Annotated in this window: 58 protein-coding genes, 1 tRNA gene and 2 other annotated features (1 of these 61 running past the window's edge); of the genes, 33 read left to right on the top strand and 26 right to left on the bottom strand. The window is 34.8% G+C overall.

Features of this window, described 5'->3' with window-relative positions; genetic code table 11:
* A protein-coding gene (locus tag ACTQ5K_RS15165) for a choice-of-anchor I family protein (protein WP_035416053.1) crosses the window boundary here: on the bottom strand, positions 1-387 show its 5' portion. It extends 1,836 nt beyond the left edge of the window; 387 of the gene's 2,223 nt are visible here — the first part of the coding sequence; the start codon lies at positions 385-387; its stop codon lies off the left edge, out of view.
* Positions 388-590: 203 nt separating this feature from the next.
* On the opposite strand from ACTQ5K_RS15165, the gene ACTQ5K_RS15160 reads away from it, so the two are divergent.
* Positions 591-1,733, top strand: a complete 1,143-nt coding sequence (locus ACTQ5K_RS15160; RefSeq protein WP_031535791.1) for a zinc-dependent alcohol dehydrogenase — start codon at positions 591-593, stop codon at positions 1,731-1,733.
* A 159-nt stretch (positions 1,734-1,892) separates the two neighbouring features.
* A complete protein-coding gene (locus tag ACTQ5K_RS15155; protein WP_031535789.1) occupies positions 1,893-2,315 on the top strand; it encodes a NusG domain II-containing protein in 423 nt (140 codons plus the stop codon).
* Positions 2,316-2,393: 78 nt separating this feature from the next.
* Here the strand turns inward: ACTQ5K_RS15155 and ACTQ5K_RS15150 are convergent, their stop codons facing one another.
* The 3 genes from ACTQ5K_RS15150 to ACTQ5K_RS15140 form a co-directional block, all read right to left on the bottom strand.
* Positions 2,394-2,729, bottom strand: a complete 336-nt coding sequence (locus tag ACTQ5K_RS15150; RefSeq protein WP_031535787.1) for an ArsR/SmtB family transcription factor — start codon at positions 2,727-2,729, stop codon at positions 2,394-2,396.
* 22 nt (positions 2,730-2,751) lie between these two features.
* The gene (locus ACTQ5K_RS15145; RefSeq protein ID WP_441994040.1) at positions 2,752-4,500 is read right to left on the bottom strand and encodes a SulP family inorganic anion transporter; all 1,749 of its coding nucleotides are present in this window, start codon (positions 4,498-4,500) and stop codon (positions 2,752-2,754) included.
* Positions 4,501-4,800: 300 nt separating this feature from the next.
* Positions 4,801-5,583 carry a formate/nitrite transporter family protein gene (locus ACTQ5K_RS15140; RefSeq protein ID WP_031535785.1) on the bottom strand — a complete coding sequence of 261 codons (783 nt, stop codon included), beginning with the start codon at positions 5,581-5,583 and terminating at the stop codon, positions 4,801-4,803.
* Positions 5,584-5,984: 401 nt separating this feature from the next.
* Here ACTQ5K_RS15140 and ACTQ5K_RS15135 point away from each other — a divergent pair, with 401 nt between their 5' ends.
* Positions 5,985-7,472 (top strand): MFS transporter, encoded by a 1,488-nt coding sequence (locus ACTQ5K_RS15135; RefSeq protein ID WP_031535784.1) that lies wholly within the window; start codon positions 5,985-5,987, stop codon positions 7,470-7,472.
* Positions 7,473-7,870: 398 nt separating this feature from the next.
* A tRNA-Gly gene (locus ACTQ5K_RS15130) sits at positions 7,871-7,944 on the top strand.
* Between the two features lie 131 nt (positions 7,945-8,075).
* Here the strand turns inward: ACTQ5K_RS15130 and ACTQ5K_RS15125 are convergent.
* Complete coding sequence (locus tag ACTQ5K_RS15125; protein ID WP_031535783.1) at positions 8,076-8,741, bottom strand: B3/B4 domain-containing protein; 666 nt, start codon at positions 8,739-8,741, stop codon at positions 8,076-8,078.
* 94 nt (positions 8,742-8,835) lie between these two features.
* Between ACTQ5K_RS15125 and queG the strand changes: the two genes are divergently transcribed.
* The 10 genes from queG to ACTQ5K_RS15075 all read left to right on the top strand — a co-directional run bounded on the left by queG (position 8,836) and on the right by ACTQ5K_RS15075 (position 19,004).
* Positions 8,836-9,975, top strand: a complete 1,140-nt coding sequence (queG, locus tag ACTQ5K_RS15120; protein WP_441994039.1) for a tRNA epoxyqueuosine(34) reductase QueG — start codon at positions 8,836-8,838, stop codon at positions 9,973-9,975.
* A gap of 216 nt (positions 9,976-10,191) precedes the next feature.
* Positions 10,192-11,067, top strand: a complete 876-nt coding sequence (locus ACTQ5K_RS15115) for an amidase domain-containing protein (RefSeq protein ID WP_031535778.1) — start codon at positions 10,192-10,194, stop codon at positions 11,065-11,067.
* Positions 11,068-11,147: 80 nt separating this feature from the next.
* Positions 11,148-11,624 (top strand): tRNA (uridine(34)/cytosine(34)/5-carboxymethylaminomethyluridine(34)-2'-O)-methyltransferase TrmL, encoded by a 477-nt coding sequence (gene trmL / locus ACTQ5K_RS15110; protein ID WP_031535776.1) that lies wholly within the window; start codon positions 11,148-11,150, stop codon positions 11,622-11,624.
* Positions 11,625-12,102: 478 nt separating this feature from the next.
* Positions 12,103-12,858 carry an oxygen-insensitive NADPH nitroreductase gene (nfsA, locus tag ACTQ5K_RS15105; protein ID WP_031535770.1) on the top strand — a complete coding sequence of 252 codons (756 nt, stop codon included), beginning with the start codon at positions 12,103-12,105 and terminating at the stop codon, positions 12,856-12,858.
* A gap of 259 nt (positions 12,859-13,117) precedes the next feature.
* Entirely contained in the window at positions 13,118-15,013 is a 1,896-nt protein-coding gene (locus ACTQ5K_RS15100; RefSeq protein ID WP_031535769.1) for a PrkA family serine protein kinase, read from the top strand.
* A gap of 277 nt (positions 15,014-15,290) precedes the next feature.
* On the top strand, positions 15,291-16,466 hold the full coding sequence (gene yhbH / locus ACTQ5K_RS15095) for a sporulation protein YhbH (protein ID WP_031535768.1): 1,176 nt from the start codon (positions 15,291-15,293) through the stop codon (positions 16,464-16,466).
* Between the two features lie 217 nt (positions 16,467-16,683).
* Positions 16,684-17,172, top strand: coding sequence for a CBO0543 family protein (locus ACTQ5K_RS15090; RefSeq protein ID WP_031535767.1), 489 nt, complete (start codon positions 16,684-16,686; stop codon positions 17,170-17,172).
* 221 nt (positions 17,173-17,393) lie between these two features.
* A complete protein-coding gene (locus ACTQ5K_RS15085) occupies positions 17,394-17,570 on the top strand; it encodes a hypothetical protein (protein WP_155986735.1) in 177 nt (58 codons plus the stop codon).
* Between the two features lie 45 nt (positions 17,571-17,615).
* Positions 17,616-18,008 carry a DUF454 family protein gene (locus ACTQ5K_RS15080; protein ID WP_031535765.1) on the top strand — a complete coding sequence of 131 codons (393 nt, stop codon included), beginning with the start codon at positions 17,616-17,618 and terminating at the stop codon, positions 18,006-18,008.
* A 99-nt stretch (positions 18,009-18,107) separates the two neighbouring features.
* Positions 18,108-19,004 (top strand): phosphotransferase, encoded by an 897-nt coding sequence (locus tag ACTQ5K_RS15075; RefSeq protein WP_031535763.1) that lies wholly within the window; start codon positions 18,108-18,110, stop codon positions 19,002-19,004.
* Between the two features lie 98 nt (positions 19,005-19,102).
* On the opposite strand, the gene ACTQ5K_RS15070 is transcribed toward ACTQ5K_RS15075, so the two are convergent.
* Positions 19,103-20,083 (bottom strand): aldo/keto reductase, encoded by a 981-nt coding sequence (locus ACTQ5K_RS15070; protein ID WP_031535761.1) that lies wholly within the window; start codon positions 20,081-20,083, stop codon positions 19,103-19,105.
* Positions 20,084-20,828: 745 nt separating this feature from the next.
* On the opposite strand from ACTQ5K_RS15070, the gene ACTQ5K_RS15065 reads away from it, so the two are divergent.
* Both ACTQ5K_RS15065 and ACTQ5K_RS15060 read left to right on the top strand, forming a co-directional pair.
* Positions 20,829-21,743, top strand: a complete 915-nt coding sequence (locus ACTQ5K_RS15065) for a class I SAM-dependent methyltransferase (RefSeq protein ID WP_031535759.1) — start codon at positions 20,829-20,831, stop codon at positions 21,741-21,743.
* Between the two features lie 188 nt (positions 21,744-21,931).
* Positions 21,932-22,636: an FAD-dependent oxidoreductase gene (locus ACTQ5K_RS15060; protein WP_031535757.1), complete on the top strand. Its 705-nt coding sequence runs from the start codon at positions 21,932-21,934 to the stop codon at positions 22,634-22,636.
* A 237-nt stretch (positions 22,637-22,873) separates the two neighbouring features.
* On the opposite strand, the gene ACTQ5K_RS15055 is transcribed toward ACTQ5K_RS15060, so the two are convergent.
* The 3 genes from ACTQ5K_RS15055 to ACTQ5K_RS15045 form a co-directional block, all read right to left on the bottom strand.
* A complete protein-coding gene (locus ACTQ5K_RS15055) occupies positions 22,874-23,473 on the bottom strand; it encodes a response regulator (protein WP_441131364.1) in 600 nt (199 codons plus the stop codon).
* Positions 23,470-24,603 carry a sensor histidine kinase gene (locus tag ACTQ5K_RS15050; RefSeq protein ID WP_031535753.1) on the bottom strand — a complete coding sequence of 378 codons (1,134 nt, stop codon included), beginning with the start codon at positions 24,601-24,603 and terminating at the stop codon, positions 23,470-23,472. The genes ACTQ5K_RS15055 and ACTQ5K_RS15050 overlap by 4 nt, the downstream gene beginning before the upstream one ends.
* A 159-nt stretch (positions 24,604-24,762) precedes the next feature.
* Complete coding sequence (locus tag ACTQ5K_RS15045) at positions 24,763-25,794, bottom strand: fatty acid desaturase (protein ID WP_441994038.1); 1,032 nt, start codon at positions 25,792-25,794, stop codon at positions 24,763-24,765.
* Positions 25,795-26,024: 230 nt separating this feature from the next.
* Positions 26,025-26,257, top strand: a binding site (T-box leader).
* A gap of 35 nt (positions 26,258-26,292) precedes the next feature.
* Positions 26,293-26,520: a binding site (T-box leader), on the top strand.
* A gap of 44 nt (positions 26,521-26,564) precedes the next feature.
* Between ACTQ5K_RS15045 and thrS the strand changes: the two genes are divergently transcribed.
* On the top strand, positions 26,565-28,484 hold the full coding sequence (gene thrS / locus ACTQ5K_RS15040; RefSeq protein WP_441994037.1) for a threonine--tRNA ligase: 1,920 nt from the start codon (positions 26,565-26,567) through the stop codon (positions 28,482-28,484).
* Between the two features lie 51 nt (positions 28,485-28,535).
* Here the strand turns inward: thrS and ACTQ5K_RS15035 are convergent, their stop codons facing one another.
* Positions 28,536-28,958, bottom strand: coding sequence for a DUF4395 domain-containing protein (locus ACTQ5K_RS15035; protein ID WP_441994036.1), 423 nt, complete (start codon positions 28,956-28,958; stop codon positions 28,536-28,538).
* 93 nt (positions 28,959-29,051) lie between these two features.
* The gene (locus tag ACTQ5K_RS15030; RefSeq protein ID WP_441994035.1) at positions 29,052-29,441 is read right to left on the bottom strand and encodes a helix-turn-helix domain-containing protein; all 390 of its coding nucleotides are present in this window, start codon (positions 29,439-29,441) and stop codon (positions 29,052-29,054) included.
* A 167-nt stretch (positions 29,442-29,608) separates the two neighbouring features.
* Here ACTQ5K_RS15030 and ACTQ5K_RS15025 point away from each other — a divergent pair, with 167 nt between their 5' ends.
* The 3 genes from ACTQ5K_RS15025 (at position 29,609) to proC (ending at position 31,081) form a co-directional block, all read left to right on the top strand.
* Complete coding sequence (locus ACTQ5K_RS15025; protein ID WP_031535746.1) at positions 29,609-29,815, top strand: helix-turn-helix transcriptional regulator; 207 nt, start codon at positions 29,609-29,611, stop codon at positions 29,813-29,815.
* Positions 29,816-29,861: 46 nt separating this feature from the next.
* Positions 29,862-30,179, top strand: coding sequence for a hypothetical protein (locus ACTQ5K_RS15020; protein ID WP_031535744.1), 318 nt, complete (start codon positions 29,862-29,864; stop codon positions 30,177-30,179).
* Positions 30,180-30,271: 92 nt separating this feature from the next.
* Positions 30,272-31,081, top strand: a complete 810-nt coding sequence (gene proC / locus ACTQ5K_RS15015; protein WP_031535740.1) for a pyrroline-5-carboxylate reductase — start codon at positions 30,272-30,274, stop codon at positions 31,079-31,081.
* A gap of 78 nt (positions 31,082-31,159) precedes the next feature.
* Here the strand turns inward: proC and ACTQ5K_RS15010 are convergent, their stop codons facing one another.
* On the bottom strand, positions 31,160-31,729 hold the full coding sequence (locus ACTQ5K_RS15010) for a YitT family protein (RefSeq protein WP_231512507.1): 570 nt from the start codon (positions 31,727-31,729) through the stop codon (positions 31,160-31,162).
* A 209-nt stretch (positions 31,730-31,938) separates the two neighbouring features.
* On the opposite strand from ACTQ5K_RS15010, the gene ACTQ5K_RS15005 reads away from it, so the two are divergent.
* Positions 31,939-33,588, top strand: a complete 1,650-nt coding sequence (locus ACTQ5K_RS15005) for a M20/M25/M40 family metallo-hydrolase (RefSeq protein ID WP_441131374.1) — start codon at positions 31,939-31,941, stop codon at positions 33,586-33,588.
* A gap of 71 nt (positions 33,589-33,659) precedes the next feature.
* On the opposite strand, the gene ACTQ5K_RS15000 is transcribed toward ACTQ5K_RS15005, so the two are convergent.
* Together ACTQ5K_RS15000 and ACTQ5K_RS14995 are read right to left on the bottom strand one after the other, a co-directional pair.
* Entirely contained in the window at positions 33,660-34,658 is a 999-nt protein-coding gene (locus tag ACTQ5K_RS15000; protein WP_031535733.1) for an inorganic phosphate transporter, read from the bottom strand.
* Between the two features lie 14 nt (positions 34,659-34,672).
* A complete protein-coding gene (locus ACTQ5K_RS14995; protein WP_251628420.1) occupies positions 34,673-35,290 on the bottom strand; it encodes a DUF47 domain-containing protein in 618 nt (205 codons plus the stop codon).
* A gap of 276 nt (positions 35,291-35,566) precedes the next feature.
* On the opposite strand from ACTQ5K_RS14995, the gene ACTQ5K_RS14990 reads away from it, so the two are divergent.
* The 4 genes from ACTQ5K_RS14990 (at position 35,567) to ACTQ5K_RS14975 (ending at position 38,459) form a co-directional block, all read left to right on the top strand.
* Positions 35,567-36,073: a GNAT family N-acetyltransferase gene (locus ACTQ5K_RS14990; protein WP_441994034.1), complete on the top strand. Its 507-nt coding sequence runs from the start codon at positions 35,567-35,569 to the stop codon at positions 36,071-36,073.
* A gap of 49 nt (positions 36,074-36,122) precedes the next feature.
* Positions 36,123-36,962, top strand: coding sequence for an SDR family oxidoreductase (locus ACTQ5K_RS14985; RefSeq protein ID WP_441994033.1), 840 nt, complete (start codon positions 36,123-36,125; stop codon positions 36,960-36,962).
* Positions 36,963-37,110: 148 nt separating this feature from the next.
* Positions 37,111-37,941, top strand: a complete 831-nt coding sequence (locus tag ACTQ5K_RS14980) for an aldo/keto reductase (protein ID WP_251628418.1) — start codon at positions 37,111-37,113, stop codon at positions 37,939-37,941.
* Between the two features lie 263 nt (positions 37,942-38,204).
* A complete protein-coding gene (locus ACTQ5K_RS14975; RefSeq protein ID WP_031535725.1) occupies positions 38,205-38,459 on the top strand; it encodes a GlsB/YeaQ/YmgE family stress response membrane protein in 255 nt (84 codons plus the stop codon).
* A 46-nt stretch (positions 38,460-38,505) separates the two neighbouring features.
* Here the strand turns inward: ACTQ5K_RS14975 and ACTQ5K_RS14970 are convergent, their stop codons facing one another.
* Positions 38,506-39,438 (bottom strand): RluA family pseudouridine synthase, encoded by a 933-nt coding sequence (locus tag ACTQ5K_RS14970; RefSeq protein ID WP_235251763.1) that lies wholly within the window; start codon positions 39,436-39,438, stop codon positions 38,506-38,508.
* A 154-nt stretch (positions 39,439-39,592) separates the two neighbouring features.
* Here ACTQ5K_RS14970 and ACTQ5K_RS14965 point away from each other — a divergent pair, with 154 nt between their 5' ends.
* Positions 39,593-40,000 (top strand): DUF5365 family protein, encoded by a 408-nt coding sequence (locus ACTQ5K_RS14965; RefSeq protein ID WP_441994032.1) that lies wholly within the window; start codon positions 39,593-39,595, stop codon positions 39,998-40,000.
* Positions 40,001-40,085: 85 nt separating this feature from the next.
* Here the strand turns inward: ACTQ5K_RS14965 and ACTQ5K_RS14960 are convergent, their stop codons facing one another.
* Together ACTQ5K_RS14960 and ACTQ5K_RS14955 are read right to left on the bottom strand one after the other, a co-directional pair.
* Positions 40,086-40,559 carry a thioredoxin family protein gene (locus ACTQ5K_RS14960; protein ID WP_441994031.1) on the bottom strand — a complete coding sequence of 158 codons (474 nt, stop codon included), beginning with the start codon at positions 40,557-40,559 and terminating at the stop codon, positions 40,086-40,088.
* The gene (locus ACTQ5K_RS14955; protein WP_031535717.1) at positions 40,556-40,999 is read right to left on the bottom strand and encodes a disulfide oxidoreductase; all 444 of its coding nucleotides are present in this window, start codon (positions 40,997-40,999) and stop codon (positions 40,556-40,558) included. The genes ACTQ5K_RS14960 and ACTQ5K_RS14955 overlap by 4 nt, the downstream gene beginning before the upstream one ends.
* A 204-nt stretch (positions 41,000-41,203) precedes the next feature.
* Here ACTQ5K_RS14955 and ACTQ5K_RS14950 point away from each other — a divergent pair, with 204 nt between their 5' ends.
* Positions 41,204-42,745: a bifunctional GNAT family N-acetyltransferase/carbon-nitrogen hydrolase family protein gene (locus tag ACTQ5K_RS14950; RefSeq protein WP_109768306.1), complete on the top strand. Its 1,542-nt coding sequence runs from the start codon at positions 41,204-41,206 to the stop codon at positions 42,743-42,745.
* A gap of 67 nt (positions 42,746-42,812) precedes the next feature.
* On the opposite strand, the gene ACTQ5K_RS14945 is transcribed toward ACTQ5K_RS14950, so the two are convergent.
* Positions 42,813-43,058, bottom strand: coding sequence for a YhdB family protein (locus tag ACTQ5K_RS14945; RefSeq protein ID WP_031535713.1), 246 nt, complete (start codon positions 43,056-43,058; stop codon positions 42,813-42,815).
* Positions 43,059-43,261: 203 nt separating this feature from the next.
* Here ACTQ5K_RS14945 and ACTQ5K_RS14940 point away from each other — a divergent pair, with 203 nt between their 5' ends.
* Entirely contained in the window at positions 43,262-44,263 is a 1,002-nt protein-coding gene (locus tag ACTQ5K_RS14940; protein WP_035416050.1) for a M14 family zinc carboxypeptidase, read from the top strand.
* Positions 44,264-44,290: 27 nt separating this feature from the next.
* Positions 44,291-44,623: a DUF3889 domain-containing protein gene (locus tag ACTQ5K_RS14935; protein ID WP_031535709.1), complete on the top strand. Its 333-nt coding sequence runs from the start codon at positions 44,291-44,293 to the stop codon at positions 44,621-44,623.
* 35 nt (positions 44,624-44,658) lie between these two features.
* Here ACTQ5K_RS14935 and ACTQ5K_RS14930 read toward each other — a convergent pair whose 3' ends face one another.
* The 5 genes from ACTQ5K_RS14930 to corA all read right to left on the bottom strand — a co-directional run bounded on the left by ACTQ5K_RS14930 (position 44,659) and on the right by corA (position 49,555).
* Positions 44,659-45,639 (bottom strand): ABC transporter permease, encoded by a 981-nt coding sequence (locus ACTQ5K_RS14930; RefSeq protein ID WP_031535707.1) that lies wholly within the window; start codon positions 45,637-45,639, stop codon positions 44,659-44,661.
* Positions 45,632-46,546: an ABC transporter ATP-binding protein gene (locus tag ACTQ5K_RS14925; RefSeq protein ID WP_031535705.1), complete on the bottom strand. Its 915-nt coding sequence runs from the start codon at positions 46,544-46,546 to the stop codon at positions 45,632-45,634. Before ACTQ5K_RS14925 ends, ACTQ5K_RS14930 begins: the two co-directional genes overlap by 8 nt.
* A complete protein-coding gene (locus ACTQ5K_RS14920) occupies positions 46,539-47,333 on the bottom strand; it encodes an SGNH/GDSL hydrolase family protein (RefSeq protein ID WP_441994030.1) in 795 nt (264 codons plus the stop codon). Before ACTQ5K_RS14920 ends, ACTQ5K_RS14925 begins: the two co-directional genes overlap by 8 nt.
* Before the next feature lie 216 nt (positions 47,334-47,549).
* Positions 47,550-48,395 carry a YitT family protein gene (locus ACTQ5K_RS14915; RefSeq protein WP_414630348.1) on the bottom strand — a complete coding sequence of 282 codons (846 nt, stop codon included), beginning with the start codon at positions 48,393-48,395 and terminating at the stop codon, positions 47,550-47,552.
* A 212-nt stretch (positions 48,396-48,607) separates the two neighbouring features.
* Positions 48,608-49,555: a magnesium/cobalt transporter CorA gene (corA, locus tag ACTQ5K_RS14910; protein ID WP_441131344.1), complete on the bottom strand. Its 948-nt coding sequence runs from the start codon at positions 49,553-49,555 to the stop codon at positions 48,608-48,610.
* 336 nt (positions 49,556-49,891) lie between these two features.
* Between corA and ACTQ5K_RS14905 the strand changes: the two genes are divergently transcribed.
* On the top strand, positions 49,892-50,590 hold the full coding sequence (locus tag ACTQ5K_RS14905; protein WP_251628402.1) for a response regulator transcription factor: 699 nt from the start codon (positions 49,892-49,894) through the stop codon (positions 50,588-50,590).
* Between the two features lie 100 nt (positions 50,591-50,690).
* Here ACTQ5K_RS14905 and ACTQ5K_RS14900 read toward each other — a convergent pair whose 3' ends face one another.
* The 3 genes from ACTQ5K_RS14900 to ACTQ5K_RS14890 form a co-directional block, all read right to left on the bottom strand.
* A complete protein-coding gene (locus tag ACTQ5K_RS14900) occupies positions 50,691-52,067 on the bottom strand; it encodes a hemolysin family protein (RefSeq protein WP_235251758.1) in 1,377 nt (458 codons plus the stop codon).
* 463 nt (positions 52,068-52,530) lie between these two features.
* Positions 52,531-53,847: a hemolysin family protein gene (locus tag ACTQ5K_RS14895; protein WP_441994029.1), complete on the bottom strand. Its 1,317-nt coding sequence runs from the start codon at positions 53,845-53,847 to the stop codon at positions 52,531-52,533.
* 161 nt (positions 53,848-54,008) lie between these two features.
* Positions 54,009-54,557, bottom strand: a complete 549-nt coding sequence (locus tag ACTQ5K_RS14890) for a GNAT family N-acetyltransferase (RefSeq protein ID WP_048718708.1) — start codon at positions 54,555-54,557, stop codon at positions 54,009-54,011.
* Positions 54,558-54,876: 319 nt separating this feature from the next.
* On the opposite strand from ACTQ5K_RS14890, the gene ACTQ5K_RS14885 reads away from it, so the two are divergent.
* The 3 genes from ACTQ5K_RS14885 (at position 54,877) to ACTQ5K_RS14875 (ending at position 57,577) form a co-directional block, all read left to right on the top strand.
* On the top strand, positions 54,877-56,148 hold the full coding sequence (locus tag ACTQ5K_RS14885; RefSeq protein ID WP_235251756.1) for a methyl-accepting chemotaxis protein: 1,272 nt from the start codon (positions 54,877-54,879) through the stop codon (positions 56,146-56,148).
* 321 nt (positions 56,149-56,469) lie between these two features.
* Positions 56,470-56,688 carry a FeoA family protein gene (locus ACTQ5K_RS14880; RefSeq protein ID WP_031535687.1) on the top strand — a complete coding sequence of 73 codons (219 nt, stop codon included), beginning with the start codon at positions 56,470-56,472 and terminating at the stop codon, positions 56,686-56,688.
* Between the two features lies 1 nt (position 56,689).
* Positions 56,690-57,577, top strand: a complete 888-nt coding sequence (locus ACTQ5K_RS14875; protein WP_441994028.1) for a FeoB small GTPase domain-containing protein — start codon at positions 56,690-56,692, stop codon at positions 57,575-57,577.
* Positions 57,578-57,671 lie beyond the last annotated feature (94 nt).

The raw sequence follows: 57,671 nt of genomic DNA, 5'->3' as shown, positions 1-57,671 counted from the left end.
TTGTTTCTCCGTATTAATGTCAATGCTAGTTAAATCCCCATATTGAAAGCTATCACTGTTAAGTAGTTCTGCTATATTAATAGATTTCTCTTTGGACAAATGTTGAAGTGTATTGGATTCTAAAGATGATAAATCTACAATATCAATTGTTTGTTGCTTTCCATTAATAACATAGAATTTATGAATATCTGGGTTGTACTTTACAATTTCCGCTACACCACCATCTTTATCTGATAATCCAGTACTGTAAGAGGCAATTTTACTAACATTGATTGAATCTGAAAAGGTTGCAGCGCTTACAGAAGATGGGGCGGCGATATAGTTAGATAAACCAAGTAAGCATGTAACTGATAAAGCACTAATCATTTTTGTGAATGTATTCTTCATTTTCTCCTCCTCATAAATTGTAGATATTTGTAGTACATACTTTGTATAGTAAAGGGTAATTTTTGGATGGTGATGTCAGAATTGTAATTTTATTGTTTAGAATAGGTAAAGATAATAAGGATTATCCGGAAATATTTGGATGTTTGCTGTGTGCGTTCAGATTGGTATAGGTAAACAATAAAAAAAACAGGAGGAGTGTGCAAATGAAAGCTGTCACTTTTCAAGGAACAAAGGATGTTCAAGTTAAACAAGTGGAAGATGCAAAGCTCCAAAAGAAAGACGATATTGTTGTGCGAATTACCTCAACAGCTATTTGTGGTTCAGATTTACATATATATAAAGGAGCTTTACCAACTGAAAAAGACTATGTAATCGGACATGAGCCAATGGGGATTGTAGAAGAGGTAGGTCCAGAAGTAACAAGAGTTAAAAAAGGAGATCGGGTAGTGCTCCCATTTAATATTGCTTGTGGACATTGTTATTATTGTGAACATGATATGGAAAGCCAGTGTGATAATGCAAATCCTAATAAGGATATTGCCGATACAGGAGCCTATTTTGGTTTCACAGAGCGATATGGTGATTATCAAGGAGGACAAGCTGAATTATTACGTGTCCCATATGGAAATTTTGTGCCCTTTGTTATCCCAGAGTCCTGTGAATTAGAGGATGAAGCCCTGCTATTTATGTCTGATGTGCTTCCAACTGCTTATTGGAGTGTTGAAAATGCGGGGGTAAAGGATGGCGATACAGTTGTTGTATTGGGCTGTGGTCCTGTGGGGTTAATGACCCAAAAATTTGCTTGGATGAAAGGGGCAAAGCGAGTTATTGCCGTTGATAATATTCCTTACCGCCTAAACCATGCCAAAAAAATGAATCAAGTAGAAATTGTTAATTTCGATAATCATGAGGATACAGGTAACTATATCAAGGAATTGTCTTCTGGAGGTGCAGATGTAGTAATAGATTGTGTAGGGATGGACGGAAAGAAAACGCCAATGGAAGCAATCGGGCAAAAATTAAAACTTCAAGGAGGAACACTCAGCGCTATTGAAATTGGTATGAATGCAGTGCGCAAATTCGGAACGATGCAATTAACAGGAGTTTATGGCTCGAAATATAATATGTTTCCATTAGGAACTATTTTTGAGCGCAACATTACAGTTAAAACTGGACAAGCGCCAGTTATTCATTATATGCCAATGTTATTTGATTGGATTACGAATGGGAAAATCGATCCAACGGAAATCATTACACATCGCATTTCTTTAGATGATGCAAGTAATGCCTACCAGATGTTTAATGATCATGAGGATAAAGTGATTAAGGTTATCCTTAAACCATAATTGTGAAAAAGCCATCGAACGAGTTCGGTGGTTTTCACATGTTTAGTCTGCAGCTAAATATATGGCAATTTATCGACGATTTGTCTCTATCCATATGTTTCTACTATAAAAACCTTTATAATATACATGTATATTAGCTGATAGAGAGGGAAGTTTTCGATGAGAAAATACTCTAAGATGATAAAACCCTTTGATATTATAATGGTCGTTATCCTCCTAGTCATTTCATTTGTCCCAATGGCCGTATTTGCGATGAATCAAAGTAAGGAAGAAGAAGGAAATAAAGTCATCGCCATTATTACACAGGACGGCAAAGTCATTCGTGAAGTAGACTTAACTGGACATACGGAAAATGAGCAATTCATGATTAAAGGAAAAGGCAAACAATATAATCTAATTGAAGTGGAGAACGAGCAAATTAGAATTAAAGAAGATAATAGTCCAGACCAGATTGGAGTAAAGATGGGGTGGAAAGGCATACCTGGCCAAACCATTATTTGCTTGCCACATAAAGTGTTAATAGAAATTGTCGCAGAAAAACCAGAAGCGATGGAAGAGGATGGACTAATCTTATCTCATTGATTTTTAACATATTTTCAATCGTATTGTTTTCACTAAAAGAGCATGGAAATTATTTGAAATAAATAATTTCCATGCTCTTTATCCTTTTTCCATTTCCTTTACCTTATCTAAAATAGTAATCGTATCAATTAAATGATTGTTAAAGATTTTTTTTGCAACAGATAGAAGTTCAATGATTGCTGGGTCTCTTAGAGAATAAATGACTCGGTTTCCTTCTTTGTTCCCAATAACAATATTTTTAGTACGGAGGATACTTAATTGCTGTGACACAGCTGAACCTTCCAGCTCTAAAAGCTCGAGAATTTCATTCACACTTTTATCGCCTTGTGCTAGAATTTCTAATATTTTGATTCGTAAAGGATGGGCTAGTGCTTTAAAAAAATCTGCTTTAAATTGTTGAATATCTAGATTCAAATGCTTTCCTCCCTTTCTTCACTTACTTCCATGCTATCACTGTTTTCTTTTTTATTCCCTGTTCTTGTTGATTGGAAAATGTTTCGCATTCATGAAAAGCAAAATGTTTGCAGCCTTCACATTGCTGCTTATTAACATGGAGTAAGCTATAGTCAATCGCATCACCTGTATGCATAAAGAAATGCTTTCCTCCAATTTTTTCATATAAGCCGGTTTTCCGAAGGATGCTTTCTGGTTGAGGATTAATACCACAAATTAAAACCTTGCCATGCTTGGAGAAGCTTTGAATAATATTGGCAAAATATGCCTCTCCAGTTAAATCCATGAATGGAACCTTCCCCATCCGCAAAATTAATATTTCAGGCTTGCGATGAATGGAGCGCAATAAGGTTTGTTCAAATGCTTGGGCAGCCCCAAAAAATAATGGTCCCTCTACATCGAAAATACTGATTTGCGGACAGCCATGTGATCGTTTTTGATCGATTTTTTCTAATTTATTTGAATCACTAGGTAGTACTTGAGATGTTTTCATTATATCACTCATACGTTTAGTAAAGATAATGATAGCTAAAAACAAGCCGATTTCTACTGCTGTTGTTAAGTCAAAAAAGACGGTTAGCAGAAAAGTAACGCTTAAAACAAGGGAATCTCCGGTTTTTGTTTGGAGAATCATACGAAATGATTTCTGTTCACTCATATTCCAAGCTACTACCATTAATAAGGGAGCCATGCTTGCGAGCGGAATTCTGCCTGCAAAAGGTGCAAGAACTAATAAAATGATAAGGACTACAATCCCATGAATGATTCCAGAAAGAGGGGAAACCGCGCCGCTCTTTATATTTGTGGCTGTACGGGCAATGGCGCCAGTAGCTGGAATGCCTCCAAATAAAGGTGCAATCATATTAGCGATTCCTTGTCCGATTAATTCTTTATTACTATTATGCTTGTTGTTTGTCATACCATCTGCCACAACAGCAGATAACAGGGATTCAATGGCACCAAGAATTGCAATAACAAATGCAGGTTGAATTAATAATGTAACCCTGTCCCAAGTTATAGCAGGAAGGTGGAAGGATGGTAATGTATTTGGAATACCACCATATACCGAATCTATAGTCGCAATTTCACTAGGATAAAAAATAGTTGCAATAATGGTAGAAATAACTAACCCCATTAATGGTCCGGGAAGTTTTGGGAATATTTTTGGCGACAAAAGAATGATCACAAGGCAAATAATAGCTGTAAGAATACTATAAGGAGTAACTGTATCGAAATGCTGGAATATTTCTCCCATATTAAGAAGAAAGGCTTCGTGGTTTTCTATATCCTGCAGTCCTAAAAAATTTGGAATCTGGCCAGTGAAAATGATTACTGCGATTCCAGAAGTAAAGCCAATGGTGACAGATCTCGGAATATATTTAATAAGGGAACCAAACCTAAATACGCCAAATAAAACTAAAATAATGCCAGCTAAAAACCCGGCAATTAATAGATTTTCAAAACCATAACTGAGGACGATGCCAAGCACGATAGGGATAAAAGCACCAGTAGGACCGCCAATTTGAAACTTCGATCCTCCAAATAAAGAAATAAGAATTCCGGCGATTATGGTTGTATAAATTCCATATTCAGGATTTACACCAGATGCAATCGCAAAAGCCATCCCTAGAGGAATGGCAATAATACCAACAATGATGCCAGATGTAATATCTTTTCTAAAAGATGCAAACGAGTAATTTTCAAATCGATTATCATTCCAATTCCATTTCATAGTAGCCCTTCTTCTTTTGAATATTTATATATCTGATTATTTGAATATACTATTAGAATTTACGCCTTGTATGGGAAAAAGTCAAAGTGATTTTTGTGAACTTTTTTGTGTGTTTTATGAGGGGGGATTTTTTTAGGGATGGGTTTGGATCATAAATGCGATGGAGGCATTAAATTCAACTATATCACGTACTACTACTCATTAAAAATGTCCTAAATATAAAAATACATATGTACTAATACCATAATGAAGCTAAAAAACCGATACAACAATGGGATGCATCGGTTTTTTGTATTTTCCTTATTCTTCATCCATAAATGGTTTATTTACATAATAGTACATAACGCCCATGAATCCGACTCCGCCTATTAAATTTCCTAATGTTACAGGAATTAAATTGCGAATAATTGCTGGAATCGTAATGGCTGGGTTTTGATCTAGTACATAAGAAATAGAGAATGTTGCCATATTGGCAATGCTATGTTCGTAGCCTGAAATAAAGAAACAGAATACGAATAAAATCATGACAGTAATTTTTGCAATATCTTCTTTTAAAGCCATAGGGATAAAGAAAGCTAAACAGACAAGCCAGTTACATAAAATGCCTCGAAAGAAAAGCTCACTTATGGGTGCTTCCAATTTAGCTTGTGCTGCATGAAGCAAATAGTCATTTACACTAGGAGACTTGAATAACCCCGTTAACAAGATGAAGATGGCAAAGAAAATGGCTCCAATAATGTTACCTGCATAGCTTGTTCCCCAAATTTTAAAGACATCTGACCATCTTATTTTTTTTCTTAATGCTGCATAAGTATAATAAAAGGTGTTCCCTGTAAATAAATCTCCGCCACCATAGGCGATTAGAATAATAGCTGCCCCGAATACTAAAGCTGCCATTGGATAGGCAAGCGGTGATTCCACTGCATAAAAGAAATTACCAGTTTTAAATGCAACAATGACACCAAAGCCAATAAACATACTTGCGACAACGGCACGCATAAAAAAGCGAAACTTACTTTTTTTATAGATTTTTAATTTTTTTAAGGCTAATTTTTCTACTTCGTGAAGTGATGCGCCTTCCATTGTTAATCCTCCTGAATAAGGTTTTCTTGTTTACCACTGTAGTTATGTTTCTTACCCTATTATTATCATGTTGATTCTTTATTAGGTCAATAATATTTTGTGAAAAAAATCACAATAATATTGTTTATTCGAAATTTGTTCACAATTTAATCAACTTTGCAATTATTTCTTTATTATTTCCAAAAGTACCACTTTAAAATATACAAATAATATACAAGACTTTTCTGAAAATACAGTAAATAAGCATTGTTAAAGACAGAAAAAACAGATAAATATCGTATAATATCAACATGGAATAATTTGTCGAAGAATTCATGTTATATTTTCTTACAAATGTATAGACTTTATATTTATTCAATCATAAAATAGAAGATGGAAACTAAAAAGGGAGTGAAGAGCTCATGACTTCAGCATATCGCATTTCGATGCTTGTAAACGATCAGCCGGGAGTTCTGGCTCGTATATCCAGCTTATTTGGAACGCATCATGTAAATATTGAAGATATAAAAACCAAAAATTATAAAAGAGAAGCAACAACAAGAATACAAATTTCTAGCTCTGCAGAAGAGAAGCAAGTACAAACTCTTTTAATAGGATTACAAGGATTAATGGATGTAGTGGAAGTAGATGCAGATGCCATCCATAAATCAGCTTTTCAACAAAAGCTGATTCAAAGTACGGACACGATTCAGGTACTAAGAGAGCAAAAAACTTTAAGCAAAAAAATATCTTACTGGCTCGTAGCCTGCAGTTTGTTTTTAACCTTATTTGGAACGAACATACCAGCTTCTCTTTATTCACTTTATCGTGCGGAATGGGGACTTACGTCTGGGATGATTACCCTTGTGTTTGCCATTTACGCTTTTACTGTTATCCCTGCAATTGTCATTGCCGGACAATTATCTGATCAGATTGGGAAAAAGAAAGTGTTAATCCCAGGAATTTTCTTCTCGCTGATAGGAACCTTTTGTTTTACCATTGCAAATGGTTTGGGAATGCTTCTTCTCGGTCGATTATTCCAAGGTTTGTCTGTTGGTATTTTAAATGGAGTAGCAGTGGCTGCTTTAACCGAACTTGATGAGAAGAAAAATACGAAAAAGACTGCTTTAATATGTGCCCTTGCCGTCACACTCGGCAATGCATTTGGGCCAATTCTCTCCGGATTACTAGGGGATTTTGCTCCAATCCCATTAAGATTATCTTACTATGTGCATTTATTATTTATTATTCCGTGTTTTATCCTACTGTTTTTCCTAAATGAAAATATTAGACCAGGTTTGAAGCCTGTTCAATTAAAGAAGCCATTTGTACCAAAAGAAATCATGAAGCCTTTCCTGTTAGCTTCCCTTACTTCTTTTGTTGCATGGTCGATTATAAGTATGTTTATGTCTTTAATCCCTTCTAATCTGTCTAGTTTTACAACAGTTACTAGTTTAACGATATCAGGAATTGTAGTAGCACTCGGATTAATTGCTGCAGCATTAAATCAAATTTTACTAAAACAACTATCATTAATGAAATTGATTACAATCGGTTATGCCTTTCTTGCAGTGGGACTTGTGCTTCTAGTAATAACAATCTATACACAATCCCTAACATTATTGCTGATTTCAGCCGTACTTATAGGGGGAGGGAATGGACCCGCATATGCTGGAAGCTTAGCACTAGTAAATGAAGTTGCTCCAAGTAAAACAAAAGGAAATATTGTCTCAACTTTCTTTGTTATTACTTATCTTGGCGTGAGTCTTCCAGTAATCGGTCTTGGGTATTTATCACAGGCGTTTGGAGTTGCTGGGGCAGTTACCACATATGTACTAATTATGGGAACTCTCATATTGCTTATTTCCGGATTTGCTTGGAAAGAAAGAAAAACCATTTTTACAAAATAAAGATTGTCCAAAGATCAGTATTCCTTTTTGAAAGGAAGGCTGATCTTTTTTTGGTGAAGGAAAGTAAAAGAAATGTAAAAAATCAAAAAAAGTAATAATAAATATTAGACAGTTGAATACAATGATGATGTAGTATTTTAAAAAATAAGTCTTTGGGAAGGGAATCTGCTTAGATATTTCCATAGTTATCAAATTGGAAGGCCCCATAGACAGAGACGATCTAGGAGGCTAAAGTGAATATTTATAAAAAGACAGTAGATTCCCTGAACCAATGAAAAAATGAATAGATAATGTGATAGATAAAAAAACAAAAAAAATGTCGAAAAGAGGTTGCTTTTTTTACACTATGGCTATATAATAAAAAACGTGTTAAAAATAAGTAAAAAAAATGAATAAATGCGGGTGTAGTTTAATGGTAAAACCTCAGCCTTCCAAGCTGATGTCGTGGGTTCGATTCCCATCACCCGCTCCATACATAAGCTCACAACGCAGTGTTTCGTTTCACTAAGAACGAAGTATTGCGTTTTTTATATTTTACGAGAGAACAAAAAAAATAAACCTAGTGAGGAGAGTATCTAACTTTAGAAACTCTCCTCATTAGGTTTATTCTACAATGGAAAACGAAGCTTCTCCTCCATGAACTTGCACAAACATGTTAAGTAAGGATTCTACCATTTGTTCTGCCTTTTCTCTTTCAATGGATGGGGAAAGATAGACAATTTGAATGGCATTTTTCGTAGATGATTGGACAGGGGCTCTGTCTGAATCGACAAAAGGGCTGCCAAATGGACCTAGTTCATCCTCTGATACAATTAAATTTTCGATTGAATTCATTCTTCCGTTAAGCCCAGCATATTGTTCACCATCTTTTCCAATCCGGATGTTTATAGTACCTTGAAGATTGGCACAATCATAAATACCGATAGGAACAGCATATTGAAGGGAAAAGAAGTTGTTAATATCAATACTGCTATTAATTGGCTGCAAGTAATTTTGTTTTTTGATTCGTCTAAGAAGACTTTCTGCCGAATGACGATAGCGATTTGGATCTTTGCCTGTTTTTTTGAAGATTTGTCTCCATTCCTTTACAGAAGGAATATCGATAATATTACTATCTTCCAAATCAAAAAAAATAGACTCTTGAAAAAGTCGCATGCGTCCCTTAATCATTTGGGGCGTGTCCATTACTTCCATCCCTTGATAGTAAATAAAGCCAATCTTAAAATTAGGAATTAATTGTTTAATCTGTTCTGATATAGAAATATCCAATATATACACCTCCACTATAGTTGTTGTCTATGTTATCCTATATTTTAGCGTAATCTATATAAAAAACCAATGAAAAGAAGGGAGGGAGACATTTATGGATTATCATGCATTAAAGGAAGATATTATAGAATATAGTAAAACAATTGGGATTGATAAAATTGGCTTTACAAGTGCTAGCACCTTTGAAGAAATGAAAGTACGCTTAATAACACAGCAAAAATTAAACTATCAATCTGGGTTTGAAGAGAAGGATATTGAGAAGCGGGTAAACCCCTCCCTTCTATTAGACAAGCCGAAATCGATTATTTCTATCGCTCTTGCTTATCCGTCTAAAATGAAGGAAAGAGTTGTTAGTAAAAAAGGAGAGCGCAGAGGTATTTTTTGTCGTGCTTCCTGGGGAACGGATTATCATATTGTTTTAAAAGATCGCTTGAAGAAGCTTGAGGATTATATACAAGAAAGAATTCCAGATGCGTTGTGTAAATCAATGGTAGATACTGGTGAGTTAGTAGATCGTGCTGTTGCACAACGAGCAGGGATTGGCTGGTCTGGGAAAAACTGTGCCATAATTACGCCGGAGTTCGGTTCATATGTGTATTTAGGTGAAATGATTACAAATCTTCCATTAGAGCCAGATACACCAATGGAAGATCAATGCGGTACATGTAATAAATGCATTGATGTTTGTCCAACAGGTGCCCTTATTCAAGGCGGGCAGTTAAATGCGCAAAGATGCATTGCTTTTCAAACACAGACAAAGGGATTTCTCGCAGAAGAATTTAGAGAAAAGCTCGGTAACCGAATTTATGGCTGTGATACATGCCAAACTGTTTGTCCGAAAAATAAAGGAATGGATTTTCACAATCATCCAGAAATGGAGCCAGATCCAGAAATCGCAAAACCATTGCTTCAGCCCCTCCTTTTTATTAGTAATAAGGAATTTAAAGAAAAATATGGTCATATTTCTGGTTCCTGGCGTGGAAAGAAACCAATTCAGCGTAATGCCATCATTGCACTAGCTCATTTTAAAGAAGAAGGAGCAATTGGTGATTTAATTACGGTGATGAAAAAAGACCCAAGACCAGTCATTAGAGGAACGGCTGCTTGGGCATTAGGAAAAATTGGTGGCGGTGAGTCAATGACTGCCCTACAAACAGCAAATCAACAAGAAGAAGATCAAGAAGTATTACAAGAAATTGAAGATGCGTTACAACGATTATCGCATTCGTTATAAGATTGTGGTGGATGAACGCCACTTTTATGTGTGGGAAGAGGGAAAGTGGTTTTCATCAGGTGGATGAACGTCTTTCGATCAGTATATAAAAACGGTTGTCTTCTAAATTATACAGATATAATAAAAACGAGACAAAAAGAAGGAATCCATCTCCTTCTTTTTTTTGTACAGTTCTCCTTCCTTTAAACATATTTATTAAGGAAGGGAGTAGATACAATGAAACAACAACTAATGGAGCTTATCGAAAAAAGAATGCAGCAGTGCGTGGCGAAAGAAAGAACAAGTATAGAAGACGAAAAATTTGCGCGGAAAAGAGATTGTTTCCATAGAAGGAATGCTGAAATTGTACATGTGAAGGCAAAGGGGAAAGTGGAAGATATTCAGAAAAAGGCGGATGAGACTGAGGAATTGGTTTATACCGTTCATCTTCAATATTTCATTAAGCAAGGAGAACTATTTTTCGTAGAAGAAGAAGTGGAAAATAGAAAGGGGATTTTCTATAAAGGGGTATTAATTGAAGATAAAGAGATTGCTCCTGTCTATCCGGATTATCGAGAAAATCCTTTGTCTGAAGAATTTGGGAACAATACAGAAGGGTGGAGCCGATATTCATATGATCGGTTAAAAGCGGTTCAATATGCGGAAAAATGGTGGAATAGCTATAATCCGAAATATCATCAATTCGAAGTAGATTGCACCAATTATATTTCTCAATGTGTCCATGAAGGGGGTGCTCCGATGCGAGGTTATCCTAATCGCAATAAGGGCTGGTGGATGCAAAACAATAATTGGAGCTATAGTTGGTCAGTGGCCAATGCCTTTCCAAGGTATTTAGAAACCTCTACAACGGGTTTACGTGCCAAACAAGTAAATAATGCTATCGAGCTAAAACTTGGGGATGTCATTTGCTATGATTTCGAAGGTGATGGGAAATATAATCATACGACGATTGTTACAGGGAAGGATGCGAATGGAGAACCGTTAGTAAATGCTCATACGTATAATAGTCGAATGCGCTACTGGAAATACGAAGATTCAACTGCTTATACTCCAAATATTAAATATAAATTTTTTACGATTATAGATGGCTAAAAAACAGGAAATATCCCTTTCGCATTTCATTTAGAGTAAGTGTATAATGGAACGGAAAGTAATAGTTAGAGGTGACAAACTTGGCAATACATATCGTCTTATACCAACCACAAATACCTTCCAATACTGGCAATATAGCTAGAACCTGTGCAGGAACAGACACTATTTTGCATCTAATCCGTCCGTTTGGATTCTCCACTGATGATAAAGCGTTAAAGCGAGCTGGGCTAGATTATTGGGAATTTGTAGAGATCCATTATTATGACTCTTTAGATGAATTTTATGAAAAAAATGAAGGCGGAGCATTTTACTATATTACGAAGTCTGGGGAAACCCCTTATGCCTCTTTTAATTACAGTGATATAAACAAAGATCATTACTTTATATTTGGAAGTGAGACAACAGGTCTTCCGCCAGAACTTATCCAGAATAATGTAGATAGAACGGTTCGAATTCCAATGACAGATAATATTCGTGCTTTTAACCTTTCGAATACTGCGGCAATTCTCATTTATGAGGCATTAAGGCAACAAAATTTTGGGCATTTAAAAAAATAGTACAGAAACAATATCGGAGTGTAAATCGTAATAGATTTATACTCTTTTTACTATAATTGGAATAAAGGAGAATGAACATAACATGGCATTCACCGTATCAAAAGATCTCATCTATTTATTAAGTTTTTTTCTCCTGCTTTTTGGAACAGAAGGATATTTGAGAAAAAAGCTAAAACTATTAAATAAAATGGAAAAAAGGTTCATCGGCTACAAAAATGGTTAGATTTTACGGTGATACCCAGTGCTATCCTATTATTGTTTGTATTTGATGGTCCAATAGTAAGTAGGTATATATTAATTTGTCATAGCTTTCTTCAATCCTTTATGGAGTGGAGGGGTAATAAAAAGTCAAAAGAAGCTATTATCTATTTAGCAAATGGGCTAATTCTTTTTATCATGACTAATATTGGTATATTATTAGGCTATAGTCATTATCAGTAATGGTTGGAGACAATAAGAAAATTAAGGAGAGAATTCCATGAATCAAACAATCGAAACAATCCTAAATCATCGATCTGTAAGAAAATTTACAGATAAGGAGTTAACGCAAGAACAAATTCGTCTTCTTGTGGAAGCGGCCCAAAGTGCTTCTACTTCTAGCTTTGTACAAGCATATAGTATTATTGGCGTAAAAGATAAGGAAAAAAAGAAAAAATTAGCAGAATTAGCAGGGAATCAGCAATATGTGGAAAACAATGGACATCTGTTTGTTTTCTGTGCAGATTTATATCGGCACACTGTTGCTTCAGAAATGGAAGGGAAAAAGGAATCAGCACAGGATTCTATTGAGAGCACGGAAAAATTTATGGTTAGTCTGATTGATGTAGCTTTAGCATCGCAAAACATGGCAATTGCTGCTGAGTCATTAGGACTGGGTATTTGTTACATAGGCGGAATTCGCAATAATTTAGTTGGTGTGAGTCAATTATTAAAAACTCCAGATCATGTTTTACCAGTGTTTGCTTTAGTCGTAGGTTATCCAGACCAACAAACAGAGAAAAAACCACGAGCTCCTTTTCAGCATATATATCACGAAAATGAATATGAGCAAGATGTAGAAAAATATAAACAAGAGCTACAGGAATATAATAACGAAATCACTGCTTATTATCAGGAAAGAACAAATGGGAAGAGAACAGATACATGGACAGCTCAGATGGCTGCTAATTTTGAGCAAAAATCACGTATGTATATGAAAGAGTTTGTTCACGAAAAGAAACTTGATTTGAAATAATGAAAGACAGATTAAGTAATATATTTAAAAAAACAGTATCTAAGTGAAATAGATGCTGTTTTTTTATGCAAATAAAAAAGAAAATATTTCCTATTAAATAATAATTGTTATTCTATAGCGGTACTCCGTGTTAAAGATACAGTTTTCCCTTTATGGTTTAGGGTCTTTTAAAAAACTATTCTTTCTTTTAAGCATGTTCGCATTCGCTGGTGCATAGATTATATTAATCGTCTCTGATAATGTGACAGGGGAGGTCCATATGAATATATTAAAGAAAATCGAGATGTATAGACAAGAAGAAGAGTTGTTGAAGTGGGAAGGGACTTTTGGAGAGTACTTAGAAATCTTGAAGGAAAAGCCATGGGTAGGTCAGTCCGCGCATTCTAGAGTATATAACATGATTAAAGATGCTGGCATTGATGAAGTAAATGGGAAAAAGCAATACAAATTTTTCTCTGATCAGCTCTTTGGATTAGAAGAGCCATTAGAAAAGCTAGTAGAGGAATATTTCCATCCAGCTGCCAAACGTTTAGATGTAAGAAAACGTATTTTATTATTAATGGGTCCAGTCAGCGGTGGTAAATCCACTTTGGTAACGATGCTGAAAAGAGGATTAGAAGCATATACCTACACAGACCGTGGAGCTGTATATGCGATCAAAGGTTGCCCAATGCATGAGGATCCGCTTCATATGATTCCACATAGTCTAAGAAACGATTTCTTTGATGAATATGGGATTCGTATTGAAGGCAATTTATCTCCACTTAATATGATGAGACTGCAAGAAGAATATAATGGAAGAATTGAAGATGTGATGGTGGAAAGAGTATTTTTCTCAGAAGATAAACGAACTGGGATTGGAACCTTTAGTCCATCTGATCCGAAATCACAGGATATTGCAGATTTAACAGGAAGCATTGATTTCTCTACCATTGCGGAATATGGATCAGAGTCTGATCCACGTGCCTATCGTTTTGATGGAGAGCTAAATAAAGCGAACCGAGGCATGATGGAGTTTCAAGAAATGCTAAAATGTGATGAGAAGTTCTTATGGCATTTATTATCATTAACACAAGAAGGAAACTTTAAGGCAGGTCGATTTGCTCTTATCTCTGCAGATGAGTTAATTGTCGCTCATACGAATGAAACAGAGTATCGCTCCTTTATTTCCAATAAAAAGAACGAAGCATTGCATTCCCGTATTATTGTTATGCCTGTTCCATATAATTTAAAAGCGTCAGAAGAGGAAAGAATCTATGAAAAAATGATACGAGAAAGCGATGTAGCGAATGTGCATATTGCGCCACACACGTTGAAAATTGCCGCTATTTTTACCATTCTAACTAGATTGAAAGAACCGAAAAAAGGGGATATTGATTTAGTAAAGAAAATGCGCTTATACGATGGTGAGAATGTGGAAGGCTTCGGTTCAGCTGACCTAAAAGAATTACAAAACGAATATGGCGATGAAGGAATGAGTGGTATTGATCCGCGTTATGTAATCAACCGGATATCCTCTACGATTATTCGCAAGGATGTAACAAGTATCAACGCACTTGATGTGCTTTTATCTATAAAAGAAGGATTGGATCAGCATTCTTCTATTACGAATGAATTAAAAGAAAAATACTTAAATTGCATTTCCTTAGCGCGTAAAGAATACGATGAAATTGCCAAAAAAGAAGTACAAAAGGCATTTGTTTATTCTTATGAAGAGTCTGCTAAAACGTTAATGGATAATTATTTAGACAATGTAGAAGCGTACTGCAATAAAAACAAGCTGCGTGATCCATTAACTGGTGATGCGATTAATCCAGATGAAAAACTAATGCGTTCTATTGAAGAACAAATTGGTATTTCAGAAAATGCGAAGAAGTCATTCCGTGAAGAAATTTTAATTCGTATTTCTGCATATGCAAGAAAAGGAAAACGATTTGATTATAACTCTCACGATCGCTTACGTGAAGCAATCCAGAAGAAGTTATTTGCAGATTTAAAAGATGTTGTTAAAATCACTACTTCAACGAAAACTCCAGATGAGCAGCAATTGAAGAAAGTCAATGAGGTGGTTGCACGTTTAATTGATGAACATGGCTATAATTCCACATCTGCCAACGAGTTATTACGTTATGTAGGCAGCTTATTGAATCGTTAAATAAATTGGTCAAAGGGAGGAACAGGCTAAATGGCGTCTGTTCCTCTTTTGCCTAATAGGAAAGTTTGGGGAGAATAATGTGCCATGAAATAGGAACACATGAAACGACGCTATTTCTAAAAAAAGTAAAATTATCGAAATTATTAGTAAATTATTTCGTCCATCTGCATATGATAGAGTAACCACTTTATTAAGATATAGTGATACCCAAATTAGTGTATGCGAAAATCACTTGATTCGTGCAAAAAAAGTATAAAAAATTTTTAGGAGGGGTAAGATGACGGAAAAACCAAATAAACATCAGTTTGTAATATCCCAAGAAAATTGGTCCCTCCATCGCAAAGGCCATGATGATCAGCAACGTCATCAGGAAAAAGTGCAGGAGGCCATTAAAAATAACCTACCTGATTTAATTACAGAAGAAAACATCGTCATGTCAAATGGTAGAGAAGTTGTGAAAATTCCGATTCGTTCGTTGGACGAATACAAAATTCGATATAATTATGACAAAAACAAACATGTAGGGCAAGGAAATGGAGATAGTCAGGTTGGCGATGTGGTCGCACGCGATGGATCTGGAAATCAAAAGGGCCCAGGAAAAGGGCAAGGAGCAGGAGATCAGGCAGGAGAAGATTACTTTGAGGCAGAAGTATCTTTAATGGAATTAGAGGAAGCCTTATTCAAGCAATTAGAATTGCCGAATTTAAAACGAAAAGAGCAAGATCAAATTGTCGTGGAGAATATTGAATTTAATGATATTAGAAAAGTAGGATTAATGGGTAATATTGATAAGAAAAAAACAATGATATCTGCATTTAAGCGTAACGCGATGTCTGGAGCACCAGCCTTTCACCCCATTTATCCAGAGGATTTAAAATTTAAAACCTGGAATGATGTGCAAAAGCCAGAATCAAAGGCAGTCGTTCTTGCGATGATGGATACAAGCGGTTCGATGGGCTTATGGGAAAAGTATATGGCTAGAAGCTTTTTCTTCTGGATGACAAGATTTCTTCGTACCAAATATGAAACAGTAGAAATTGAATTCATTGCCCATCATACAGAAGCAAAAGTCGTTTCGGAAGAGGATTTCTTTTCAAAAGGAGAAAGTGGAGGCACCATTTGTTCCTCTGTATATAGAAAGGCATTAGAGTTGATTGATGATAAATACGATCCAGGTCGATTCAATATTTATCCATTTCATTTCTCAGATGGAGACAATTTAACGTCAGATAATGCTAGATGTGTAAAATTAGTAGAAGAGCTGATGGAAGTTTCCAATATGTTTGGATATGGGGAAGTCAATCAATACAACCGGCACAGTACGCTTATGTCCGCTTACAAAAACATTCAAGATGAAAAGTTCCGTTACTACTTATTAAGACAAAAAGCAGATGTATTTAATGCGATGACAAGTTTCTTCCGAAAAGAGGAAGAAGGACAGATGTATGCATAAAGAAAATGTAGCACAACTCATTATATGGGTTGTGTTTTTTGTGGGAAGGGACAAGTAGTATTCTCTGTCCCTGTTAAATAAGGGTAAATAAACAAAATCTAAATTTACCACCTTTTAAAACTTAGTGTGCCATATTCTTATGTAACTAATACAGATAATCAATAGCAAGGAATAAACTGCTTAAGGAAGCACATATTAATGCAGAGGCGGTTATTTAATGGAGAAAAATAAAATGGAGAAGCGATTTTTAAAGGGATTATTAATCCTAAATTTACTGATCCTGCTGCCAATTTTATATAGAAAACCCCCTATTAGGGATTGGATTATTGTTTTTGTGTATAATGGTATTACAAATGGGATAGTTGATATGATCTTAACATCTCATAAAGTAATTAGATATCCAGTTCGTTTTCTGCCCAAGAAATTTAGAATACATATATTATTTGACTTCTTAATTTATCCTACATTTACCGTTTTCTACAACCAATTAACGAAGAGAGATAAACCTTTTGCTGTTTTCTATAAATTGATTTTATTTACCATTCCCTTTTATTTTATTGAATTATGGGCTGAAAGAAAAACAAAGCTAATTGAATGGAAAAAAGGGTGGAGATGGTACTATAGCTTTTTAAGTATTATCCTGAAATCTTTATTAACTAGATTAGTTATAGAGACTCTAAGGAAACTGAATTTTTTAACTAAATAATTCAGTTTCCTTCTTAATATGTTTATGAACCTAATCACAGGGGGAAAATGGTGATGTATATTCATTCTTTCTGCCCTAATTTAAAAGAATACATAGTTATTTCCTTTTTTTTATTGTAAAATAGCGAAGTAGAATAGTGTAACACAGATTGTTTCATTCATAAATAGTAAATACTTATTGACGTGAATAGGATAGAATGTTGATCCAAGAAAGGAAAGCAAATGACGAAAATCGTAAATATCATTCTTTTACTTAATGTTATCGGAATAGTTCTATATGCAGCTGGAATCCTTAATACGGATATTTTCAGGGTGGAGTTTTTATCCTCTGGTGTTATTATGCTTCTTTTTGGTCTAAGAGATGTTGTTGTTAGAGGTGCGAAAAGAAAAAGACGATAGTGGATATGTAACTCTTCTTAAAAACGGTAGAAAGGGGAGCGAAAGATGAAGCCTATTTATCGATGGATCTATATATTTTTAGGGACACTCTTTTTAGTTTTAGGGATTATTGGCGTGTTTTTACCTTTGTTGCCAACTACCCCTTTTTTATTATTAACCTCCTTTTTTTACACAAGAGGTTCTGAGCGTATCAATAAATGGTTTCGTTCGACAACTTTCTATCATGAGTATGTCAAAGGATTTCGCAAAGGAGAGTTAACGAAAAAGCAAAAGATAAAAATCATCATTACTTGTTATATTTGCTTAGCCATTAGTGCTGTCCTTGTTGATCATCCATTTACTAGGATTATCTTGGGATGTATTGCGGTTGCCCAAGCAATATCGATGTTTATTATAAAGACAAAAAGAGAGAATCCAGAAATCACCATAAAAAAATAAGCATAACCCAGTGGATAGACCTTTTTGGTAGATCCTTTTTTTATCTTTTTAAAATGTGCTTTTTAGTAGTAAAAAAATGATTAGAGAGGAGGTGGTCTAATGCCAAATATATGGGATCCAGAATATACGATAACAAGGGAACTAGCTTCTCATTTAATTGAGACTCAGTTTTCAATTAGTGTTCATTCTATTATAGAAATAGGAGAGGGATTTGATAATACTATATTTCTCGTCAATAATCGTTATACGTTTCGATTTCCAAGAAGAGAAATTGCGGTTAAGCTATTACGAAGCGAATGGGCATTGTTACGAATAATTGCTGGTAAACTACCACTTCCAATTCCAAAGCCGATTTATTTAGGTACAGAAACTCAGGATTTTTCACTAGTTTTCATAGGGTATGAGCATTTACCAGGAAATACTCCACAAGATGTAACGAATGAAGAAAGAATGCAAATGGTAAAACCATTAGCACTTTTCTTAAATAAATTACATTCTTTTTCAACAGAGCAATTCAAGAATGTCCCATATGATGAGTTCGATCGACTTCATATCGATAAAAGAAAATCCCACTTAATCGATTCAATGAAGAAGTTGCTGATACATGAAAATATACCTTTATTCCAATTAGCTGAGGACTATGCAAAAAATATAACACATATAGCCGTTCCGACTGTTCATGTCCTTACACACGGTGATCTGCATATTCGTAATATGCTTGTTAATGAAGATAAAGAACTTGTGGGAATTATTGATTGGGGAGATACACATATTGGTCATCCTGCTGTTGATCTATCGATTGCTTACAGTCTGTTTCCTATTGAAGGTAGAAAGCAATTTTTCTCTATTTATGGGGAAGTTGATGAGGATATGTTAAAACTCGCTCAATTTAAAGCAATATTTACGATAATTTCCTTGCTTGCTTACAGTATAGACAAGAAGGATAAGAGTCTTTATCAAGAAGGGAAAATCAGTTTAGCTCTGGCTTTGTCATGAGAATGAATCGTTATGGATTTATTGGATGAAAACATGAGTAGCTGAATATAAAATAACCGGACGGTCCATAATTGTTTACGCCCGGTTATTATTATTAATTACTTAAATCCCAGCACTGGATGGGGAATATATGGCTCTTCTAAGTTAGCAATCTCTTCTTGTGTCAATTCTAATGAAAGAGCAGCAACTGCATCTTCAAGATGGTGGAGCTTAGTTGCGCCAATAATAGGTGCAGTAACAGTCTCCTTTTGTAATACCCAAGCTAGTGCAACTTGCGCGCGAGGTACGCCGCGTTTTTCTGCTATTGCTTTTACTCGTTCTACTACTTGACGGTCCGCTTCTTCAGTGTGGGAGTATAACGTTTTTCCGAATTCATCGGTTTCTTTACGAGTACTTGTTTCTTCCCAATCTCTAGTTAAACGGCCGCGTGCCATTGGACTCCAAGGAATGACCCCAATCCCTTCTTCTTTACAAAGGGGCAGCATTTCTCGTTCTTCCTCGCGATAGAGCAGGTTTAAATAATTTTGCATCGATACGAAACGAGTCCATCCATTCTTTTCCGCTATATGATTTGCTTTTAAAAATTGCCATGCATACATAGAGGAAGCACCAATATAGCGGGCCTTCCCAGCTTTGACTACATCATGCAATGCTTCCATTGTTTCTTCAATTGGAGTTTCATAATCCCATCTATGTATTTGATAGAGATCGACATAATCGGTACCAAGCCTTTTTAAACTATTGTCGATCTCACTCATAATTGCTTTTCGGGAAAGGCCAGCACCATTAGCGCCTTGACGCATTCTGCCATGTACCTTTGTAGCAAGAACGACATCATCACGATTCGTAAAATCACGCAATGCACGTCCAACAATTTCTTCACTTGACCCATCAGAGTAGACGTTTGCAGTATCAAAAAAATTAATGCCAAGCTCCAATGCTTTTTTGATAAATGGACGACTTTCGTTTTCTGTTAATGTCCAAGCATGACCACCACGATTGGGTTCTCCATAACTCATACAACCAAGACAAAGACGGGAGACTTCTAAACCAGTAGAACCTAATTTAATATAATCCATTTACTACTCCTCCTTTTGGTTTTATTATAAAGAGTGGTTATTAATTAAGCGAGGGATATGGATTCTGTCTGTTAAGATTTACCTAATTGGAAGAGCAAATATTATTGTTCATTTTTGGAAAAGTAAATATTTGGTAATATTAAGTAGAGTGAAAAGTGATTAGATAATATGAAAAACATTTGTTTTACCAAATTTAAACTTATCATGTGGTTTAATAATGAATAGTATTATTGAATAGAAGGTTAAGGATGTGAATGAATGATAGAGTTTTTTGCTATTTTTGGATTTTATTTATTACCAGTTTATTGCATTATTTTCTGTTTAAATCTTGTTTCACTACTAAAGAAAATACAGGAGGAAGATAATATAACCAAAAATACAATATGGTTTACCGCTTCTTTTGTATTCATCATAATGACCATTGCCTCACTGATTGCACTTTAATAAAATTATTGGATGGAAACAATGGTGGAAAAAATCAATACTACTGATAAGGCTTTCAGTCGTTTGTTTAAAGAGAAAGTCATCTGAGGAGAGCTGGGGTTCGATTTAAGAGCTAACGCTTATTTTACTAGTTCTTTGCTTGGGTAGCTTTAAAGGTAGTTTAGTAGAAAATTAGCAGAAAAAAAGAGTTGAAATATTTGACAAAAAAATCAATTTGTGCTATAATTCACAATAATAAATATTGCTGATATAATAAGATTCTCCTGGCCAGGGGAATCTTTTTTTTATTGGAGTGGTAACAATGAAGAATGATGAATTCAGTTTAACTTCTTTAGTTTCTGCATTTAGTCGAGCATATCATGTGAAAGAGGATAATCCGATTATATTCCATGATTATATAGCACAAGATTTCTTATCATCAGCAGAATATCAATCCATTTCAGAAAATATGTCCAACGGCATTCCTTATTTTAGTGCAGAAATGGCTGAAAAATTAAAAGGGAATCATGAAGCAATATTAAAGTGGGTAACACAAATTCAACTAGCACCAACACCACTTGCGAGAGCTGCATACGCAGAAAATGTTGTATTGAACGAATGCCAACTTGGGGTTGAGCAATACGTCATTCTGGGTGCAGGTTTAGATACTTTTGCTTGGCGTTACGATTCATTACCAAATGTTACTGTATATGAAATTGACCACCAATCAACTCAAAATTTTAAAAAAGAGCGCTTAGATCAAGCAGGCTATGAAATACCTTCCCGTTTAAAATTTGTAGCGATGGACTTCACGAAGGAGCTTTCGTTAGAAAAACTAGTCGCTGCAGGATTTGACTTTTCTAAGAAAACAGTTTTTAGTTTGCTTGGGGTGTCTTACTATTTAACAAAAGAGATGCTTCAGGAATTGATGCATGCCTTCTTTAAAGACCTTCCAAGAGGGAGCTCTATTATTTTTGATTTTGCCGATAAAAGTTTATTTACGGAACCTGGCATTTTCAATCGTGTACAAAATATGGTGCAGATGGCTCGAGCTGCTGGAGAACCAATGAAATTTGCATCCTCCCTTTCAGAATTAGAAAAATTACTTGCTAATGAACAATTATTAATTTATGAGCATTTATCACCACAAGATATTCAAAATCAGTATTTTTCTAATCGAAATGATAATCTACAAGCATTCGAAACCGTTCACTATGTACATGCAGTGAAGAATTAATATTATTCCTAATTGTTCCAATCCTTACCTGTTAAGATTTATTAAATACAGGTAAGGATTTTTGCATCTAGAGAAATAAATTACTTTATAAAGTTTTCTGAAATTATTAATCTTTTTAATTGAGAATAATTATCATTTGTTGTATAGTAGATAATACAATACTAATAATGGAGCAAGGAGAATATATAATGCAAATATACTGGACGAAAATAAATAAGATTATTGAGGAAACACCTGAGGTAAAAACTTACTTGCTCGACTGTCCAAAAGACTTTACATGGGAGGAAGGGTCCTATACTCATTTTGCACTAAAAGGTTTTAATGCCGGAGACAAACCAAACCGCAGCCTTGTTCGCCATATGTCAATCTCTTCTTTACCGGATGAAGATGCAATTGGTATTACAACGCGTATTAAAGAGCAGTGCTCTGAGTTCAAATCGATTTTAAGAAATCTTGAAGTTGGCAATGAAGTGGCAATATTTAAAACGCAATCAAATATACCGCTTAAAAGAGAAAGCAAAAATGTCTACTTGTTATCATCAGGTGTAGGTCTGGCTACTTTCAGATCACTTGTACTTGAATATCTCAAGCGTGCTGACAACATCAATCAAATTCATTCCTTGAACATCGATTCATCAAAAGCTTTCTTATTCACTGATATTTTTAAATCTGCACCTGAAAAGAACTTCAGCGCTCAGTTCGTCGATAATCGTAAGGACTATTATGAAGAAGTGAAAAATCTTGCTGCAGACAAGGATGGACACTTCTATATTGTTGGAAGTGATGACTTCATTGTACAGAATATTGAAGTACTACGTGAGCAGGGAATAACGCCTGAACAGATTATGCTTGATAAGCGTGAAAATGAACTGTCTAAGTTTTTAATCAATTAAATTTAGAGTTCGCTATCTTTACCATTATTTAAGATTGCGAAAAACATGAACAAAAAAGAGGCTGGGATATCAGCATTTTAACTGAAATAAACACGAACTATTATGCGGTTACCTCATTTAATCTGGGGAACTAGACTTTTTCAGTGGCCTAAACGTAGTGACGAGGGAGGCTAAGCTTCCTCCCCGGCGCATCGTGCGTCTGTAGCGCAATGAAACGACTTAGTTCCCAGTCCTATTCTATTTAAACCATCCTTTTTCCTTAAATCTGGTGATGGCTTCTATTCGGTTTTTTACTTCAAGTTTGTCTAATATCATACTGATATAGTTTCGCACGGTTCCTGTTTTAATAGATAGTTCTTGAGCGATTTCTTTTGTATTTTTGCCATTCGCAACTAGCATAAGAACCTCTTTTTCCCGTTCGGTAAGGGGATTTTCTTCTTTGTAAACATCATCGACTAATTCTGGAGCGTAAATTCTTCTTCCCTCCATCACACTGCGGATGCTATTTGCTAAATCGTCGCTTGGACTGTCCTTGAGCAAATAAGCTGATACACCAGCTTTTAATGCACGCTGAAAATAACCAGTTCTAGCAAAGGTAGTTAATATAATGACTTTGCATGGGTGGCTCATAAGTTCTTCAGCTGCTTCTAATCCAGTTTTAGCAGGCATCTCTATATCCATTACACAAATATCAGGATTTTTTTCTTTGACTAGCTGAATGGCTTCTTCCCCATTGTTTGCTTTGCCGACAACCGTGATATCCTCTTCTAAATCAAGCAATGATCCCAGTGCACCTAAAAGAAGGCGTTGATCTTCGGCAATAACAATCCGGATCATAATAACTCCTCCCTTTCTATTATTTTTCCATCCCGCGGAACGGCTATTGTTACTATCGTTCCCGCTTTCGAGGTAATCTCTATCGTACCGTTGATAAAATCCAATCTTTCTCTCATGCCTGCTAGTCCGTTACCATTGTGAGCATCTTCTTCCTTAAAAGGAGTGGTTCCATTATCCTTGATTTCCATAATTGTTTCTTTATTATTTTGGTGGATGCTTATAGAGCAAGCTGTTGCATGGCTATGTCGAACAACATTTGTAACAGCTTCTTTTAAGCACATGCTTATAATATTTTCGGCAATGGATGATATTCTTAGATTGGAAGCTATATCGCACGTCAGGTTAATTTCAGCTGCTTCTACTATTTTTTTTACAAGAAGGAGCTCGTCTTTTAATTTTATGCCACGCATTTCAGAGACCATTTTTCGGACTTCGTTTAGCGCTGATCTTGAAGTATGCTGAATATCTTTCAGTTCTAAGCGAGCTTGTTCCGGATCCTTATACACTAGTTTTCTGGCTAAATCACTTTTTAAACCGATCAGGGAAAGCTTTTGGCCAAGTGTATCATGAAGATCTCTGGCAATTCGCTGTCTTTCCTCCAGTTTAACTAAATGAGATATACGCTTATTCGCATCTTCCAATTGTTCCTGCAGCTGATCTTTCTCTTTACGGTTCTGAATATTCAAGGGCAATAAAATTACGCCAAACCAGATAATCAGCACAAAGGGAAGCTGTTTTATCAGCAAAGGATCACCTAGTATAATTTTGAAGTAAATGGCAAATGTAGTAACTGCCAAGTGGATAAAGTAAAGGATGAAAAAGGGAATCCGTTTTTTTATATTGCCGATAAAATAGGAAAGAAAAAAGGAAAAATATACATAGCTGTATGTATAAATGGCAAAGGTGGATATCCCAATTAATAAGGAAGGCCATAAATAGATTGTCCAGCCTTTTGAAAGATAAGCGATTCTATAAAAAAGAAAAAATAAGATGGTCAGGATGATGCCAGAAATCACATCAACTGCTGAAGAAGCATGGAATATAAAGTAAAATGGCAAAATGGTAAGCAATGTCCAAATATAAGGAGATATGCCGGTGCTTTTTTTTAACACTTCTAATCTTTTTATCATCAGATTCTGACCTCGTTTTATTAACTGTTATTTATCCATTTTAACATAAACAAAGCAGCAATTAATGGTATTAATCCCTTCTAATTGCTGCTCAGATAGTTCATAAAGCAAACGAAATATTTCTGTTTTATTCTTCAGACCCGACAGATGAACTTTCTTTTAGGGCATTTCAGATCTTGCGGACATGGAAAGGGATTTCTTCTGCTTTTTCCATTCATAAAAGCTGATAAACTTTTTGTCTTTTTCGTCCCACAGACGGAATTTTAAAGAGCGAAGACTGCTTGCTAGTGTTATGGTTGGAACATTCTGTAGAGGCTCTGTCTGTTTATGGACCTGTTCTAAGTTGTAATTAGGAACCCTTGGACTTAAATGATGCACATGATGGTAGCCAATATTGCCAGTCAGCCATTGCATCCATTTTGGAAGGTGGTAGAAAGAGCTTCCTTCTACGGCAGCCTTTACATAATCCCAATTTTTATCTTCTTCAAAGTAAGTGTCTTCAAAAGTATGCTGCACATAAAACAGCCAAACTCCAACTGAACCGGATATTAGAAAGATTGGTAGCTGTACAAGCAAGAAAGAAGACCACCCAAGCGTACTTCCAAGAAGCACAGCTAACAACACAATCGAAATATTCGTTATATACGTATTTAGTCTTTCCTTCGTTCTAGCCCCTTTACGGTTGAATCGATTTGCTAAAAGAAATTCATAAATAGGCCCTAATATAAACATAATGAACGGATTGCGGTACAAGCGATATTTGATTTTTAGCAACAAAGAGGCATTTTCATACTCTTCTATTGTCATCATCCATAAATCGCCGACTCCTCGTTTATCCAGGTTACTGCTTGTTGCATGATGAATAGAGTGGCTATGCTGCCATTTACTATAAGGGAATAATGTTAAGATTCCCGTAATAGTCCCTAAAATCTTATTTGCTTTACGGTTCTTAAAGAAAGAAAAGTGACAGCAGTCATGAAAAATGATAAAAATCCTAACTAAAAATCCTGCTACTGCTATCGCGATTGCAAAGGTTAAAATATAAGAAATACTTAAGCTTTTGTATGCTGCAACCCATAGTATGACAAAGGGCAGAATAGTATTTACGAGCTGCCAGACACTTATCTTTACAGTGGATTTCTCAAAGGGTGCTACAGCAGTTCTCAATTGTTTTAAGTTTTTTATATTCATTTTTAGCTTCCCTTCTCTTAATGGATATCTATAGTATAAATATAAGCCAAACATATTGGCAGACATACATGTCATGTTCACTATATGACATTTGTCATATAGTTTTTTTCGCTGAAAAGGTTCTGTTAATAAAGGAAAAACATACTAAATATTTTCTTAGGTGAATAATTTTAATGAAATAATGGTTGCAAATATTTCCATTCTATAATAGAATGTTAAAAAATTGATTATTAAAAGCTTTGATAAGGACATGGGCTACTATTTCGGTTTCCAGAGAGGGAAGAATTGCTGAAAACTTCCTAACGCAGAATAAGTAACTTACCACCTTTGAGCAGCATTGGGGAACCTACTAGTATCCAATGCCGTAGATGCAAGCGATATTGCTCCAAGCCATGAGAAAACCTTTATATGTTTTTTTATGGGAAATTGGGTGGAACCACGGGTAAACGCACTCGTCCCTTCTTTCGGGATCAGTGCGTTTTTTGTTTTCAATTTTATAATAAAGCAATGAAAAGGACATGAATTATTTTTACTGTTATCAGAGAGGGAAGAACAGGTGAGAGCTTCCTAGCAAAGGGAAATAATTTACCACCTTTGAGCTATATTGGTGAACTAGAAGTAGTCAATATCGTTTATGCAACGTTACTGCACCAAGCCATAAGAAAACCACTGTGTTTTTTCATGGGAATTTGGGTGGAACCACGGGTAAAGACACTCGTCCCTTTCTTTAGGGATGAGTGTTTTTTTTATACCCAAAAACAAAAAGAGGAGTGAACAAAATGATTAAGGTAGTATTAGCAGATGGAAATAGCAAGGATTTTCCGAAGGGGAGTACGGTCGCTGAAATTGCTGAGTCTATAAGTGTAAGTTTGAAGAAGAAAGCAGTTGGTGCAAAGATAAATGACGAATGGATTGTAGATAGAAGTCATCGCATAGAGGAAGATGTACATTTGTCTATTATAACAATAGATTCCCGAGAGGGTGTTTCTATTATGCGCCATTCCAGCGCCCATGTAATGGCACAAGCGGTGAAAAGATTGTATCCGAATGTTCAGCTTGCAATCGGACCAGTTGTAGAGGACGGCTTTTATTATGATATGAAGCTTGACCATCGTTTAACGGTCAATGATTTAGAAGCTATTGAAACAGAGATGAAAAAAATTATCAAGGAAAATCTTCCCTTTATTCGAAAAGAGGTATCATATGAGAAAGCAAACGAGCTTTTTCAAGAAAAGGAGGAGAAGTTTAAACTGGAGCTTTTAGAGGCAATACCAAAAAATGAACCGATTTCCCTCTATCAACAAGGAGAGTTTATTGATTTATGCCGTGGCACTCATCTTCCCTCTACAGGTTTTATTAAAGCATTTAAATTAATGCGTGTATCTGGTGCTTACTGGAGAGGGGATAGTGAGAACGAAGTATTGCAGCGAGTATATGGAGTTGCATTTTCGAGTCGGCAGGAATTAGCGGAATACCTAGAGATGATAGAAGAAGCTGCTAAAAGGGATCATCGCAAGCTAGGAAAACAATTGGAGCTGTTTATGTTTTCAGAAGAGGCACCTGGCATGCCGTTTTACTTACCGAAAGGACAAATTATTCGCAATGAATTAGAGCAATTTTCAAGAGATCTTCAAGGAGAGGCTAGTTATGAAGAAGTGAGGACTCCGTTGATGATGAATGAGCGAATGTGGAAGCAATCAGGTCATTGGGATCATTACCATGAAAATATGTATTTTTCCGAAGTAGATGAACAAAAATTTGCATTAAAGCCGATGAATTGTCCGGGGCATATGCTTATATTCAAAAATAGTCTCTATTCTTATCGTGATTTGCCCATTCGATTAGCTGAATTTGGTCAGGTACACCGTCATGAATACAGTGGTGCACTAAACGGGATGCTTCGTGTTCGTACATTTTGCCAAGACGATGCCCATCTGTTTGTAAGAGAAGATCAAATCGAAGAGGAGATAAAAAACATCTTTCAATTAATTGATAAAGTCTATCGTACTTTTGGATTTGCCTATACTGTGGAACTCTCTACTAGACCAGAAGATTCGTTGGAAGGGGATGACATCTGGGAATTGGCAGAAGGTGCATTAAAAAATGTTTTAGAACATCTTGAAATAGAATATATTCTTAATGAAGGAGATGGAGCATTCTACGGTCCGAAAATTGATTTTCATATAAAGGATGCTTTAAAAAGAAGTCATCAATGTGCAACAATTCAGCTTGATTTTCAAATGCCAAAGCTTTTTAACCTAGCTTATATAAATGAGAACAATGAAAAAGTCTGTCCCGTTGTTATTCACCGTGCTATATATGGGTCAATTGATCGATTCTTTGGAATACTCATTGAACATTTTGCAGGTGCCTTTCCTGTTTGGCTTGCCCCCACACAGGTTGAAATTATTCCAGTCTCAACTGTTCACTTAGATTATTGCCTAGAAGTTCAATCTGCTTTAAAGGAAGCGGGGATAAGAGTGAAGATTGAGGACAGCAACGAAAAATTAGGGTATAAAATCAGAGCAGCACAAATGCAAAAGATACCATATATATTAGTACTCGGGGATAAAGAAAAAGAACAAAATAAAGTAAATGTAAGAAAGTATGGAGAAGCGGATTCTGAAGGACTATCTATAGAAACATTCAAACATAGGATAGAAAAGCAAATTAAAGAAAGAAGTCTGTAAAATAGGAAGGGATTCTATTTGAGTTATATGGAATCCCTATGCATTTTCTATTTACAGGCTGCGGTTATATTGATATCTCTTCCAATGAAATCGGATAAAACAACCGATGCAAAATCCGAAGATGGCAACGATAGAAGCGACCCCAACCATAATTGTAAAGATGTAGCCGACAATGGTCCAGTTAAGGAAAAATGAAATAGAACCAACAGCCAAACATACTACAGCAATTATTTGGTTAAATTGTTGTTGATCCCAGTCTTCTTGACGGTATTCCTTCCTTGGCTTTTGGAGAAACAAGCTGGCTAGTTTCATAATGGGATTCCATTGAAATAATAATCCGCAAAATCCTGCTAGAAGAGGAATAAGCAAAATCCAGTATTGCTGCATAAATAAACTAAGTAAAACAGAAAGAAAAATAATCCATTGATTAGTACGAACTAATGGCTGTGGAATTGTTTTCGCTAGAGTAGTCACAAAAACCAACCTTTCTTATGAGAATTATGTATATTATACGCTCTTATAAGTAATTTGTTAAGAATTAAATAAAAACTTGTAAGGTCAATATTCTTACAAGTTTTTATTCTGCTTCTCTTCTTCTAAAAAACTCCATAGTCTATACAGCTGAAGAACCGTTTTTTCTGGGTCAGTTATTAAATGATTATACATAGATGGATATTTCTGTAATTGAGAAAGGAGTAAAGCTTCTTCTATCGTAATTTCCTTTTCTGCCGTTTGATAGGATGCTCTTGCTTCCTTTGTCTCTGAGCGGCCAAGGAGATAATCAATGCTTACATCAAAATAATCAGCAAGTTTTTGTAATGTGTCTGTATCAGGTTTTCGATTACCTGTTTCATACCCTGAGATAGATACCTTTGTCACATTCATTGCATCCCCAAGCGTTTGTTGAGAAATGTTTGCTGACTTACGTAAATACCTCAATCTTTCTGAAAAATTCATCTGAATCAGCTCCTCATTTCGATACCTCTATTATATGTTAACAAATAGCTAACAGTAAATGATGAATATTTGTTAACAAATACGGAATTTTATATTGAAGTAAACTACTGGTTTACGTATAATTTTAATAAAAGGAAAAAAGATGATTGGTAGATGGGGTGTAAAAAATGCATTGGAATACACTGCGTATCATAAGAAAGCAATACGGCTATACCTATCAAATGATGGCTGATAAGCTAGGCATTACAAAGTCATATTATTGGCAAATTGAGAATGGCAAACGAGGATTATCTTATGAACAAGCAGTACAGATATCTAGTATTTTTTCCAAAACACCAGACGAAGTTTTTCTTCCAGATTATATAGTTAAATGATTTTCGCAATAAGAATAGAATTTAATAGGTATGAAGGAGGTTTATAGTGAAGGAGCAAATATACGTAACCGAGGAAAATCTTTTATTAATAAAAGAGGCGTTGGATTTTAGTATAAGAAATGCATCCAAAGGAATTCTATTCATTTTAGAAATGGTAAGCGAGAAAGTAACAACAAGCAACGATTGTACATTAAAGCTAGATGGAATGGAAATGGAAATTATTCTTGTATCATTGATTGAATTTGGGATTAGTTTACTATCATTTCATTCAGAGAAGGGAAATTTATGTATGAAAGAAGCAATTAGAATGGAACAGATCAAGCCGGGGTATCAAAGGAAAAATGGTCCAAAAATTATGTGTTAATTATTCTATTTACTCAATCGATTAGAAGGATTGGTTGATTTTCTTCTCGTACTATGTAAAAGTAAAGAGACTAACGAGAGAGGAAGATCAGAGTGAAAAAAAGAAATGTTGGTTTTATTGGGTGTGGAAAAATGGCCCAGGCGATGGTAAATGGAATGCTTCAATCTTCTTTTGCGAAGAGAGAAGAAATTTTGGCAAGCACAAAGTCGGCAGAGAGCGCACAAAATGTTAAGGAAGCTTTTCAAATAGAAACTACCTTGGATAATAAACAAGTAGCAAGTTATGCGGATGTTCTAATTGTTGCGGTTAAACCACATTTATATGGAGAGGTGTTACAAGAAATCTCCTCTTATGTGAAGGAAGAAACAATCATTGTTACAGTTGCTGCTGGAATTGATATAGCATACATAGAATCTCAAATGTCCAAGCAAATAAAGGTTATTCGCTCTATGCCAAATACTCCTTCCCTTGTAGGAGAAGGGATGACTGTATTTTGTGCAAATGATCGGATGAACGAAAAGGACATTGCTTTTATAAAAGATATGTTTGCATCATTTGGAAAAGTAGAACTGGTAGAAGAAAGTTTAATGGATTCTATTCCAGCCATTAGCGGCTCTTCTCCAGCATATGTGTATATGTTTATTGAAGCATTGGCAGATGGCGGTGTCCGTAGTGGGATTCCAAGAGATAAAGCTTATAAATTGGCTGCCCAATCTGTTTTAGGTGCTGCGAAGATGGTTTTAGAAACAGGCAAGCATCCTGGGGTATTAAAAGATGAAGTATGCACACCTGGTGGAGCAACGATTGAAGCAATCACTACGTTAGAACAGCATCAATTTAGAGGGACAATTTTAGCGGCAATGGAAAGCTGTGACCTGAAAAATAAAAACATGCAAAAATAGCTATGGAATTTATCTGAAAAATTAGTAGGAATAGGGAACGGTGATTCTCCTACTAATTTTTTTTATATCCATTCAAAACTAGATGGAAATCTTCTTTTTTGACAATAATGTCGTAAAGATAGCGACACAGAAAATAGTCATAAAAGAGGCTATAAGTGTAGGAATACCGACAATTTTATAGCCACTTAATAAAACTATACCGTCTATTAAAAAGATGATGATTCCCACATGAATGGATAGGATATTTGCAAGCACTTGGGCAAGAAGGTCTGTTCCCCCGGTGCTTGTCTCAAATCGAAGCATAACCCCAATCCCAACTCCAATAATTACTCCACCGAGAATAGCACTTAATACAAGATTTAGCGAGAAGATTTCTCGTAAAAAAGAAAGTACGTCAATAGAAAAAGAAGAAGTAAGAAATCCGAAAATTCCATAAATGAAATAATCCTTATTATAAAACCAAACAAGTATATACAAGGGTAAACTTAAAATCATCATCGAAAGACCTGTTGGAATGTCATAGTGATAATGAAGGATAAGCCCAATTCCAATAATACCTCCATCTAGAAGATGATGAGGCACTAAAAACCCATTAACCCCAATGCCTATTAGTAAGCTCCCGACAAAAATGGCAGCGATTTTTTCCATCACTAAACATCATCCTAACTTTTCTTGTCCATTTTATTCATATCTATGTGAAAAAGAAGAAAAATAGAAGGGGGTATGTGGAAGGGAAAAATATTTTAATAAGAGAGTCTACTATTATATATAATAATTTGAATAGACAGAAAAATAGGTTGTCAGATAGATAGAATAGCAATAAACTTAAAACTAAAGAAAAACCAGGGGATGAAGGTATGTATAATCAATTGGCATCTTTAACATTGGCACAACAAGTAGAATTTTTGACAAAAAGACTTATTGAAATGGAAAGCTATAGTGGAACAGAAGGAGAATTAGACAAGGCTAACTATTTATATGAAATAATTGCCTCCTTTCCTTATTTTCAGGCATATCCAGATTATGTATGGAAGCAGGACATAGAAGGGGATGAACGGATAAATGTATGGGCTTTATTACAAGGCAATTCAAATAAAAAAGAAACGGTGATTTACCATGCACATGTAGATACTGTAGGGATAGAAGATTATGGAAAGCTAAAGGACATTGCTCATGATCCGGATAAACTAGCAGCATTTTTTAAAAGCTATGATGGGGATGAAGAGGCTAGAAACGATGCCCGAAGCGGAGATTGGATGTTTGGGAGAGGTTCTCTTGATATGCAAAGTGGAATAAGTATTCATCTAGCGAATCTTCTCTATTACATGAATCATCGAGAAAAGCTTGATGGAAATATTCTAATCTTATTCAATGCCGATGAGGAGAATCAACATGTTGGCATTAGAGGAGCTTTAGATGAACTCGTTCGTCTTCAACAAGAAAGAGGATTATCCTATGTGGCTGCTATTAATAATGATTTCATTTCGCCTTTATATAATGGAGATCAAACAAAATATGTATATTGTGGGGGAGCAGGAAAGTTATTGCCCTGTTTTTCTATTTTAGGAAGAGAGGCACATGTTGGCGAAAGCTTGCTTGGGATTGACCCGACATTCATTGCTTCAGAGATTAATAGAAGCATTAATCAAAATTTTTCTCTAGCAGAAAAGCTGGATAATGAATTAGTCCTACCGCCTAGCTGCTTGTTTATGAAAGAGAGTAAGCAAAGCTATAATGTTCAAACACCTGTTAGTATCAGAATGTATTTTAATTATTTTATTTACAAAAAAACACCAAGTGATGTATTAGTCTCCTTAAAAAGGATCGCCCAAACAGCATGTGTAAAGATAGAGAACGAATTAGCGAATAACTACACTGCATTTTGCAAAGCGAATTATCTCCCAGAACGGTCGATTAACTGGAAAACAGATGTGATGACAATTCAAGAATATATAGAGTATTTAAAGGAGCATGGAGAAGAACCAGAAAAGCACTTGAATAGCTTACTAAAACGCTTGCCGGAAGATTTAGATGATCGATTAAAAGCTTTTGAACTAGTAGAAGGCTTACAGCAATTAGATCCAGAAAAGAAGCCTCGGGTTATTCTGTTTTTTGCTCCACCATTCTTACCATCTAATACGTTACAAATGGATGAACAGTCCGTTTATTTAAAAGAAGTATTGGAAGAAGTGTTACAAGAGGCGGAAGAGGAGTACAAGGAAGTATTTCCGTTAAGAGGGTATTTCCCTTATTTATGTGACGGTAGCTTCTTAGCATTTAATGGGAATCAAACAGAGATTGAAACAGTGGTCGCAAATTTTCCAGGAATGAATGAATTATTTCCATTAGATTTGGGAAAAATGCAGAGTCTAAATATTCCTGCTCTTAACATTGGTGTATATGGAAAAGGGGGACATAAATGGACGGAAAGAGTATATAAACCCTATACTTTTCAAACTTTGCCTTTACTTATTAGAAAGGTTACAGAGAGATTACTTACACTTTAAAATAAAAAAAGCATCTTTACGCGAAGGGTAAAGATGCTTTTTTGCTTTAGTTATAGTACTAAATTTTTTTATTAAAAAAAGAAATGAAGAATGTAGTAACAAATTGCAGCGATGCTTGCTGAAATTGGCAATGTAATTACCCATGTAATAATCATTCGTTGTGCTGTTCCCCATTTAACCCCTTTTAAGCGGTGTGCTGATCCAACACCAAGAATAGAAGAAGATATAACATGGGTTGTACTAACTGGAAGATGAATTAAAGTTGATCCGAAAATAATCATTGCCCCTGATAAATCAGCTGCAACGCCATTTACTGGTCGGATTTTCATAATATTTCCACCAACTGTTTTAATAATTCTCCATCCACCGACAGAAGTTCCGAGTCCCATTGCAGTAGCACATGCTAATTGCACCCAAAATGGCACATCACCAGTTGAAACATAATTATTAGCTAATAATGCCATTGTGATAATTCCCATTGCTTTTTGAGCGTCATTAGTTCCATGTGTATAAGATTGCAATGCTGCTGTGAATATTTGAAAATAACGGAACCGTCTATTTGTTTTTGTTAAATTTAAATCCCTAAAGAAGAATTTAAAAATGGAGTATATGATAAATCCAACAACAAAGGCGATGATTGGTGAGAGAATCAATGCCTCAATAATTTTAATAAAACCAGTATAATTAAGCGATGAGAATCCAGATGAAGCAATAGCAGCTCCAGCGATTGACCCAATAATTGCATGGGATGAGCTACTTGGTATTCCGAAATACCATGTAACCAAATTCCATATAATTGCAGAAATCAATGCAGCAAGGATAACGAGTGAACCATTTGTTAAAGCAAATGGGTCTACAATCCCCTTTGTAATTGTTTTTGCAACGCCTGTAAATGTCATTGCACCAACAAAGTTCATACATGCTGCCATAATAATCGCATGCTTTGGTTTTAATGCTTTTGTTGACACTGCAGTCGCAATGGAGTTGGCTGTATCATGGAAGCCATTGATAAAGTCAAATGCTAATGCAAAGACAACGATTAATATAGTAAGTATTAATAATGTATTCATTGGAAAAAGACTCCTTACGCGTTCTTCATAATAATACTTTCAAGTGTGTTTGCAACACTTTGACAGTAATCTGCAATCTCCTCAAGATTTTCATAAACTTCTTTATATTGGATAATGCGAATTGGATCTTTTTCTACAGAGAACAGATTTTTAATAGATTGTCGTAAAATGCCATCACATTTTGATTCATGATCTTTAATTCTAATAGCATACTCTCTAATTTTAGGTAATTTCTTTGTTGTAAGTAGGTCTACTGCTTTGTCAATTTCAACTGCACAATTCTTTATTTCTTCCACAAAGCGAAGCATATATTCATCTGCACTAATAATATTGTACATTTCAAATAGTGCTGCAGTATGCTCTAAACCATCTAATACATCATCCATACTCATCGTAAGAGCTAGTATGTCTTCTCTTTCAATCGGTGTAATAAATGCTTTATTTAATTCAGTGATTACTTCATGAACATATGTATCACCTTTTGTTTCGATTTCTTTCATTGTTTCAGAAAAAGTTTTTAAATCGCTAACATTTGTCAATTTATAGTCAGCAAAAAAGTCTGCTCCTTCTTTTAAATTTGAAGCGATATTTTTTAACATAACAGCAAACTTATCTTGTTTTTTAAAAACCATTGCGGTTACCTCCATTAATATATAACAAATTATGACTAAGCCTTACATATTTTATAGGAAACTTGTCGAATAGCCTAGTGTTTTTTTAATAAATTTACAAAATCTTAATATTTGATTTACGAAATTTTAAGAAAATAGCCTTACATATTTACAAAGTTTGCACTAATTTAACATTTTTAGTGATATTACCTTCCGTTTCTGCTTTGCAAACAACCGTGTCCAATTTGTTATTCTAGAATATAGTAATAACATAATTCCTAGGAAGGAGGAGGTACCGTGTTAATCGATGAAACGATTCTTATTCGAAAAACACAAGAGACAGAATTAACTTATGTGCGAAAAACAGAAAAAGATCCTACTAATAGTCCTTATATATTACAATGGTCCTTACAGGAACATAAAAGGGCGCTTACAGATAATCCTAATATATTACATTTACTTGTTATCGAAAGATTATCGAATAAACCAGTTGGCTATGTTCTAATAAATGGATTGGAAGATGAAAATGATAGCATAGAAATAAAAAGAATTGCTTTTTCGGAAAAAGGAAAAGGATATGGAAGAAAAATGTTGCACTTAATAAAACAATGGGCTTTTACTGACATGCATGCAAATCGATTATGGCTCGAGGTAGTAGATCACAACTTCCGTGCAAAATCTCTATATGAATCAGAGGGATTTAAGATAGAGGGATTACAACGAGAAGCAATAAAAATAAATAATAATTACCAATCAATTTATATGATGTCCATATTAAGGAAGGAATATCAAGAAAATAAATGAGTATTAAGCGAATAATGGATGTAATATAAAGGAAGAAAAAGGTGAAAAAGTGGAGAAGCAAGTAGTCTTAATAACAGGAGCAAACAGTGGATTTGGTCAATTAATGGCACTAGAATTTGCAAAATCAGAATATATCGTTATAGCATCAATGAGAGATAGGAACAAAGGTAAACAATTAATCGATACTGCAACAAAATTAGGGGTAATATCCAATATTAAGATCACCTCTTTGGATATTACTTCTGCCCAATCGGTAGAGAACTTAACGTTAATGTTGCAGGATATTGGACAAGTCGATTTATTGATAAATAATGCTGGCTATGCTGGAGGTGGTTTTTCGGAGGAAATTCCGATTAATGAATATCAGCTTCAGATGGAAACAAATTTTTTGGGGGCAATTCGTGTAACGCAATGTGTACTTCCTTTCATGAGAGAGAAAGGGAGTGGAATGATTATTAATATGAGTAGTATAAGTGGAAAAATTGGATTTCCAGGTTTATCACCATATGTCTCTTCTAAATTTGCATTAGAAGGATGGAGTGAGAGCTTAAGATTAGAATTGGCTCCTTTTTCTATTCCGGTAATTCTTGTAGAACCTGGACCTTTTCAAACTAATATTTGGACTACAGGAAAAAAGGTAACCGTAAAATCTACCTTGTCTTCTTCTCCATATTTTTCATACATGAAACAATTGGATACATATTTACAAAGAAATAGAATAAAGGATGGAGATCCAATGGAAGTAGCGAAAAAAGTAGTTGCGATCGCTCAAACAAAGCATCCAAGATTGCGCTATGTCATTGGGAAAGGAACGAGAAGTACAATCCTGTTAAAGAACATGCTTCCTTGGAAATGGTGGGAGAAAATCGTTCTATTTATCTTAAAATAAAAATATATTAAGAAGTAGTCTTTTTGTTGTTAGAAGCAAGAAGAGGTTATTGAACGAGTATTTATATGAAAAAGTTAAATCAAAATTATAGAGAAGTATTCAAATAAGTGTTATTATATGGATAATTCTGATTTTGGGGGTGTTTTGTTTGGTCAATAGCATCGAACATAAAGTGAAACTACATAACGGAGTAGAGATACCTCAATTAGGTATCGGCGTCTTTAAAGTAGAAGAAGGAGAGACAGTAATCCAAACGGTAAAAGCAGCTTTGGAACTTGGCTATCGTTCTATCGATACTGCCGCCATTTATAAGAATGAAGAAGGGGTAGGTAAAGCGATAAAAGAAAGCGTTATCTCGAGGGATTCTCTATTTATCACCACAAAAGTTTGGAATGAAGACCAAGGGTATGATTCTACACTACGCGCATTTGAAGCGAGTTTAAAGAAATTGGATTTGGACTATCTTGATCTATATTTAATTCATTGGCCAGGAAAAGATAAATACGTCGAAACATGGAAAGCACTTGAAAGACTGTATGACGAAGGAGTCGTTAAGGCAATTGGAGTAAGTAATTTTCAGGAACATCATTTAGAGCATTTGCTAGCAAATGCGAATGAGGTTCCAACCGTTAATCAGATTGAACTCCATCCAAGACTTTCGCAAGAGAAATTAAGGGAGTACTGTCAGCAAAAAGAGATAAAAATTGAAGCCTGGTCACCGATAGCTAAAGGTCGATTAGTAAATGAACCAACCCTTAACTATATTGCAAAAAAACATGGCAAGACACCAGTTCAAGTTATTTTACGTTGGCATCTCCAAAATGGAAACATCATTATTCCAAAATCGATTCATCCTGAAAGAATAAAAGAAAATGCGGAGATATTTGATTTTCAACTTAGCTTGGTAGAAATGGATCAAATAGATCGATTAAATATGAACGAACGACTTGGAAGTAATCCAGATGAAGTGATTTTTTAATTTCTTGCACTTTTATTTATTTTAATAGGAACAAAAGATCTATGCCAAATTATAAAATGGTGTAGATCTTTTTTTGAAACATATTATCAAAATCTTCCTAACAAAATGAATGTTTTTAGTAGGTTTAAAAGAATCAAAGGGTGGTAAATATAAGTACAAGCAGATAGTGAAAAAAAACCGTACGGGTAAATAATAAGCTGCAGCATGATTCCTCACTATCTCATGTTAAAAAATTAAACACTATAATAAAAGGAGTGTTATATATGGGATTTCTATGGTCATTAATTATAGGTGGTATTATAGGATGGTTAGCAGGATTAATCGTTGGTAAAGATATTCCTGGTGGAGTAATTGGAAATATTATAGCTGGTTTTGTTGGTGCATGGTTAGGATCATTAATTCTTGGAGATTGGGGTCCATCAATTGCAGATTTTGCAATAATTCCAAGTATTATTGGTGCAGTTATTTTAGTCTTTATTTTAAGTCTAATTATGCGCGGCATGCGTAAAACAACATAAAAGGTATAAAAGGAAAGGAAATGAGCTTTTTTGGCCCATTTCCTTTTTACTTTGTTTCCTTTAAAATTTCTTCCCAGTTTGCATTAGGAAAAATTGGCTGTTTGTCTAATGGAGGTGCAAAGACAGTTATTTCCTCCTTAGAGATAGGATGGATGAATTGTAGTTTTACCGCATGTAGTGCTTGTCGATTAAAAATCGGTTTTCCGCCATATAGTATATCGCCAGCAAGAGGATGATGAATGGAGCTTAAATGAACTCTTATCTGATGGGTTCTGCCTGTATCCAATGAACACGAGATAAGTGTCAGTCCTTCATTTGGCAATTGTTTTATTCGTTTAAAATGGGTGATTGCCGTTTGTCCTGTTTCTGATATTCTTCTTCGGCTTCCGTGGTGCCTATCCTTTCCTATTGGTTTATTAATCGTTCCTTTTTTTTGTGATAAGAATCCTTGAACAAGAGCGATATAGGTTCTTTTAATTTTTCGTTCCCGTAACATATAATCGAGCATGTTTGCGATTAAATCGTGTTTAGCAAACAAAACACAGCCAGTTGTATCCCGATCTAAGCGATGTATATGCTTTAACGGTCTTTCTTCCCCATTCAAAAGTAAATGGTAGGCAACTCCATTCAATAATGAAGACGCATCTTCTGAAGAATGTGGATGTGTATCAATAGAAGCTGGCTTATTAACAACGAGCAGAAAATCATCTTCATAAAGGATTGATAAATCCATATAGGTCGGAATGATATCATTTGGTTGTGGCTGAAATAGTTTTATTTTTAAAATATCTTCCTTCTTGAGCATCGTATTCCAAGGAACATTTTGGTTATTTAACTGGACCTTTTTCTCCATTTTAAACAGATGAATTTGTTTTTTTGATGCCAACAATACCTCTGAAAAGAATGCTTCAATTAATAATCCTTCCCATTGTAGAGGGATTTTGAGCAGAAGCCAATCTCCCTTTTTTTCAAATATCATATAAAATCTCCTTTACTTCTCTATAAGTATACATAAAAAAATAGGTTTAAATTTGACATAGTCATCATATCATGGTTTTAATTACCACAGAAATGGTTTTGTGGGATATGGTAGACTAGTGGTAATAATAGAAACAAAGAGGGTGTCTCATTTCATGAAAGTAGTTTTTGCATCAACACCAACACAAGAGGAAAGAATTGATGAACTGATTCAGACCTTTTACTCGAAGATATTTCCTTTCTATTTTTCAGATAAGGAAATAAATAAGTTTGAACGGTTAAAGGTGCTTACGATCACTCCCGACAAAGCACAGCAATTAAGTACATTAAAAACATCTTATCAAGTAATTGCAAGTCTTCAAACCCTTGTGAATATTTTAGAAGCTCCAGAAGATAAACATAAATATAAACATCTATTTTCAAAAAATGTTCGAATTTTAGAGGACTTGGATATCTTCTTCCCATTTGATTTAGACAATTTTAAACGCAATGAGGATGGAAATTCCTTCAATCAATCAAATTTTAGTATGTATGCAGAGGCAACTAATCAGTATTTAGTATAAACCTTTTTTTGCTTGCACTTATTATTCCTATCTGGAATTAAAATAAGCCGTCGCTTATATCGCGACGGCTTATTTTTAAAGAATTCTATTTCGAAACACTATATTCTTCTAGCCACTGTCTAAATACTTCAGGTTCTTTATAGCCGTTAATTCTTCCTACTTCTTCTCCATTTTTGTACTGAACGATTGTTGGGGTGGAATCAATATTGTACTTATCCCATCCTTCTTCAAATTCCCATAGGTTATATTGATCAATCGTTACATCTAATTCTTCTGCAAGTGGCATTAATTCTGGTGTCGTTTGTTTACAATATATACAATCTGAGCTAAAGAAGTATACGGTAACATCTTCTTCTGTTTTTAATTTTTCCTCGAGTGCATCAGGAACAATAATATTTTGGTAATTTGGATCATCTAATATTTCCATTGTTTCAGGTTTCAAATCCTCTTTTTTATATAAATTTCCTTCTACTGCTTTTTCTTTTTGCATATTAGATAAAAAGGCTACTCCTGCAAATAATATAATAATAAAAACTAAGAAAAAAATTACCTTTTTCATTTATTCATCTCCTTTGTTTTTTTCCAAATGATGATGCTACAAGTAAAGATAATAATAAATCCAACAAGTGCCATGAAGGGGATTGTGATAAAGCCTAGCCAATTTATGTATTCGCCTGTGCAAGGGACTGGTCCACAAGCGGCAGAGCTTTCAAAGATGCTAGCTAATTTTTGTTTCGAGTAATGGTAAATGGAAATGCATGCACCGAAACCTGAAAGAAACATTGTGTAAAAAGTGATTTTATAATCTTTTCGGATTACAGCAATTCCTAAAATAATCACAAAGGGGTACATTAATATCCGTTGATACCAACATAATGTACAAGGCACGAACTCTCTAATTTCTGAAAAGTATAGGCTGCCGAACATACTGAGAACAGATGCAATCCAAGCTAAGTATAAAAGATGCTCTCGGGAATCATTCTTTGTTTTTTCTTCCATACGATTCTCCTTTATTGTCTTTATTCAACCACTTAAAAACATTTTCAATATAGAAAAAGTATAAAGCTATTTGGAAATGATGTAAACAAACTAGTTTTAATGAAAGACAGAGATTATATCTGAAAAAAATGGGGAAATGTAGAAATAGTAAATAGAAAGTAACATTATTTGAGAAAAAAAGAAACATACATAAGGGAGTCAAAGATTATGACGAAATTGGACTTGTCAAAATTTGAAAAGAAATTAATCATACGAAATACGGAATACCAGGATATTGATAAAATTATGAAGTTACAAGCTGAATGTTTTCCCGGTATGGATCCTTGGAAGAAAGATCAATTAAACAGTCATCTCGATATCTTTCCAGAAGGTCAATTTGTAGCGGAATACGATGGGGAAATCATTGGTTCTTGCTCGAGCTTGATTATTAACTTCGACGAATATGATGCAAGACATACTTGGGATGAAGTGACAGATGGTGGTTATATAACAAATCATAATCCAGATGGCTATAATCTGTATGGGATTGAGGTAATGGTCGACCCAGCTTTTCGGAGAATGAAAATTGGCCACCGTCTTTATGAAGCAAGAAAAGAGCTAGTTCGGCAATTAAATTTACAAAGCATTATTATTGGTGGCAGAATCCCGAATTATTATAAATATGAAGATCAAATGACAGCTAGAGAATATGTGCAGGAAGTGCTGCATCATAAAATATATGATCCTGTGTTGTCCTTTCAGCTCATTAATGGCTTTACGTTAATGCGCATCAATACAAACTATTTGCCAGATGATGCACAATCAAAGAGCTATGCGACGATAATGGAATGGAATAATGTAGAATATATGCCAAAATCAAAACGCTTTTTCACGAGCAGCTATCCGGTGCGAATTTGTGTTGTGCAATATATGATGAGACAAATATATAGCTTTGAGGATTTCGCCAATCAAGTAGAGTATTATACAGACGTCGCATCTAATGCTGAATCAGATTTTGTTGTATTTCCAGAGCTGCTTACCTCTCAATTAATGTCGTTTATGGATGAGCGTGTTCCAAGTACAGCCATTAGAAGAGTGACGGAGTATACAGAGCAGTATATTGAGCTTTTTACAAATTTGGCGATTCGATATAATATCAACATCATTGGCGGCTCTCATTTTGTGAAGGAAGATGATGATGAGATTTATAATATTGCTTATCTTTTTAGACGAGATGGGACCATCGAAAAACAATATAAACTACATATAACACCGAATGAGCGAAAATGGTGGGGAATAAGACGAGGAGATGCTATAAGGGTTTTTGATACAGATTGCGGGAAAATTGCCATTCAAATCTGTTATGATATCGAATTTCCAGAGCTTGCTCGAATTGCGACAGATATGGGAGCAAAAATTATCTTTACACCATTCTGTACGGAAGATCGCCAAGGATACTTACGAGTACGCTATTGTGCACAAGCAAGAGCGGTAGAAAATCAAATCTATACCGTTATTGCAGGGACTGTTGGGAATTTGCCGCAAACCGAAAATATGGATATTCAATATGCGCAATCGGCGATTTTTGCCCCGTCCGATTTTGAATTTGCAAGAGACGGAATCGTTGGCGAAACAAATGCGAACATCGAAATGGTCATGATTGGGGATGTTGACTTAGAAATCCTTAGACGACAACGTCAAGGAGGAACAGTTCGCCAATTAAAAGATAGAAGATTTGACGTATATCGAATTGAGTATAAGAAGTGAAAAAAGGGATATTGTACAAATTAAAACCACGGCGTAAACCGTGGTTTTTTGGTGGAATTCTTTTTTCTTACATAGTGGTTGTGTGAATCCAGTCATCTTCCGCTAAATCGTTGGCGTGGTCAATATAGCGCAATAATGAATATAAATGTTTTTCTATGACAGAATAATCATGTTCAAAGTTATAGGCATGTAAAAATTGTTCGATTTTTTTTGAGAGAAAGTTATCCTGGGTTCTTACCATTAATAGGAGAAGATTATCCCATTCTGATCGATGTGTATAGTAAAGGGCTCGATCATAATCTGTATTGTTCATTTTATTGCCTCCTTTGTGGGAAGGAGATGATTATATTATATGAAAAAAGGTTAGAATGTTACCCACTAAAAGTTGGCTATCTTGATTTATAAGGGTTATCTATTTTTACCTGTATAATTTCTCGTGGTAGAAAAGGGAGAAATTTTCTTTAAAGTGAATAAGTAATAACATACATCCACAATATAAAGAAAAAAGGAGTTATTATGAAAAGGCGACTCATTATTTTATTGACAGTATGCTTATTTCTTTATGCTTACCCTAAGCAATATAGTGCAGAATCAATTATTGATGCAAGCAATGAATATACATATGAGGACTATCAGGAAGACATTTGGATTTTGAAAAGTAAATATAAAAAGCAATTACAGGTGCATACGATTGGAAAATCAGAGTTCGGCAGGAAAATCTATGCGATTCAAATAGGAACAGGAGAGAAAAGCGTCCTCCTTTCTGGAGCACATCACGGAAGAGAATGGATAACTTCTTTATTAACAATGAAAATGGCAGAAGACATTGCAGTTAACATGAAAAATGGCGCAAATTATCTCGGTTCTTATTCCATCTGGATTGTCCCGATGATTAATCCGGACGGAGTGACGATCCAGCAAGGAAAAATTAATAAATTCCCGTTTTTTTCAAAAAGAAAAATAAAGAAAATGAATGACGGGCTAGATGACTTTACACGGTGGAAGAGTAACGGACTAGGTGTGGATCTTAATCGACAATATCCTGCTGGATGGGAAAATTTACAGGACTCTAAAAAAGAGCCATCTTATAAAAATTATAAGGGGAAAGCACCATTTGAAGCAAAGGAAGTAAAAGCAATCGTTGAATTGACAGAAAAAATAAAGCCAATCATTGCAGTAGCTTATCATTCTTCTGGCCAGGAGATTTTTTGGCAATATAATAATGGTGTGAATGAAGAAAGAGATCGCATGATTGCAGAAGTGCTTGCACAAGAGACTGGATATAAACTTGGCACTCCACCAAAAGATGCAGTTGGCGGAGGATATACGGATTGGTTTATCAATACGTATCATTTACCTGCGTTTACAATTGAAATATGTCCATTAGTGGATGAGAAGAATCCATCCTTAACTAACTTTCCAGAAGCATGGGAAAGAAATAAAACGATTCCAAGAACTTTAATCGAAGAAGCAAAAAAAATCGATGCGATACATAAAAAAATGCTGGGGGATAAATAATACTAATAAAAATTATTGGAGGTATTTATGAAAACGCGATCCTTATCGATTCTTATTGTTAGCGTCACAGTATTAATAATGGCATTTATGTTTCCATCCCATAATGTTGCTGTACAGGAGTTAGATTATAAAAAATTCGGTTCAATTGCGATTGCCGTAGTAAAAGCGGATTATCCAGAGGAGTCTGTCACAGATTATAAATATTTAGGGAGAAAGAAAATCTCCGCACAAGAAGAGCAAGATTCCTTTCAATTTATTGTAAAAGAGGATGGGAAAGAAAAAACAGTGGTTGTCACTGTTAATCACAGAACACAAGATGATAAATTTATTTCTTTAGTTGTAGAAGAAGCGAAGTCGTAAAAAAAGACCAGAAAGGTCTTTTTTTATGACTTCTATTAATAAATATCTTTCTTCGTAAACACAAGAAATGAGATAATAACTCCAGCTACTCCCCAAATAGTAAGAACAATTAGGGAGAATGGGAGGGACATTCCTTCAATGGGCGGAATATTTCCTTGGAGATAATCTGTTAATCTTAGGTTTACCATGAAAAAGTATTTGGCTGACTCCCAAGAAGAAGCAATCGAACTAATAATCGAACCAGAGATCAAGAATGCAAGCATGGCACCCATTCCTGCAGCTGTACTTTTAATAAGCACGGAAAACATAAAGGAAAGTGTACCTACTACAACAGACACAAACCAACCAAGCCCAAAAACCATTAAAATATATTGCCATTGAGGTACTAAATGGACATTAGCAGTATTTAATTCACCAGCTTCTACCGTAAAACCAGTTAATATGGGAGCAGTCCAACCAACATATCCAAAGAATAGACCAGAAATAAGATAAGAAAATAATCCAAAGATAAATAATATAAAGGAAACAGACAGAATTAGGGTTATATATTTACTCAAAAGGATCTTCCAACGCCTTACCGGTCTAGTCAACAAAAGCTTAATGGTACCAATACTTTTTTCTGATGAAACAAGATCAGCTGAAATAATCATTACCATTAAAGGAAGAAGGAGCTGGATGGAATTGTCAAGAAACACACGCAAAAAGGTAGGAGCTCCTGGTTCTTGCGGATTAATATTATTATCGAGATAATACTGGCTTTGATCAATCCTAACCTTTAATTGAGAGCGGAATTCTTCAGAAATCCCACTAGAACCAATTCTGTTTTGCATATCTACGATGGATTGCTGTAAAGTGACTCGCCAATCAGCATCCCCCACTCTCTTTTTGACATTTTCCATTTCACGATACTGTGCATATGTAAACATCATAATCAATATTCCAATAATAATTGTTATAACTAATAGACGCTTGCTTTTGACCAATTTTAGCATCTCGTTATATATAAGTTTATTCAAAAGAGGAATCACCTCCTATAAGCTCCAAGAAAAGATGCTCAAGAGATGGGATTTGTCGATTCATCTCTGTAATATTCACGTTCGACTCCATCAATACTCGACTCCAATTTCCTACTTCTGCCTCTATATAGGGGGTGATCACATACTCCTCTTGAACATGGATAGAAGGAACAAGCTTTTTCAAGATTTCTATTCCCTTTTCTAAAGGAGTAAAACGCCAGATTAATTTCTCCTTTTGGGTTAATAAAGAATGAACAGATTCGGTATGAATGATTTTACCTTGTAAAATAATCGATACGCGATCACATAGTAGTTGAATCTCGCTTAATAAATGACTGGATACAAGTACACTGAGTCCTTCTTCCTTTGCAAGGAAGCGAATAAATTGCCGCATTTCTCTGATGCCAGAAGGATCTAATCCATTTGTTGGCTCATCAAGAATTAATACTTTAGGTCTGCTTAATAACGCTTGGCCAATTCCTAGTCGCTGCCGCATACCAAGGGAATATGTTTTCACCTTGTCATGAATGCGATCGGTTAATCCAACTAATTTTACAACTTCAGTAATCCGTTTATCATCTGAATTTGTTAACATTCGCGCAAAATATTGGAGGTTTTCCCAGCCAGTTAAATAAGGATATAATTCTGGATTTTCGACAATACAGCCTAAACGTTCCATTGCCTTTGAAAAATCCTTTTTTACATCGTAGCCACAAATGGATATTTGACCAGAGGTTGGTTTAATTAAACCAACCAGCATACGTATTGTAGTCGTCTTCCCAGCTCCATTTGGCCCAAGAAATCCAAATACTTCTCCACTTTTTAATTCAAAGCTAATGTCTTTAATAATGTCCCGTTTGCCAATTCTTTTTGTTAAATGTTGAACAGATAATGTTATATCATTCATTTTCATTTACCTCCCATGAAATAAGAGATGCTACACGTTCAGCCATCAGCTGATAGCCCTTTTTATTAGGATGGAAATGATCCGAATATAAATACTGCTGGACATTCTGCTGGAAAATGTCATAGGTGGGCACAAAAATCGTTTGGGCATAATTGGCGCATATCTCTGCTGTAGCATTATTCCATGTGCGAACTACTTGAGAAGTTAAGGCACTATCGTCTAAATCGTTAAATGGATTATATAATCCCATTAAATAAATGGGTGCATCTTTGTTGACAGAACGGATGGTAGCTAGAATGGTATGTAAATGCTTGGAATAGGTTGCCATTAATTTACTTATTGATTCTTCATCAATTTCTGTGAGGGATTGTCCTCCTTGAAAAAGATCATTACCTCCTATTGTAATAAAGAGAAGGTCAGCATTTGCCGTTTGTCTTTGTATTTCCTGCTCTGTTAATTGCTTGGCTAATTGCTCGGTTGTTAATCCTTTTATTCCATAATTAGTAATCGTTATTTCTTCTTCCGTTTTTTCTGCTAGCGATTCCTTGAGGTACCCTATATACCCTTTTCCAGTATCATCACCAGTACCACGAGTAAGCGAATCACCTAAAGCTAAGAGCTGTACACCATTTGTTTTGCTTATCTTTTGCTGTTCTTCGGATGTTGTTTGAAGATTATTATCTGGATGATTGTTATAGTCAACTAGCACCCATCCTAAGCCAATTAACCATAGCAAACAAACGATGGTTGATAATGTTAAAATGGAAACGGTTATGTTTTTTCGCAAATTTTAACCTCCTAACAAATGAAATTTTTCACAAAAACAAAGAGAAATAAACCTATCCATTGTAAATCTTTTTCTACTCGCCTTTAAATAGCGAAATAGAAACGAGGAAGAGTAAATGTAGAAAAGGATAAATGAAACAAGTCAGACAAGAAAGAGGTAGCCTAAAAAATACGAGTGGGAAATTTGTTTTTTAGGCAAGAAGGCAGAAAAAGGATTTTAATGAATGTCCTTTTTCTTAAATCTTCCACCGCGAACTTCGGAAATATTTGCTACTGCTAGAAATGCTGTCGAATCTAATTCTTCTATAATCGTTTTTAGCTTTGCTTCTTCTAAACGGTTAATGACACAAAAAATGACTTTCTTTGTATCTCCTGTGTAAGCGCCTTCTCCTTTCAAATACGTTACGCCACGTCCTAGTCTTGCTAGTATCGTTTCTCCTATAATTTCGGAGTGATCACTAATAATCCAAACTGATTTTGATTCATCCAAGCCAGCTATTACAATGTCAATTACTTTAAAAGCAATAAAGTAGGCAATTAATGAATACATGGCCCGATTCCAGGAAAAAACAAACCCAGCACAAATAAAGATAAATACATTAAAAAACATAATGATTTCACCAACGGAAAAGGGACTTTTTTTACTGAAAAGGAGAGCTAATACTTCTGTACCATCAAGGGAGCCGCCAAAACGTAGAACAATTCCAACTCCGATTCCGAGAATGATTCCACCGAAAACAGTGGCTAGAAGTAAATCAGAGGTGAAAACTGGTACATCATGCAATAAAATGGTAGTGACAGAAAGAACGCTAATTCCTAGCATAGTGGATAAGGTAAAGGTTTTACCAATTTGCTTGTAGCCAATGTAGAAGAAGGGTATATTAAGTAAAAAGATAAAGTAGCCTAGCTTTGCGCCAGATAAGTGAGAGAGAATAATAGAGATTCCAACAATTCCTCCATCCAAGATTTGATTGGGAACAAGAAATTCCTCAATCCCAATTCCCATTAAAATACTACCGATAATAATGAAAAATATCCTGCTCGCTAAAACTCTTTTTGGCATAATCTTATGCTGTGGTTTTTCTAGAAAAGCCTCTGTGTGTAAATTTGATGACTCCATCATCAATCCCCCCCAATAGTAGAAATTCTATGTAAAAAGCGTGTGAAAAACGAATAGATAGATAATTCTATTTTATCATACTAGTTTTGAAATAGATGCATCATAGCTTCGTATTTACTAATATAATCAGTAACGTAAAAGGAAAAACTCTATCTTTACTTAAACCATCCTTTTCTTTTGAACAATATAAACATGCCGATAACGATTATTGCCATAAGAAACAATAACCCAAAGTATCCATATTTCCAATGAAGCTCAGGAATATTTACAAAGTTCATCCCATATAAGCCCGCTAAAAAGCTAAGTGGCATAAAAATGGTTGTTATGACTGTAAGAATTTGCATAATTCTATTTGAATGATGGGAATTGTATGAGAGATAACTATCTCTTATATCTGTTGTCAATTCGCGATTTGATTCAATCAATTCACTGATTTTTAATAAATGATCATAAATATCAGAATAATATTCTCTTTTCATTAAGAGAGCAGATAATTTTTCGGTATTAATCATTTTATATACCAAATCTTTCATTGGTACGACCGTATGACGTAAGGAGAGAAGCTGATGCCTTGTCGTAAATAATTCATCAAGCAATGCTTCCATTGTTTTTTTATCAGGATTTTCATCAATTTCTGCTAAAGTATCCTCAATCTCATAGACAATGGGAATATAATTATCCACTAGATGATCTAATAGCTGATAAAGAACGGTATATTGTGTCCATGCTCCAATATCGTCATTTGCTAACAAATTATTTACAGCATGAACTTCAATAGAAGTATGATGATGAAAGGTAACAATATAATTTTCCCCTAAGAAAATATTAAGTTCGTCTTTTTTAATTGTTTTAGGATTTAAACAATGAGTGACAAAAAAGGTGTATGTTTCAAAAAAGTCTATTTTAGGACGCTGCAAATTATGGAGACAATCTTCTATTGATAATGGATGGAATTCAAAAGGATGATGTAATTTCTCGATTTCCATTTCGATGGGTTGATCAAAATCAACCCAAAACCACTTATAATCTCCGTCTAAGATTTCTTCTAATGTAAGATCAGAGATTAGCTGATTGTTTTTCGTTATAGCTAAGGTATGAATCATATCAATAACTCCTTTTATAATTGGTGTTATTAATTAGGATAGTTTATCCCACTCTTAACGGACAAGTAAGACGCTCCATCTTTTGTTTATGGGAATTAGAAAAAAATTAATTGTCCGTAAAGTAGAATGGTTGAACGAACCATCAGCGAGTGATGAAGGAAACGCCAATTGTTGCAAGTTTCTTTTTTTTATTAGTTTATAACAAATGAAAAGAATTTTATGCAGGTTTGAAAAGGATTTGTTTTTTCTTCCTCTTAGCTAGAGGGTATGAAAGTTCCTAACAACTTCTGCTATAATAGATATATTAAAGGACGCTAGTAAATAGGAAGTGTTAGGATGAAAATACTCGTAATCGAAGATAATGAAAGTGTATGTTCCATGTTAGAGATGTTTTTTCTAAAGGAAGGGTATGAAGGGAAATTCATTCATAATGGCAAAGAAGCATTAGACTTTTTCATGGAAAATCAGAACTGGGATACAATTATTATTGATTGGATGTTACCAGGCATGGAAGGTGTTACGATTTGCAGAAGAATTAGAGAGGTTAGTTCTGTTCCAATTATTATGCTCACCGCAAAAGACAGTGAGTCAGATCAAGTTCTTGGGCTAGAGATGGGCGCAGACGATTATGTGACAAAGCCATTTAGTCCTTTAACACTGATGGCTCGGATTAAAGCCGTGACTAGAAGATATCAAAAAGATGCGACGAATCAAGTGGATGAAAAATTTCTTGCAACAGAGCATTTTAAAATCAGTAAGGAAACGAGAGAGGTTATATACAATAATCAAGTCCTTACTAATTTAACACCGAAAGAATTTGACCTTCTCTATTATCTAATCAGTAACCCTAAACAGGTGTTTACAAGAGAGCAATTATTAGATCGAGTTTGGGGCTATCAGTTCTATGGAGATGAAAGAACGGTAGATGTGCATATTAAGCGGTTGAGAAATAAAATTGGCACGAAAGATCAGCCATTTATCCATACTGTCTGGGGTGTAGGCTATAAATTTGATGAATTATTGGTGAGTGACTAAGTGAGAAGAGCAATAAGCAATTTTGCTTATTGATTCAAATATCTTTGAGTTGAACTGAAAAATGTAGCCTTTACCGCGTTTTTGGTAAAGGCTACATGTCTTATGATACAATTTCTGCTTCGGATGAAGGAGAAGGAAGAGTTTGCTTCATGGTAATAAGCTTTGTTTGTTGTTCGATCACTGTGGCAATTTTTTTAACCTCTACATATTTAACATGATGATCTTCCATTTCTATAATCTTAAAGGAATAGGATTCATAGTTAATGATATCCCCTTCAGATGCTTCATAATTGGAAGTAAGAATCCAGCCACCTAATGTATCGATTACTTCATCATTTATGCTTATTTGGAGTAAAGCATTCACTTCATTTATTAAAACTTTGGCATCCAATATATAGTGATTTTCTTTTATCGTCCGAACTGGAGGGATTTCATCACTGTCAAATTCATCCCATATATCCCCAACGATTTCTTCAATAATGTCTTCCACTGTAACTAACCCTGAAGTTCCGCCATATTCATCCATTAAGATCGCCATATGAATGCGATCTTTTTGCATTTTTACTAATAAATCTTGAATGGGATAGGTTTCAATGACTCGAATGACAGGTCTTATATAAGGTTCCAACGTTTTTTTTGTTAAGTTCCTGCTTTTTAATAATTCGGTCATAATTTCTTTTACGTTTATCATGCCGATTATATGGTCCTTATCCCCATCAGTAATGGGATATCTAGTAAATTGCTCTTTCTGTATAAGATGAAGTAATTCATCTAAGGTACTAGATTGTTCAAGGGAAATAATTTCTGTCCGCGGCACCATAATTTCTTTAGCAATTCGATCATCAAAGTCAAAAATATTATTTACATACTTATATTCGGATTGATTAATCTCCCCATTTTTATAACTCTCTGATACAATAATGCGAAGTTCCTCTTCCGTGTGTGCCAATTCGTGTTCGGAAGCAGGCTTTAGTCCAAACATTTTTGTGATGACTCTAGATGAACCATTTAAAGTCCATATAAATGGATATAGCATTTTATAAAATAGGATTAAAGGCTTTGCTGCCCATAATGTAATTTTTTCTGCCTTATGAATAGCGAATGTTTTTGGAGCCAGTTCTCCAACGACAACATGTAAAAATGTAATAAATGTGAACGCCAAAGAGAAGGATAAGACGGTTATGGCTGTTTCAGGAACATGGATGATTTGAAGCAATGGTGATAAAAAATGCTGTACAGTTTCTTCTCCAATCCAACCAATTCCAAGTGCAGTAACGGTTATGCCGAGCTGGCATGCAGATAAATATTCATCAAGATTACTAGTAACTTTTTTGGCTGAAAGGGCATTTTTATAGCCTTCCTCTATAAGCTGATCAATCCTTGAACTACGAACTCTAATAATAGCAAACTCTGAAGCTACAAAAAAAGCAGTCAAAGCAATTAAAATGGCTATTATAACCAAGTTAAATATGTCCAAATAAATTTCCTTATCTCGTTTACCGAGTAAGGAGTCACCTCCTGATTAATTCAGATTGAAAGGAACTAAATCTACATTAAGTAAGCCACTTTTTGACGTATTGTCTATTTTTCTTAATAAACGAGGGTTGCAGGATGAGTTAGTATAATAATCGTTTTAAAGTAATCTTTGCTATTATATTCTTTATTTACATAAACAATCCCATTATACCACCTCACATTTGGATAATTGTATTAATAATTATACGGTAAGCCAAACTATCTAGTCAAACAATGATAACGTTAACTTTTTTAATTTTCTGTCTTTAATATAGTGTATGAAGTTAAAGGAAGCTTCATGTTCTCTATCCACTGATTCCTGTTAGGGACAGAAGAAAGAAAAAATAAGTATTACGATGAAACATTTTTGTTTAGCTGTTTCATCGTAACTAGTAAGGGGAAGTTTCCGATCATGGAAAGTAAAATCATTTTTCTATAGTTAGGTGTGAAGGTATTTTTTGAACATCAAAGGTAAAAATATGCTGTCGAATCATTTTGTCAATTTTAAATAGATAGCCATTATATTCGATGGCTTCCCCCTTTTTAATGTTGGGGTTTTGAAACAAAATCCAGCCACCAAGCGTATGAATATCCTCTCTATTGATTGTGATGGATAGCAATTCATTTACTTCTGTTAAGGATAGCTTTGAATCAAGGATATAGTGATGATCACTAATTTTTTGAATAAGCGGTGTTTCCTCTTCGTCAAATTCATCCCGAATTTCACCAACAATCTCCTCTAATATATCTTCTGCTGTAACCAGACCTGCAGTTCCGCCAAATTCATCATAAAGAATGGCAATGGAAGTTCTTTCTTTTTGCATCTTTAAAAAAACAGCTTGTATAGGTGTTGATTCAATTATATGAATAATTGGTTGAACATAGTCCGATAATGATTTATTTTCATTACTATTTTTTATCCAATCAGTGAGAAGTTGTTTTATATGGATAAAACCAATGATGCTATCTTTATCCTCATTTTTAGTAAGGGGGTATCTAGTATATCGTTCTGTTTGAATGATATTTACGGCTTCTTTAATCGTTAAGCTATCAGATAACGTCACCATTTCGGTCCGTGGAATCATAATCTCGTTTGCCAATCGGTTATCAAATGCAAAAATGCGATTAACATAGTTATATTCTGAAAGACTAATTTCTCCATTTTTATAGCTATCTTTTAATACAATTTGCAGTTCTTCTTCAGATAGTGCCTCATTATTGGCAGTTGGATCTGAGATTCCCCATAATTTTGCTACTTGTCTTGACGATTTATTTAGGAGCCAAATAAAGGGATACATAATGGTGTAAAACCAGATAAGTGGTTTACTTACTAATAAGGAGATTTTTTCCGTAAGAATAATAGCGACAGACTTTGGGAAAAGTTCTCCAATAACTACATTAATATATGTAATAATCGAAAAAGAGAGTACAAACGCCAAACCTTGGGATAGAGCAGCTGGAACGTCCCAATTTACCATTAAAGGCTGAATCAACTTTAAAATGGTAGGTTGTCCTAACCAACCTAGTCCTAAAGAGGTAATAGTTATCCCTAATTGGCAGGCAGATAGATAGCTATCAATATTTTCAATTATCTTTTTTACTGTAAGGGCATTTTTATGTCCTTCTTCTACAAGTTGTTCAATCCTTGCAGGTCTTACACGAACAATAGAAAATTCTGTTGCCACAAAAAAAGCAGAAAAAGCAGTTAGTATGACAATTACCAATAGTTGCATTCCAATCATTATTTCTTTCATCACCAATCATTTATTATCAAAGAAGTATTATCATAATTCTTTTATTTTCTTATTTTATACCTTTTCTTTCATAAAATAAAATAAAGAGAGGAGAGGATTTGAACAATTTTTGTTTTTTATCCTCATTTAAATGAATGGGACGGGAAAAATTACTGCTTTGCTGCCCATTCTCTTGCCAGCATGCTGTAGGAATATAAATCGTGATAATGGTCATAAAGAAATTCACCATCTCTGATAATTCCCTCTTTAGTAAAGGCTAGCTTTTCAGGAATTGCTTGGCTTTTTATATTTCTTACCCCACATTGTATTTCCATTCGGTTTAACTTTAAATAATAAAAAGCATAATTCAGCATGGCAGCTACAGACTTTGTCATAATACCATGTCCTTGTGCATCTTCTGCTAAAAAGTAACCAATGCTTGCTTTGCGGCTTCCCCAATCTATTTGTTGTAACGTAATCATCCCTACTAGCTTACCATTAAAAAAAATGCCTGCATTTAGTTCCGTTTGTTCAGTAAAGAGTTTATTCCATAAGGGAATAATGGTTTGATATTGATAAGGAGAAGTTATTTGATCGACCCATGGGAGCCACTCCCGTAAATACTTTCTGTTTTGATTAACGATTTGAAAAAGTTCACTGGAATCTTTTACTTCTAATAGTCGTAATCTAATCTGCTGATCTACAAAAATATTAAACAACATCGTTCATCCTTTCTAATTTTCTAAGAAGGAGATATCGTTGTATTTTATGCGAAGAAAAATATTTGGCTCGCAAACTTTGAAATCTTACGCTATCTAAAGTGGAAATTAGGCGTTTTGAAACCAGACAGTAATTTTTATAAAATATTGTAAAATAGGTTAAAAAATAGGTAGAATGTACCGATATTAAAGATATAGAGACATAACTAAGGCATTCTCTGATGGAGACGCTGTTTATTAGTGAAAGCGTTTATTTCATATCGGTGTTTGCTTAGAAATGGCCCCTTAATATGGACGGCGGAAGAGAGGATGTTTCGTAATGAAAAAGAAAAATAGTTTTAAAGTGAAAACGCTCATTATAATGAATGTGCTTATCCTAATAACTACATTAATTAGTGCATTTGTTGGTTTTTATGTCGCCAAAAATGAAAATTCAGAAACAGTAATAATCTTTATAGGTGCAGTAGTTATCATTACTGTATTAAGCTCATTTGTTTTATATGTTCTAATGAAAGGTAAATTTAAGGCAATCTCCCGCCTGAATGACAAAGTAAATATGGTGTTGCAGGGACAGCCATCTTTCGAATATAGCTACAAGGCGAAAGATGAAATAGGTCAATTAAGCCGTTCTATTGATCAGTTACAGGAGAAATATTCTTTTTTAGTATCCAGTTTAAAAACGGTGAATGAAAATGGGCTGAATCAAGCAAATGATGTTTCGGTTATCGCAGAGGAAACATTGGCAAGTTCAGAAGAAATTGGTAGAGCAATGGCTGAAATTGCGGAAGGAGCTGTAAGCCAAGCGTCCGAATTGGAAGAAGTGAAAAGAGAGATTGATAGTCTTACTAATTCGATTGATAATATGGAAGGAAAAAATCAAATCATTAAGCAAGCGACTGAAAATGCGCAAGAAGCATCCCATAATGGACAAAAGACGATTAATTCTCTGAAAATATGTAATGAGAATGCAAGTAAGTCTACAAACGATGTAAGTATTGGAATCAGCAGTCTCTATCAAAAAGTGCTAGATATTTCAAAAATTACTTCCACTATTAATAGAATTGCAGAACAAACAAATCTTCTCGCTTTAAATGCAAGCATTGAGGCTGCAAGAGCTGGCGAACATGGAAAAGGCTTCTCTGTTGTTGCAAATGAGGTTCGAAATTTAGCTGAAGAGACAAACTCTGCTACCAAACAAATTCAAGATATGATCCAAAATATTGAAAAAGAAATGGAAAGTACGGTCATGTCGATATATGAAACGACAAACCAAACAGCAGAATTAGACACAGCAGTAAAGGATACAGAAAAAGAATTTACTGCGATTGCAGCAGCTGTTATTAATAGTATTGCAGCAGTTAAAGAAATGACAGGTGAACTTAACCGTGTGGTTGAACAAAATAATCATATTTCCCGTTCCATTGCAATGGTTTCAGAAGTATCAGAGTCTGTAGCTGCAGCAGTTGAACAAATTGCTTCTAGTACTGATGAGCAAACATCTGCAATTGGAAATATGGCCAAAACAGCAGAAGTAATGAAGAGTAGTAATGAGGAATTGAAGGATTCATTGGTAAAATTTAATCTATTATAAAGGAAAAGCCTTTGCTTGGGAGCAAAGGCTTTTTTTTATAGTTTCGAAAACATAAAGAAAGCAATTATCAAAAGCTAGTTTCCTAGATAAAGATGCCATTTCACTATGGTTAGAAGAAGTCCTAGAGTTTTAACTAAAAGCCTCCACAAAAACAATTCATCTCAGTGGGGAGGGTAGTGCACAAATACATTAGTTTCTAAAATTCATTGAATTGTCACAATTATCTGTATAAATCAGATTGAATACTGTTGTTGTGATTGATATAACTATCTTATAAGAGAAAGATAATCATTCTCAATTGAAGAAAAGAGGTGAAGTAAGGTGGAAGTTAGGGTTGGACAAAGATTAAAAATAAATAAAGTAGAAGAAGGAAATTCTATGCTTCAAAGAAGATTACTTGATTTCGGATTAATGGAGGGTGCTGTAATAACTATCCAGCAAATTTTGCCATTTGAAGGACCATGCATTTTGGAATATGAAGGTACAGTAATTGGGATGAGAAAAAGAGATATGAAAATTTTGCAAATGGAGAGGGTATAAGATGGAATTAGCACTTTTGGGAAATCCGAATACTGGAAAGACATCTTTATTTAACCATCTAACGGGAACATATGAATATGTTGGAAACTGGAATGGAGTGACGGTAGAGAAAAAGATCGGTACTTTAAAAAATAAAAAGGCAATTTTAGTAGATTTGCCAGGTGTTTATTCTTTAACACCAATCTCTGAAGAAGAAGCTGTAGTCACAAAGTATTTATTAGAAGGAAAGATGAGTCGGATTGTCAATATCATTGATGCCTCTCAGTTAAAGCGAAATTTGTTATTATCAATCCAATTAATAGAATACGGTAAACCAGTTATTTTTGCCTTAAATATGATAGACATTGCAAAAAGAAATGGGAAGAGTATTGATTATCCTTTGTTAGCAACCTATTTAGGAGCTACTACTATTGCAATAAGTGCAAGAAAAGGGAATGGTTGTGAGGAGCTATCACGAGCGTCCACTATTAAACAGACGATGGAGAATGAAGAACATACTCTATCTATTCATTATGGAGAAATAATAGAAGAGGCAATAGAAAAAATGACCCTCATGCTTCAAGAAAAAACAGACCTTTCAATAAGATGGCTTACAATCCAATTACTTGATGGAAATGCAGCAATTCGTTCCTTTCTAACTAATCTTTTGACAAAACAAGAGATAGATTCATTGATTAATGATGTAACAATAGAATGTGAAAAAATAGGAAAAAAGCCAGAACAAGTAATCTATCTTAAACGGAGAGAAGTGGTTGATCAAATTGTACAAAGAGTCGAAGTAATAGCAGATAAAAAACGTATGCCAATCTCGGATAATTTAGATTATCTTGTAACAAATAAATATTTAGGTTTTCCTATTTTTATAGTCTTTATCACTAGTGTTGCATAAATATTGTCGCAATTTTCAGTCTGATTATCCTCCTTGTTTAGAGCCAAAAAGGTAAATACCTATTCAAAGGTGGCTCCATCCATTTGGTTTTTTT

Origin of the sequence: Niallia sp. Sow4_A1, from assembly GCF_052116745.1 — a bacterium.
GTDB lineage: Bacteria > Bacillota > Bacilli > Bacillales > Cytobacillaceae > Niallia > Niallia hominis.
This window is presented reverse-complemented; position numbering and strand designations above follow the sequence as displayed.

Bases quoted from the DNA above. Each gene is read 5' to 3' on its own strand.
- ACTQ5K_RS15160 (WP_031535791.1), top strand. From the start codon at position 591: ATGAAAGCTGTCACTTTTCAAGGAACAAAGGATGTTCAAGTTAAACAA.
- ACTQ5K_RS15155 (WP_031535789.1), top strand. From the start codon at position 1,893: ATGAGAAAATACTCTAAGATGATAAAACCCTTTGATATTATAATGGTC.
- ACTQ5K_RS15145 (WP_441994040.1), bottom strand. From the start codon at position 4,500: ATGAAATGGAATTGGAATGATAATCGATTTGAAAATTACTCGTTTGCA.
- ACTQ5K_RS15140 (WP_031535785.1), bottom strand. From the start codon at position 5,583: ATGGAAGGCGCATCACTTCACGAAGTAGAAAAATTAGCCTTAAAAAAA.
- ACTQ5K_RS15135 (WP_031535784.1), top strand. From the start codon at position 5,985: ATGACTTCAGCATATCGCATTTCGATGCTTGTAAACGATCAGCCGGGA.
- queG (WP_441994039.1), top strand. From the start codon at position 8,836: ATGGATTATCATGCATTAAAGGAAGATATTATAGAATATAGTAAAACA.
- ACTQ5K_RS15115 (WP_031535778.1), top strand. From the start codon at position 10,192: ATGAAACAACAACTAATGGAGCTTATCGAAAAAAGAATGCAGCAGTGC.
- nfsA (WP_031535770.1), top strand. From the start codon at position 12,103: ATGAATCAAACAATCGAAACAATCCTAAATCATCGATCTGTAAGAAAA.
- ACTQ5K_RS15100 (WP_031535769.1), top strand. From the start codon at position 13,118: ATGAATATATTAAAGAAAATCGAGATGTATAGACAAGAAGAAGAGTTG.
- yhbH (WP_031535768.1), top strand. From the start codon at position 15,291: ATGACGGAAAAACCAAATAAACATCAGTTTGTAATATCCCAAGAAAAT.
- ACTQ5K_RS15090 (WP_031535767.1), top strand. From the start codon at position 16,684: ATGGAGAAAAATAAAATGGAGAAGCGATTTTTAAAGGGATTATTAATC.
- ACTQ5K_RS15085 (WP_155986735.1), top strand. From the start codon at position 17,394: ATGACGAAAATCGTAAATATCATTCTTTTACTTAATGTTATCGGAATA.
- ACTQ5K_RS15080 (WP_031535765.1), top strand. From the start codon at position 17,616: ATGAAGCCTATTTATCGATGGATCTATATATTTTTAGGGACACTCTTT.
- ACTQ5K_RS15075 (WP_031535763.1), top strand. From the start codon at position 18,108: ATGCCAAATATATGGGATCCAGAATATACGATAACAAGGGAACTAGCT.
- ACTQ5K_RS15070 (WP_031535761.1), bottom strand. From the start codon at position 20,083: ATGGATTATATTAAATTAGGTTCTACTGGTTTAGAAGTCTCCCGTCTT.
- ACTQ5K_RS15065 (WP_031535759.1), top strand. From the start codon at position 20,829: ATGAAGAATGATGAATTCAGTTTAACTTCTTTAGTTTCTGCATTTAGT.
- ACTQ5K_RS15060 (WP_031535757.1), top strand. From the start codon at position 21,932: ATGCAAATATACTGGACGAAAATAAATAAGATTATTGAGGAAACACCT.
- ACTQ5K_RS15055 (WP_441131364.1), bottom strand. From the start codon at position 23,473: ATGATCCGGATTGTTATTGCCGAAGATCAACGCCTTCTTTTAGGTGCA.
- ACTQ5K_RS15050 (WP_031535753.1), bottom strand. From the start codon at position 24,603: ATGATAAAAAGATTAGAAGTGTTAAAAAAAAGCACCGGCATATCTCCT.
- ACTQ5K_RS15045 (WP_441994038.1), bottom strand. From the start codon at position 25,794: ATGAATATAAAAAACTTAAAACAATTGAGAACTGCTGTAGCACCCTTT.
- ACTQ5K_RS15030 (WP_441994035.1), bottom strand. From the start codon at position 29,441: ATGAATTTTTCAGAAAGATTGAGGTATTTACGTAAGTCAGCAAACATT.
- ACTQ5K_RS15025 (WP_031535746.1), top strand. From the start codon at position 29,609: ATGCATTGGAATACACTGCGTATCATAAGAAAGCAATACGGCTATACC.
- ACTQ5K_RS15010 (WP_231512507.1), bottom strand. From the start codon at position 31,729: ATGGAAAAAATCGCTGCCATTTTTGTCGGGAGCTTACTAATAGGCATT.
- ACTQ5K_RS15005 (WP_441131374.1), top strand. From the start codon at position 31,939: ATGTATAATCAATTGGCATCTTTAACATTGGCACAACAAGTAGAATTT.
- ACTQ5K_RS15000 (WP_031535733.1), bottom strand. From the start codon at position 34,658: ATGAATACATTATTAATACTTACTATATTAATCGTTGTCTTTGCATTA.
- ACTQ5K_RS14995 (WP_251628420.1), bottom strand. From the start codon at position 35,290: ATGGTTTTTAAAAAACAAGATAAGTTTGCTGTTATGTTAAAAAATATC.
- ACTQ5K_RS14975 (WP_031535725.1), top strand. From the start codon at position 38,205: ATGGGATTTCTATGGTCATTAATTATAGGTGGTATTATAGGATGGTTA.
- ACTQ5K_RS14970 (WP_235251763.1), bottom strand. From the start codon at position 39,438: ATGATATTTGAAAAAAAGGGAGATTGGCTTCTGCTCAAAATCCCTCTA.
- ACTQ5K_RS14965 (WP_441994032.1), top strand. From the start codon at position 39,593: ATGAAAGTAGTTTTTGCATCAACACCAACACAAGAGGAAAGAATTGAT.
- ACTQ5K_RS14960 (WP_441994031.1), bottom strand. From the start codon at position 40,559: ATGAAAAAGGTAATTTTTTTCTTAGTTTTTATTATTATATTATTTGCA.
- ACTQ5K_RS14955 (WP_031535717.1), bottom strand. From the start codon at position 40,999: ATGGAAGAAAAAACAAAGAATGATTCCCGAGAGCATCTTTTATACTTA.
- ACTQ5K_RS14945 (WP_031535713.1), bottom strand. From the start codon at position 43,058: ATGAACAATACAGATTATGATCGAGCCCTTTACTATACACATCGATCA.
- ACTQ5K_RS14940 (WP_035416050.1), top strand. From the start codon at position 43,262: ATGAAAAGGCGACTCATTATTTTATTGACAGTATGCTTATTTCTTTAT.
- ACTQ5K_RS14935 (WP_031535709.1), top strand. From the start codon at position 44,291: ATGAAAACGCGATCCTTATCGATTCTTATTGTTAGCGTCACAGTATTA.
- ACTQ5K_RS14925 (WP_031535705.1), bottom strand. From the start codon at position 46,546: ATGAATGATATAACATTATCTGTTCAACATTTAACAAAAAGAATTGGC.
- ACTQ5K_RS14915 (WP_414630348.1), bottom strand. From the start codon at position 48,395: ATGCCAAAAAGAGTTTTAGCGAGCAGGATATTTTTCATTATTATCGGT.
- corA (WP_441131344.1), bottom strand. From the start codon at position 49,555: ATGATTCATACCTTAGCTATAACGAAAAACAATCAGCTAATCTCTGAT.
- ACTQ5K_RS14905 (WP_251628402.1), top strand. From the start codon at position 49,892: ATGAAAATACTCGTAATCGAAGATAATGAAAGTGTATGTTCCATGTTA.
- ACTQ5K_RS14895 (WP_441994029.1), bottom strand. From the start codon at position 53,847: ATGATTGGAATGCAACTATTGGTAATTGTCATACTAACTGCTTTTTCT.
- ACTQ5K_RS14885 (WP_235251756.1), top strand. From the start codon at position 54,877: ATGAAAAAGAAAAATAGTTTTAAAGTGAAAACGCTCATTATAATGAAT.
- ACTQ5K_RS14875 (WP_441994028.1), top strand. From the start codon at position 56,690: ATGGAATTAGCACTTTTGGGAAATCCGAATACTGGAAAGACATCTTTA.